This window comes from Streptomyces sp. NPDC104581, assembly GCF_055583685.1.
The window spans coordinates 1-46,252 of record NZ_JBVJNN010000049.1 but is presented as its reverse complement, the minus strand read 5'-3'; the positions used below and the strand labels follow the sequence as shown (position 1 = coordinate 46,252).

Genomic DNA, 46,252 nt, shown 5'->3' with positions numbered 1-46,252 from the left:
ATTTCCCCGCCTCCCGGTCCCCCCGCCCCACAAACAGGACGAAAAAACAGAAGGAACAGGACCCCCCCCCCCCCCCCCCCCCCCCCCCCCTCCCCTCCCCCGCCCCCCCCCCCCCCCCCCCCAGGACCCGGCTCCGTGCCCACCGGGCGTCTCGCGGAACCGGCGGGGGAGTGGCGCCGCGCACCCGGGCGCGCGGCGCCGCTTCTTCCGCCGGAGGTCAGCCGTCCTCGGCGCGTCGGTGTTCGACGACGGAGTCGGGACCGGGGGACATGATCGTCTCGTGTCCGTCCTCCGCCCGCACACGGTAGGGCGGTGTGCCGTCGGAGCCCAGGACCTCGATGATCTCGACGACCTGGTCCTGCATGCCCACGACCCGGCCGTGGACCACGAGCCGGTCTCCCTCGCTGGCCTGCATCTCACTGGTTCCTTTCGCTGGTCGTCAGGGGTGCTGGACCGACCTAACCAGGGCGTCGCGCGATGAGCCGTGAAACGACGCCCCGGAACACGATTGGCTGAGGTGCGGTCACCCGTTCACACTCGGCGACAGGAGGAACCGTGCGACGGGCCGTCAGCCCGCCCAGACCTCCGCCTCGTCGGCCGGGACGGTGGTGGCCAGGCCCAGTTCCTTCCGGGCGGCGACCGACGTGTTCGGGTCGATGCCGGTGAACGCCGGGTCGTAGGCGAGGTAGAACGTGTCGGCGTCGCCGGCGTTCGCGGCCTTCTTCCAGTTCCCCGCCGCCTTCGTCAGCGTCGCGCGGAGCTTGCCGACCTCGGCTCCCTCGATGCCCTCCAGTCCGTCGAGGTGGGAGTCGAGCGCGGCCGCGACCGCCTCGGCCTGCGCCTTGTACCCGTCGAGGTCGTCCTCGACGGCGTCCTTCCCGGACTGGTTCGCCCACAGGGCCTCGTAGACCGCGTTCGACCCCTTCAGATAAGTGCTCTGCCCGGGGCCGAGGGACTTCGCGGTGTCCAGGGAGCCGCTGAACGTACCCTTCTCCGCGGTGTAGGTGCAGCTCACCGCGCGGTCACCCGTCGCCCAGCTCTCCTTCGTCGGGGTGTAGTAGAAGAGGGCGACGCCCTTCGGGAGCGCCCAGGTGTCCGCGGCGTACTTCTGCGCCTCCGCCGGGCAGCGCTCGTCCCCTATCCGGGAGATTCCGTCGTCGCCCGGGTACGCCGTGCCCTCGTCGATCGCGAACTCGCCGACGACCTGGCCCTGGTGCGGCTCGTCGCAGGGCACGATCTCGACGGTGTACGCGGTCCCCTCCGCCTTGCCGCCGGGGTTGTAGCAGTCGCCGGTGTCCAGCGAGAACACCGAGCGCTGGCGGGCCACCGTCTTCGCGCCGTCCTTGGCGCTGTCGACCGCGTCGGAGACCTCGGAGCACCCCACCGCGCCGATCGAGAGCAGAGCGACAACGGCCGGTATGCCGCGAAGGGAGCGAAACGGGGAACAGCCTGTCATGGCGTGTACATCCTCTTATTTGATCTTTAAGTGGTTCGCGCGCATCGTATGCCATTCCCGTGGCCCGCCCGCACCGGGGCCCGCACCTCATCGCGGCGTCTACGACTCGCGACCCGCCGCAAGGGTTGTATCCGTGGTCAGCCCGCCGCGGGCGCCGGCTCCGGCGCGCCCGGATTCCCGTCGCGCGCGGCGCTCCCACCCGCCTTGCCGCCTTCGAACTGCGTCCGGTACAGCTCCGCGTAACGCCCCCGCGCACTGAGCAGTTCCTCGTGTGTGCCCCGCTCCGCGATCCGGCCGTCCTCGACCACCAGGATCAGATCAGCGGCCCGCACGGTGGAGAGCCGGTGCGCGATGACGAGGGCGGTGCGGCCCTGGAGGGCTTCGGCGAGTGCCGCCTGCACGGCGGCCTCCGAGGTGTTGTCGAGGTGCGCGGTCGCCTCGTCGAGGATCACGACACGCTGGCGGGCGAGGAGCAGGCGCGCGATGGTCATGCGCTGGCGTTCGCCGCCGGACAGCCGGTAGCCGCGTTCGCCGACAACGGTGGCGAGGCCGTCGGGAAGCGACCGGACGACGCCGTCGAGGCGGGCCCGGCGCAGGACGTCCCAGAGTTCGTCGTCGGTGGCCCCGGGCCGGGCGAGCAGCAGATTCGCGCGGACGGATTCGTGGAAGAGATGGCCGTCCTGGGTGACCATGCCGAGTGTGTCGCGCAGGGACGCCGCCGACAGGTCGCGTACATCGACACCGCCGATACGGACGGCGCCCGCGTCGACGTCGTAGAGCCGCGGGAGCAGTTGCGCGACGGTCGACTTGCCCGCGCCGGAGGTGCCCACGAGGGCGACCGTCCAGCCGGGCTCGGCGCGGAACGAGACGCCGTGCAGCACCTCGGCGCCACCGCGCGTGTCCAGCGAGGCCACCTCCTCCAGTGAGGCCAGGGAGACCTTTTCGGCGGACGGGTAGCCGAAGCGTACGGCGTCGAACTCGACGGAGACCGGCCCCTCGGGAACCTGCCGCGCGCCGGGCCGCTCGGCGATGAGGGGCGTGAGAGCGAGGACTTCGAAGACCCGCTCGAAGCTGACGAGGGCGCTCATCACCTCGACGCGCGCACCGGCGAGCGCGGTCAGCGGAGCGTAGAGGCGGGCGAGCAGCAGGGAGAGCGCGACCACCGCGCCGGGGTCGAGACTGCCCCGCAGCGCGTAGGTGCCGCCGAGCCCGTAGACGAGCGCCAGGGCCAGGGCGGAGACGAGTGTCAGGGCGGTGATGAACGTGGACTGCGCCATGGCCGTACGGACCCCGATGTCCCGTACCCGGGCGGCCCGCGCCGCGAATTCGGCCGACTCGTCGGCGGGGCGCCCGAACAGCTTGATCAGGGTCGCGCCGGGAGCCGAGAACCGCTCCGTCATCCGGTTGCCCATCGCCGCGTTCAGGTCGGCCGCCTCCCTCTGGAGCCTCGCCATACGCGAGCCCATCCGGCGCGCGGGGATCACGAACACGGGCAGCAGGAGCAGCGCGAGGAGCGTGATGCGCCAGGAGAGCGTGAGCATCACCGCGAGGGTCAGCACCAGGGTCACCACATTGCTCACGACACCGGAGAGCGTGTTGCTGAAGGCACGCTGCGCGCCGATCACGTCGTTGTTGAGCCGGCTGACCAGCGCCCCGGTACGGGTGCGGGTGAAGAAGGCGACGGGCATGCGCTGGACGTGGTCGAAGACCGCGATCCGCAGATCGAGGATCAGCCCCTCGCCCAGGGTGGCGGAGAGCCGGCGGCCCAGCAGACCGAGACCGGCCTCGCCGACCGCGATGACCGCGATCAGCAGCGCGAGCCGCACCACCAGCTGCTCGTCGCCGCCGTTCACGATCGTGTCGACGACACGGCCCGCGAGGACGGGGGTCGCGACCGCGAGGAGCGCGGTGGCGGCCCCGAGCAGCACGAACAGGATGATGCGACGACGGTGCGGCCGGGCGAAGCCCGCGATTCTCCGGAGGGTGGCGCGGTCGACGGGGCCGCGGTCGGGGCGGGCGTTCATGACGTTGTGCAACTGCGTCCAGGCTGTGGACTCCATACTCATGGCAGGGACCGTAGAACCTCAAGCAGTCTTCAGGTCAAGCCGGATCCGCGCCAAAGGAGGACCCCGCCCCGGCCGGGGGAGTACGCCGGCGCGCCCCGCCCCCCCCGGATCCGGCGCGGCGGACCGGGGGTGAACCTCACAGGGCGTCATTCACCGCCGGGCACGTCCTGCTGTTCCTCGGCGAGATCGCTCCCGGTGCCGGCCGGCGGGCCGGTCAGATGGTTCAGGGTGCCGGTCAGCCGCAGGACGCGGTCGAGGGAGGCCGGGCGTCTGTCCAGGTGCAGCCGGACTCCGGCCGATTCGGTGGCGCGGTGGACCGCGAGCAGGGTGGCCAGGCCCGTCGAGTCGCAGGTGGCCAACCGGGAGCAGTCCAGGCGCAGATGGCGCGTATCGGTGTGGCGGGAGAGCTGCTCACGCGTCTCGTCCAGGAGCTGCTGCGAGCTGTCGTAGTCGAGGTCCCCCTCGATGGCCACGCACACGGTGTGCTCAGGGGCCGGCGAAACGGTCAGCAGCAGGCCGGCGGGCGGAATCGTCGTCATCGGAACACTCCTGATCCGGGTCGTGCGGCGGGAACGGCGGAGTCGTCCAGCGCCTGTGGGCTGTGGTCGGTCAAGCCGGGCGGACCGGCGCGCGGTGCGGCGGGGAGGCGCTCACGCGGTGAACCTCCCGGGCCCGCGCCCGCCCACCGCGCTGAGGTGGTTGTTGCGCGGGGCGGTGATCGCGACCACGGCCATGTCGTCGTGCTGGCCGTCGCGGACCCACTGGGAGGCCAGCATCTGGATGTGCTCGACCACCGCCGCGGCCGGCAACCCCGCGCACTGGGACAGGGCGCTGTGCAGGCGCTCCTCGCCGTACAGGTCGCCACCGAGCGGGCCGCCCCTGGCCTCGGTGATGCCGTCCGTGAACAGCACGCAGGACTCACCCGGCGCGAGACTGGCCTCCACGGTGACGGCCGTCGCATCGGGCAGCGCGCCCACCAGGGTGCCGCGGGTGGCCGTCTCCTCCACGTGCCCGTCGCCGCGCACGATCAGCGGGGCCGGATGGCCCGCGCTGGTCAACCGCAACCGCACGCTGCCCGCGCGCCGTACGGCCGAGGCGAGGACGAGCGTCGCAAACCGGGTGTGGTGCGAGTTGAGCAGGGCCCCGTTGAGCAGACTCAGCATCCGCTGGTGGTCGTCGGCCATCGGGAGCAGCGCGTGCAGCGTGTTGCGGATCTTGCCGGTGAGCACCGCCGCCTCCAGACCCTTGCCGCACACGTCACCGAGGATGACCAGGGACTCCTGGTCCTGTGCCTCGGCGGGCGCGGGGTGGACGTCGTAGAAGTCACCACCGACACGGTCGCTCCGGGCCGCCGGCCGGTACGCGCCGGCGAACTCCACGCCGGACACGTCGTGCAGCACCGGCGGCAGCAGTTCCCGCATCAGCGTCTCGGTGAGGGAGCTCTGCTCCGCGTACAGCCGGGCGGCCGAGAGCGCGGCGCCCGCACGGGCCGCGAACAGCCGGGCGAACACCTCCTCGGTCTCGGTGAACGCCGCCTGGCCGGCCCTCCGGAGCAGCACCAGGGCGCCGGCCGGCACGCCATGGCCGGGCAGCGGCGTCACCACGATCGAGCCGACCGCGCCGAAATCCTCCGGGACGATCCACGCGGGCGCGGTGGCGGGATCGATCCAGCGTGAGGGCACCGGCGGGAAGCCCTGGAGCGCCTCCGACAGGCCGGGGACGAGGCCGGGCTCCACGCCGAGCTGCCGCCGCACCGGTTCACCGTCGCGCGTGCAGGAGACCATCGCCAGCCCGCGCCCGGCGGGCGGCTCGATCACCAGGGCGGCGTCGGCCAGGTGCCCGGCGGCGAGCGTCGCGGTCGTCGCCGTGCAGCGGGCCGGATTGAGCGACGACAGAAGCGCGTTCGACGCGTCGCCCAGAAAGGCGGTCCGTTCGCGTTCCATGCGCAGCGCCCTGCGGGCCAGCCGGTGATCGGTGTCGTCCACCAGCCACCACACGACCGCACCGTTCTCCTCGCAGGTGGGGTGCGCCTCGAAACTGCGCTCGCCGATCTCACCGCGGACGGCGGCGCCGGGGGCGCCCGCGACGTGCGGCTTCCCGGCAGGTGCCGGGCCGCCGGTCGTGTTCCCGGCCGGGACGCGGGCCAGGTCCTGGTGCGCGGTGGCCAGCCACTCGGGCACCGCGCGGGCCAACTCCGCCCCGGGACGCGCGTGTGGGAGCAGAGCCGACGCGGAGTCGTTGAGACAGCGCACGACACCGTGCGTGTCCGCGACGAGCACCGGATACGGCGCCAGACGGAGAGCGGATCTCTTCATGCCACCACCCGTATCGGTCGGTTGTTCCGCGGAAGTCGCCACACTCATGAGGTCCGCTGTGCGGCCTCTTCAACCCCTTTCGTCTCGACATGGGATCGGCTGCCCCCGGAAAGCGGTCCCGCACCTCCGACCTTGACGACAAAAGCTACGAAAGCACCGCGAAAAGAGCATGAAGCAGCGAAACGCAGCTCCGGTTCCGGGCCGGTCCGCTCCGAAGCGGTGACGACCCCCCGCCGTTACGGAGTCCGGCCCCTCTCATGGCAAGCTGACCGGGTGTTCGAGGACTCGGAGAGCGCGGTCACAGGAACCGCCGACAACGGCGTCTTCACCGTGACGGTGAACGGCGGCATCGATTTCGACAGTGCGAGGGAGATGAAGGAGGTACTGGCGCGAGCGTGCCGGGCGGACAGCCCGCTGACGGTGGTCGACCTGTCCCGGCTGGCGTTCGCCGACTCCGCCGTGCTGCACGTACTGCTCGGCGCCCAGCGCGAACACCGCGCCGCGGGGCACCGCATGGTGATCGCCGGACCGCTCAGCCCCACGGTGCTGCGGCTCTTCGAAGTCACGGGCACCTCGGACTTCTTCACCATGGCCCCGACCCTCGACGCCGCGACCAGACTGTAGAGCGGTGCCATGACGGACGGTTCACGCATCCGGACCCCACCGTGTGAAAACCGGCTGCCTGGGCAGGCGGGCCTTACGGTGAACGCGGAACAGGCAGGACACGAAGCCCGGCGCGGGGCCGCGGACGCGGACCGCGAGCAGACCGGACCGCGCCCCGCCCCGCCGGCGAACGCGGCGGCGGCGCGGGCCCATGTCATGGCGCTGCTGCGCGGCCGGTACCGCGAGAGCGACGGCACCGCCCTCGACGACATCGTCGTCGCCGACGTGCTGCTCGTCACCTCCGAACTGGTCACCAACGCGCTGCGGCACGGTGGCGGCATCACGGGCTTCGACGCCGAACTGACCGGCGAGGGACTGCGGATCACGGTGGCCGACGCCAGCGACCGTCCACCGGTCGCCGTCACCCGCCGGCCCGGTGAACACACCGTCGGCGGATACGGCTGGCTGCTCGTCCACCGGCTTGCCGAGAGCGTCGCCGTCACGGTGACCGGCTCGGGGGGCAAACGCATCGAAGCGCTCCTCAGACTCTCCTGACCAGCGAGGACCGTACCGTGACGGACCCCGGGCGCTGCCCCGGTGGGGCCGGTTTTGGTGAAACTGAAGCCGCGGGGTGTGTGATTCGGGCACGCGTGACGGACACCTGTGGTGGTGCCGCTCACGCCGCCGTCCAGCGAATCACCGGGGGAGACGAACGGTCATGACCGATACCGACGACGCGTTGCTGAGGCGTTCCCTGGACGCCGTCCGTGCTCTGCGGGAGCAGGTGGGGCAGCTGACCGCCCGCGCCGAGGAGCCCATCGCGGTGGTCGGCATGGGCTGCCGCTTCCCCGGTGGCGCGGACAGCCCCGGACGTCTCTGGGAACTGCTGCGTGAGGGCCGCGACGGCATCGTGGACGTCCCCGCCGACCGCTGGTACGCACCCGGCCTCCCCGCCCCCACCCGCCGCGCCGGTTTCCTCACCGAGGGCGTCCACGCGTTCGACGCGCCGTTCTTCGGTGTCCCGGACGCCGAGGTCCGTGACATGGATCCGCAGCACCGTCTGCTGCTGGAGGCGAGCTGGCAGGCGCTCGAACACGCCGGGCTGCTGTCCGGTACCCGGGCGGAGCAGCGCATCGGTGTGTTCGTCGGTATCTCCGGTTCCGAGAACGCCCTCCAGTCGTCCCGGCAGTCGCGGGACACCGGGCCCTACACGGCCACCGGTTCGGCGGTCAGCGTCGCCGCGGGCCGGGTGGCCCACACGCTGGGGCTGCGCGGTCCCACCCTCGCGGTGGACACGGCGTGCTCCTCGTCGCTGCTCGCCGTCCATCTGGCGGTCGAGAGCCTGCGCCGGGGTGAGTGCGCGGCCGCGGTCGCGGGCGGGGTGAGCGCCATGATGTCCCCTGCTGTCATGGAGGCTCTGAACCGGACGGGAGCCCTTGCCGCGGACGGGCGCTGCAAGGTCTTCGACGCGGCGGCCGACGGTTACGCCCGAGCCGAGGGCAGCGGCATGGTCGCCCTGGTGCGCGCCTCGGACGCCGCCGCCCTGCGGGCCCCCGTACTCGCCCTGATCCGGGGATCGGCGGTGAACCACGACGGCCGCACCAGCGGCCTGACCGTCCCCAACGGGCGGGCGCAGCGCGAGCTGATCGGCCGGGCCCTGGAGGCGGCCGGGATCGATCCGCACGACGTGGACTATCTGGAGGCGCACGGCACGGGTACCGCGCTGGGCGACCCGATCGAGGTGCGTGCCGCCGCCGACGTCCTGTGCGCCGGCCGGAGCGCCGGGGCCCCGCTGCGTATCGGCGCGGTGAAGTCCAACATCGGGCACCTGGAGGCGGCGGCCGGGGTGGCGGGCCTGATCAAGACGGTCCTGTCCCTGGGGCACGGGGAGATACCGGGCAACCTGCATCTGCGTACTCCCAACCCGAAGCTCGGCGTCGAGCGGTCGCCGGTGGTCCTGAACGACCGGACGAGCCCCTGGCCCGACCACGCCGACGGACGGCCGCGCACCGCGGGTGTCAGTTCCTTCGGGTTCAGCGGTACGAACGTCCATCTCGTCCTCACCGGGCCCCCGCCCGCGCCCGCGCGCGCGACCGGTCCCGAACGCCCCGCCCATGTGGTCGCCCTGTCGGCCCGGGAGCCGGAGGGCTTGCGCGGCGCGGCGGCCCACCTCCGCGACTGGCTGGCCGACCACCCCGAGGCCCCCCTCGCCGACATCTGCCACACCACCACCGCACGCCGCGCGCACTTCGCGCACCGTGCCGCCTCCGTGGCCGCGTCGCGTGCCGACCTCACCGGCTGGCTGGCGGCCGTCGCCACGGGCGACGCCGCAGGCACGGCGGCCGGCGAACGGCGGCTCTCGGCGTCCGACGCGGTCGGCGCGGGAGACCGCGCGGCGGCGCGGCCCGCCGCGTTCCTGCTCGACGCCACCGCGGCCCAGGCCGCCCGCGTCGTGGCGGCGCTGCGCCCGACCCATCCAGGTTTCCGGGCCCACTACGACGGGTGCGCCACCGAACTGGCCGCCGCCGCTGCCGTACCCGCCGCCGGGCAGAGCACCGCCGCTCCCGGGCAGAGTGACACCGCCCTCGCGGCGGACGTGCGGACCGTCGCCTGCCAGGTGGCCCTGGTGCGTACGTTCGCGGACTGGGGGCTCGCCCCGGCCGCCGTGGCCGCCGGGAACGCTCCCGGCGACCTCGCGGCCGGCCTGCTCGCCGGCGTCCTCGGCATCCGGGAGACGGCCGGCCTGCTCGCCGCCCGGCACACCACCGTTCCGGCGCCCGCCACCCTCGCCCGGCGTGTTGCCGTGCTGCGCCTCCTGCACGGTCCGCAGGCCGCCGGGCCGGCCGCCGACGAGGTCACCGATCCGGCCTTCTGGACGCCGAGCGGGGCCGGGGCCTCGCCCGTGGCGGTGGCCAAGGCGCTCGCCGCGCACGGTTACGGCACGCTGGCCCATATCGGCGGCGCACCGGCAGCGGAAGACCCGGAAGGCCTGTGGCGGCTGCCCGGCGAGGACATCTGGAGCGAGGTCCTGCACGGTCTGGTCCACCGGCATCTGGCGGGCGAGGAGGTCGACTGGTCCGCCTTCGACGACGGTTACGACCGGGCCCGGCTGGGCCTGCCCGGCCAGGCGTTCCGGCGTCAGGAGCACCGCGGTACGCCCGCCGGACCCGACGGCGCGGCGGTGCTGCCCGCGACCGGTTCACCGGCCGGCACCCTGGGGCTGCGGGCCCTGCCCCTGCCGCTGGAGGAACGGCACTTCACCGCCACGGTGAGCCGGACGCTGCTGCCCGAGATCGCGGACACCGCCGGTGTCGTCCATGTCGGGTACTACCAGGACATGCTCGCGTCGGCCGTGGCCGCGGGGGGCGGACTGCGGCTGTCCGGGGTCACGTTCGAGCGGGCGCTCACGCTCCCCGGCGCCCGGGAGCGTGCCGCGCATCTGGTGATCGGTCCGCCGGACGGCGAGGGCTGGTCGGTGTTCTCGGTGCACAGCCGGGCCGCCGGTGAACCGGCCGCGGGCGAACCCGCCCCCGCCGTCGGGGCGGATGCCTGGCAACGGCATGCCGGCGGCCGCGTGCGCTCGGTACCCGCAGCCGAAGCCGTCACCGGGGATGCCGCGGACGCTCCGGAGCCGCTGACGGGGCAGACCCTGGCGGCGGTCAAGGAGCGCTGCGCCGTACGGATCGACGGCGCCGAGTTCTACCGCCGTCTGAGCGAACGCGGTGTTCCCCACGGCCCGTCGGTCGAATGGGTCACCGAGGCATGGCTCGGCGACGGTGAGATCCTGGCCCGGCTCCGTGCCCCGTCCGCCGGGGAGACACACGGCCGGCCCGGCCGCCCGGCCCCCGAACTCCCGGTGCCCCCGGGCCTGCTGGACGCCTGCTCCCCGCTCTACGCGCTCGCCGCCGAACGTGATCTGCACCCGGGTGACCTGTTCATGGTCGCGGGGCTCGGCGTGGCCGGTTTCGGCGCTCCCGCGGACGGTCCGCTCTGGTGCCACGTACGGCTGACGGCGCCCGCCACCCGCCACCGCCTCGTCGGTGATCATGTGCTCTGCGCCGACGACGGGCGGACGGTCGGCTGGGCCCGCGCCACCGAGATCGCGGTCGTCGGCCCCGGCGGTCCGGCCCCGGACGGTGAGTCCGCCGTCACGGCGCGAGACGCCCCGCCCGCCGGTACGGTGGCCGGGGAGCGCTGGCACGGCCCGGCCGGCCGGGCGGCCCTGCGCTCCCGGCTCGCGCGGATCGTCGGGGATCTGCTGCAACTGCCGCCCGGTGACGTCCCGTTCACCCAGCCGCTGCCGGAGACCGGTCTCGACTCGCTGGCCGTCCTCGAACTGCGCCAGCGCCTGCGGGCCGACGCCGGGATCGACCTCCCCGTCGACCTGCTCATCACCGGACCCACCCTCGACGAGGTACTGGACCGGATCACCGCGCCCGCCGGGGAGGACACCACGGTCCGGCGCCCCCATGACACGGACAGCGCCCGCTGGCTCCCGGCCACCCCGCGCGACGACCGCGCCGTACGGGTGTTCTGCCTGCCCTACGGCGGACGCGGCACGTCCCTGTACCGGGAGTGGGTGGCGGCCGCGGATCCCGCGATCGACGTGTGCCCGGTGCAGCTGCCGGGCCGGGAGGAACGCAGGGACGAGCGCCCGCTGGAGACGGTGGAGGAGGCCGTGGAGGCGATCGCGCAGGCCATCGAGCCGTACCTCGACCGGCCCTTCGCCCTCTACGGACACAGCATGGGCGCCCTGGTCGCGTTCCGGCTGGCCCACCGGCTGGCACCCGCGTACGGCGACTCGCTGCGCCACCTGTTCGTCAGCGCGTTCAGCGCGCCCACGGGCCGGGAGAACCCGCTCGGCGCGCGGCTGCGGTCGGTCACGCGCAGCCTGGGCTTCACCGGCATGCCCGATCACGAGGACCTGATGCGCCTGTCGCGCGCGGAGCCCGCACGCTACATGGACGCGCTGCGCACCGAACTGGGCGACGATCTGGCCGGCATGGCCGAAGTGGCCCTGGACGGCGCGGGGTACGCGGATCTGCGCATCGTCGAGAGCTATCGCCGCGACCTCGCCGAGCCGCCGCTGCGTCTGCCGGTGACGGCCTTCCACGGTTCCGCCGACCCGGTGGTCCACGAGTCGGAGGCGAGGGCCTGGCGGAGTCTGACCACGTCGGACTTCGAACTCCTGGTCCTGCCGGGCGACCACTACTTCGTCCACGGCGACCAGAGCGGCCCCGCGGTCCTGGCGGAACTGACCGACCGCCTGCGCGCCACGGAAGGCGACGGGTAAAGGGCGCCGGGCGGCACATTCCGAGCGGCGGAATATGTAGCGGGTAATACGCACGCCCGGTGAATGGGATCCGGTCACCGTGTCCGTCACCTATCCACCGTGCAGTATCGGACAGCCCGCTTAAGCCGCTCTTGATTTGTCTTAACGCGGCGCCGTACGCCTGTGCCTGTGGTGTGAACTGCCGCTCGGACATGCGGGTTTCAGGGGTCGGGGGGTAATGCCGGTTGTCTTGTACGGGCCACCGGCCTGTGGTTCACTCCTCTGTGGTTCAGCAGAGTTATTCGATTCGTCAATTCATCGCGGGGGCCGTTGTGTTCGCCGTTCCTTGGGGAGTGGCCGCTGTTTTCCCTGGTGTCGGTTCGCAATACCCCGGTATGGCCGCGGAATTGCTCAAGCGACACGGGATCGTCCGTGAGACGTTCGCGGAGGCGGGCGACGTACTCGGGTTCGACGTCGCGGAGCTGTGCACGACCGCCGGGCCGGCGGCCCGTGCCCGGCTGGATCTCCAGACCGAGTCGCAGCTCGCGCTCCTCACCATGGGTGTCGCGATGTTCCGGGCGTGCGAGCAGGAGCTGGGCCGGGTCGTGACGCACACGGCCGGGCACAGTCTCGGCGAGTACACCGCGCTCTGCGCCGCGGACGCCCTGCCGTTCGCCACCGCGCTGCGGCTGGTGCGCCACCGCGGGCGGTGCGTCGCCGACGTGGCCGCCGGACTGGACGGCGGCATGATGTGGGTGACCGGGCTCGACACCGGCACCGTGGAACACGTGTGCCGGCTGTGGAGGCAGCAGGGTGTCCGCGCCGTCCATCCGTCCGTCGTCGACGGGCCGCGACGGGCGGCCGTCTCCGGTCTGAACGCCGATCTGCGTGACGCGGCACGGGAGTTCGAGGCGCGCGGGGCCCAGGCGTTCCCGCTGCGTGTCACCGGCCCGTTCCACAGTCCGCTGATGGCCCCGGCCGCGGAGGCGCTGGCCGATGCCCTGAACGGTGTCGACGTCGCCGTGCCGCGCCTGCCCGTCGTCTCCGGTGCCGGTGTGCGTCCGCACCCCGGCGGCCGGGCCAGCGCGCGGCTGCTCGCCGACCAGCTGGTCTCCCCGGTGCGCTGGCACGACGTCCAGCTGCGGTTGGCCGCCGACGGTGTCGGTACGAGCCTGGAGATGGGCCCCGGCAGGGTCCTGACGTTCCTTTCGGCCCGTACCCGCGGCCATCCCCGGCCCTGGCCCGTCGACCGCTACGAGGACTTCGGCGCGCTCGCACGGGACCTGCGTCTCGGCGCCGACGACGTGCCCGCGGTCATGGACGCGTGCCTGCGGATCGCCGTGAGCACCCCTACCCGGCGCCAGGACACCGACGTGGCGTGGCACTACCGGAACCTGGAGAAGACCGTGGACACCCCGGCACCCGACGCGGTCGCGGCCGGACTCGAAGCGCTCGACGCGCTGCTGGCCCTCAAGGGCCTCGGTGAGCGCGAGCGTCACCGGCATCTCGCCGCCGCGACCGGAGGACGCACATGGCAGTAACCACCGGCACCACCGACAACGGCACCGGCACGTCCCCCACCACCGGCACGTCTGGCACCGCCGGTACCTCTCCCACCGTCTCCGGCACCACCGGTGGTCCGGCGGATTCCTTCGGTGCGGTCGGTGTGCTCGGGGCGGGCGTGATCGGTCTGGGTGTCGCCGCCGATCTCGCGCTGCACGGTTTCCGGGTGAACCTGGTCGACCACGACCCGGTCCAGTGCGAGAGCGCGCCGGCCCGGCTCGCGGAGGCGGTGCGTTTCGCGCCGATGCTCCGCCCGGGTTTCGCCGTCTCCGCCGACCGGGCGGTTGCCGCCGTCCAGGTCTCCACCGATCCCGCCGCCCTGGCGCGGTGCACCCTCGTGGTGGAGAACGTCACCGAACGCCTCGACGTCAAGGAGGACGTCTACCGGCTGCTGGACACCGTGGTCTCCGACACGGCCGTCATCGCGGTGAACACCTCCAGTATCCCGGTCGCTCGCCTGGCCGCGTACGTGTCCCGGCCGGAGCGGGTCATCGGCGTCCACTTCATGAACCCGCCGTACCTGACGTCCGCGGTCGAGGTGATGCGCCCCGAAGGCACCTGCGACGAGACCCTCGCCCGTGTGAATGAACTTGCGGCGCTGCTGCGGAAGAAGACGATCGTCGTGGGCGACTTCCCGGGCTTCGTCAGCAACCGCGTCTCCCATCTCTTCTTCAACGAGGCCGCCCGCGTCGTGGAGGAGCACGGAGTCGCGCCCGAGACCGTCGACCAGATCTTCCGCGACTGTTTCGGACACCGGATGGGCCCGCTGCAGACGGCCGACCTCATCGGTCTCGACACCGTCGTCCACACCCTCGACCACCTGCACGAGGCCACCGGCGATCCCCGGTTCGACAGCAGCGCGCTGCTGCGGGACATGGTCGGCCGGCGGCGGCTCGGCCGGAAGACCGGCCGGGGCTTCTACACCTATCACTCGCACCCAGTTGGAGAGGTTCCGTCATGACCGACGCGGAGGAAGAAGCCGTCTGCCAGGCGGTCGGGACGTTCCTGGCCCGCCACGACCCGACCCTGCGCCCGGCCCCGGACGACGAGCTGTTCTCCTCGGGACTGGTGAACTCCCTGCTCGTGGTCGAGCTGATGGTGTTCCTCGAAGGCAGGTACGCGATCCGGTTCGGCGTGGACGACCTGGATCTCGGCAACTTCGCCACGCTGCGCCGCATCGCCCGCGCCGTCGGCGAGAAGCAGGCCGCGGTCCGCGCCGGGCGCGGCTGACCCGGAGGACGACGTGGACGATCTGCTCACCGAGGCACAGCTGCGGCACCACCGGAAGGTCTCCGCTCTCGTCGGTACGGCGTGGGGCGCGCACAGTCCCGGCTGGGAACGGGAGGGCGAACTGCCCGAGGAGGTGGTCCAGTGGTGCGCCGCGCAGGGCCTGTTCGGGGCGATGATCCCGGAGGAGTACGGGGGCCTCGGTCTGTCCGCGGTCGAACTGGGCCTGCTCTACGAGGCCCTGGGCCGGGTCAGCGCCTCTCTCGCGTCACTGATCAACGTGCACGGCATGGTCGCGCGCACCCTCGTGCGCTGGGGCAGCGACGCCCAGCGCGAGGCGTTCCTGCCGGATCTGGCGTCCGGCCGCCGTGTCGCCGCCGTCTGTATGACCGAACGCGACGCGGGCAGTGACCTGTCGGGCGTCACGACCACCCTGACGGAACGCTCCGGCGGGCTCCGCCTCGACGGGACGAAGCTGTACACCACCTTCGGCCGGCGCGCGGACCTCTATCTCGTCCTGGCCCGCGGGGAGGGCGGCCAGGTCTGCTGTCTGCTGGAGCGCGGCGCCCCCGGGCTGGAGGTCTCGCCGATGACCGGGCTGCTGGGGCTGCGCGCCGCCGCGCTGGCCCGCGAGGTGATGCGGGACTGCCCCGTGGAGCGTTCCGCCGTCATCGGCCGGCCGGGCTTCGCCTCGACCGTGCTGGTGCCGCAGTTGCTGGAACACGGCCGGCACGCGGTGGCCTGGATGGCCGCCGGGATGCTCCAACGGGCGTTCTCCGCCTGCTCCGCCTTCGTCCTGGGGCGTGAGGTCTTCGGCCGTAACGCCGTCGACCACGGTCAGATCCAGTCCCTGGTCACGTCCATGGGTGTCGACCTCGCCGCCGCCCGCGCCCTGAGCGTGAGCGCGTCGCGCGCGCTGGACGCCGTCGACGCCTCGGCCCCGCGCAAGGTCCTCATGGCCAAGTACCTGGCCTGCCAGGTACTCGAACGCCACAGCGCCCAGGCCGTGCAGGCCATGGGTGCCCAAGGCTGCCTGGAGGACAACGGCGTCGCCGGTGTCTACCGGGACGCCAAGATCCTGAGCATCATCGAGGGCACCCCGCAGCTCCTCGAACACCTGCTGGCGGTCCCCCTGGCCCGCGAGGCTGCCGCGGGAGGCGACCGGTGATCCCCGGACCCGGCCCCGCGTCCGAACCGGCCTCCGGAACCGGCCCGACACCCGTGCCGGAGCTGATGGCCGTGGTGGCCGTGGCCGTGCACTATCTCGACCACGGTGACACCGTCCTCATCGAGCTGGCCGGGGGAGAGGCGGACGCCGAACCGGGCCGTTTCACCGTGACGGTGGATCCCCGCGAGCCCTTCGCCGGTCTCGCCGGCCGGATCACGGCGCGGCCCGCCCCGCCGGAAGCGCCGGCCGACTGCCTGCTCACGCTCACGGCCGGCCCGCCGCGCGGCCGGCCCGGCGGTGCCCCCGCCCGCCATGAGGTCACGATCGACCCGGCCACCGGGCGGGTCACCGCGCACACCGCCGGCCCCGCCGACGCGGACACCCTCCACCGCCTGGTCACCACCCTGCTGCACCGCACCCGCGCCGACCGTGCCCGCCCGGTCGGTGACCACGACCTTCTCGACGACGAACAGCGCGAGCGCATCGCGTCGTTCAACGCGACCGACACCCCCTTCCCCGACGGTCTGACCCTTGTCGACCTGCTGCACGCCCGAGCCGCGCAGACACCTTCCCGAACCGCGGTCAGCACCGACACGGGCACCCTCACCTACGGCGAGCTGGCCGACCGCGCGGAGCGGCTCGCGACCTTCCTCGCCGGCCGGGACCACGGCCCCCACGGGCTCGTCGCGGTGTCGGCGCAGCGCTCCCTCGATCTGCCGGTCGCCCTCTTCGGTGTTCTCGCCGCGGGGCTGGCCTACCTCCCCCTCGACCCCCGCGCGCCCGCCGCACGGCTGCGCCGGACTCTCGACCGCTGCGGCGTGACCACGCTCCTCACCGACCGGGCCGGCTTGGGCGCCCCCGGCCTCCCCGACCTGCCGGCCGACCCGTTCGCGCTGGACGACCCGGCTCTCCGGTCCGGCACCGGCGGGGCCAGGCCGCCCGCCCCGGACGACCTCTGCTACGTGATCCACACCTCCGGATCCACCGGTGAGCCCAAGGGGGTGATGGTCGAACACCGTTCGGTCGTCAACCGTCTGGCATGGATGCAGCGCCGGTTCCCGCTGACCGCCGACGACGTCGTCCTCCAGAAGACCCCGACGGTCTTCGACGTCTCCGTCTGGGAGCTGTTCTGGTGGGTCCTCGCCGGCGCGCGGATGCATCTGCTGCCTCCCGGCACGGAGGTGTTCCCGCTCGCCGTCGAGGACGCGGTCGCCCGGCACGGCGTCACCGTCACGCACTTCGTCCCGTCGATGCTCGACACGGTCCTGGCCCATGTGGAGGCGGCCGGCAGCGCCCCGAGACTCCGGGGCCTGCGCTGGTGCTTCGCCAGCGGTGAGACCCTGCTGCCCGCGACGGCCGGCGCTTTCGACCGCCTCCTGGGCCCGTACGGCTGCCGGCTGGCCAACCTCTACGGCCCCACCGAGACGACCGTCGACGTCACGGCCCACCTGCTGCCGCCCGGCCCGCCGCCGGCGCGGATCCCGATCGGACGGCCCATCGACAACACCCGCGTCCATGTCCTGCGCCACGGGCGGCCCGTCCCGGTCGGTGTCCACGGGACGCTGTTCGTCGCCGGCACCGGCGTCGCACGCGGCTACCTCGGCGACGAGACGCGGACCGCCGAACGGTTCGTGCCCGAACCAGGCCGCCCCGGGTCCCGGATGTACGACACCGGGGACATCGGCCGCTGGACGCCCGACGGGGAGCTCGAATACCTCGGCCGCGACGACCTGCAAGTGAAGATCCGCGGCATCCGTGTGGAACTGGGCGAGGTGGAACACGCCCTGGCCCGCCTGCCGCAGATCACCGGATGCGCCGTCCACGTCCACGCCCCCGACCCGTCGCTGGCCGTGCTGCACGCGGCGCTCACCGGGGCCCCGGACCTGACGGCGGCCGGTCTGCGCTCCGCGCTCGCCGCCGAGCTGCCCGGCCACCTCGTACCGTCCGTGTTCGTCCGCGTCGGGACGATGCCGCGGACGGCCACCGGCAAACTCGACCGGGCCCTGCTCGCGGACCCGGAGTACCTGCGCACCCATGGAGTACGCCTGTGAGCGGCAGCCCGCCGGAGAACCCGATCGCGATCATTGCCATGGCCGGCCGCTTCCCGGGAGCCGCCGGCGTGGCGGAGCTGTGGCGGCTCCTGGAGGACCAGCAGGACGCCGTCACCGACTACACGGAGGCCGAACTCCTCGCCGCGGGCGTCGCCCCCGGCCTGGTCCGCCACCCCGACCATGTCCCGAGCGGCGCCCACCTCGCCGGAGCGGGCCTGTTCGACGCGGCCTTCTTCGGCCGCACGGACCGCGAGGCACGGGCGGCCGACCCCCGGTGGCGCATCCTCATCGACCTCTGCCACCAGGCGCTGGAGCGGTCCGGACACGGCCCGGGCACCTTCGGCGGCACCACCGGAGTCTTCACCGGCCTGCGCCACGGCGACGACTACGGCGCGCTCCCCGGCGCGGAACCGCTCGGCGGTCCCGGTGACCCGGCCGCGGGGATCGCCCGCACGCTCGGGCTGAACGGCCCCGCGCTCACCCTGCCGGACAGCGGCCCCGCCTCGCTCGCCGCCGTCCATCTCGCCCGCCGGCACCTGCTCGCCGGCGACTGCGACATGGCGCTCGCCGGCGGCGCCGCCCTGCGGCTGCCCCAGCACACCGGCTATCTGTGCGCGCCGGACAGCGGGCTGTCCCCGTCCGGCCGGTGCCGCCCCTTCGACGCCGGGGCGGATGGGGTGGTCCCCGCCGAGGGTGCCGCGGTCGTCGTGCTGCGGCGGCTGGCCGACGCCCTCGCCGACGGCGACGACGTCCTCGCCGTCATCCGCGGATCCGCCATGACGGCCGGGGCCGTCGAGGCGGACTCACCGCCGCCCGCCCCCGTATCCGCGTCCGCGGGCGCGGATCCCGGAGCCCAGGTACGGGTTGTACGCGAGGCGCTCACTTCCGCGGGCCTGGAGGCGGCCGACCTGACCTACGTCGAGGCCCACGGCGCGGGTGCACCCCACGGGGACTCGGTCGAACTCGCGGGGCTGACCGAGGCGTTCGGAACCGGTCGCCGCGGGTTCTGCGCCCTGGGGTCGGTGAAGGCGAACATCGGCCATCCGGGCGCGGCAGCGGGTGTCACCGGCCTGATCAAGACGGTGCTGGCACTGCGCCACGGCACCCTCCCCGGCACGCCCCACTTCCTCCGTCCCCACCGCGGGCTCGACCTCGTGAACAGCCCGTTCTACATCGCCGCCGAGACCCGGCCCTGGGAACCGGGGCCGGGCGGCCGTATCGCCGGTGTCAACGCGCTGGGCCGCGACGGAACCCATGTCCATGTCGTCGTCGGAGAACCGCCCGCACCCCCGGCCGCTCCAGCCCCGGCCACCCCGCCTCCGGTGGCGCGGCAGCACCTGTTCGTCTGGTCGGCGCACACGCCCGAGGCACTGGAGTCGGCGACCGACGAACTGCGCCGCTATCTGGAGGACCACGCCGACGCCGAACCGGCGGACGTCGCCTTCACCCTCCAGAACGGCCGCCGCGCCCACCGTCACCGCCGTGCGGTCCTCGCCGCCGACTGCGGGGCCGCCGCTGCCGCCGTTCGCGACCGGGCCTGGCTGTCCGCCCCGCCCGACTCCCTGCCGCCGCCCCTTCACGGACCGGCCGGGGCCTGGCTGCGCGGTGAGCCGGCCGACTGGAGCGCGGTGTACGCGGGTGAGGCCCGCCGCAGGCTCCCCCTGCCGACGCATCCGATGCTGCGCCGCCACCACTGGCCGTCCGGGCCCGCACCCGAGCCGGGCACCTCCTGACGCCCGGCGTGTCACACGCCCTTCAGGACACGGTCGAGTGCCGCCCGGCCCACCGGCCCCCAGTGCGGCTTGCCGCCGGGCAGGCCCCGGTCACCGTTCTGCCCCATCAGCATCAGGAACAGGCACTTCATCGCGGCCAGCCCGCGGGCGCGCCGGACCGCCGCCTCGTCCGCCCGCGCGTACTGGTCGAAGAACCGCGAGGCCGCGCCCGCGGGCAGCAGCACCCACGCGGCGGCGAGGTCCCACGCCGGGTCGCCGGCGAACAGGTCACCGAAGTCGACGACGCCCGAGAGCGTTCCGTCCGAGACCACGACGTTCGCGGGATGGAGGTCGCCGTGCACCCACACCGCCGGGCCCTCCCACGCGGGGGCCGCGACGGCGTCGTCCCAGACGGCCCGGACACCGGCGCCGATGCCGGCGGGGGCGACGGCCCGGAGGAAGTTCTCGAAGCCGTCCGCGCAGTCCTTGGGATGGGCCCCGCGGTCCCGGCCGGCCGGTGCCTCGGCGGGCGCCCGCACATGCAGCGCCCGGAGGAAGCCGGCCAGCGTGTCGGCCGCGTGGGCGTCGCGGCTGATCGAGCCGTGGTCCAGCGGCTCGCCGGGAACCCACGTCATCACGGTCCAGTGCCGGGGGAAGCGCTCGGACGGTTCGCCGAACCGCACCGGGGTCGGCACCGGAAGCGGAAGGCGCGGGGCCAGCACGGGCAGCCACCGCCGCTCCTTGAGCTGGAGCTCCGGGGTGGGGTCCATGCGCTGCATGCGCACGGCCAGGTCGTCGCCCAGACGCCACATCTGGTTGCCCCAGCCGCCCGCCACCTCACGGAGCGCCAGCCCCGCGAGGTCCGGATGCTGCTCCCGCAGCAGGTCGCGGACCAGGTCCGCGGTGATCTCGATCTCTGTGCCGGTCATACGAAGGCACGGTACCGAGAGACGGGATCGCCCACCGAGGCTCCGTGCGCGTCCGTCACGCCCGGCCGCCGACGTGTGCGACGGCGACCACCGCCATGTCGTCGTCGCGCTCGCCGCCGGTCCAGCGGCCGACCGACGAGAACAGGGCGTCGATCAGCCTCTCGGGGTCACCGTCCGGGACCGGCCTCAGCTCCCGGCAGGGGTCGTAGAAGTTTCCGGCCGGGTTCCGGGCCTCCGTCACTCCGTCCGTGACGCACAGCAGCGTGGTGCCGGCGGGGAAGTCGTACGACCGCGGGCCGCCGGTGCCCGGCGCGAGGTCCCGCATCCCCAGCGGTGGCGTCGCCTCCCCGGTGTCGAGCCGGCGCAGTTCGCCCTCCCGCAGGAGATACGGCGCGGGATGGCCGCAGCTCAGCAGCCGCAGGGTGGTGCCACGCGGGTCGGTCTCCACCAGGAGCGCGGTGGCGAACGCCTCGGCGGCGTCGGCGGCGACCGGCTCCGTGTACTGCTTGAGGGAGCGGGCGACGGCCCCGTCGAGACGTACGGCGAGTCCGGCCAGGTCCGGCTCGGACTGGGCGCGCTCACGGAACGCGCCGACGATGACGGAGACGGAGGACACCGCGCCGATACCCCTGCCGCGTACGTCGGCGATGAGCAGCCGCAGACCGAAGGGGGTCTCCTCCACGGCGTAGAGGTCGCCACCGATCCGGGCCTCGGCGGACGCCGCCTCGTACCGGCAGGCGACGACCATGGGCCCGACGATCGTCGGCAGCGGCGGCAGTACGGCCCGCTGGAGCATCTCGACCGTGGACCTGACCACGGAGAAGCTCGCGCTCTGTCTGTCGAGCATGCGCCGTACGGCCAGCGCGAGCGCGCCGGCGACGACCACCTCGGCGATCTGTACGCCCTTCTCGAAGTCGGTGAACTCGCTCAGCACCGCGGCGACCAGGATGATCACGACTCCGATGGTCACGATCAACAGGGTGTCGCGGAACGTGGAGGTGATGGCTGCCACCATGCCGGCGACCGCGACGAGAGCGGCCCCGTTGATGATCGCGGGAGTCAGCAGTTCGAGGCCGATGGCCGCGGCGAGAAGTACCGGGGCCAGCCAGGGGTACTGCTGGATGCGGGAATGCCGCTCGTCCATGTCACCGGTCCTGTCCGCTTGCCCCCGTCTCTCCGTTCAGCCACCCCATCACGGGAACAGCAGGTCCACCTGCCATCAAAACCACCATAATTCACTCCAAAACCACATGAGCGCGATGTGGTCCCCCGTGGGGCGGTGTCAGGGGCCGGGGGCCCGGCGGCGTCAGTCGGCCGACTCCTGCCAGCCGTCGGACTCCAGGCGCCTGGCGTCGAAGACGTCGTGGCCCCCGCTCGTGACCCGGATCGCGTCGACGTAGATGCCGCGCCCCTGGTAGGCGCCGTCGGTGCGGTACGCCCAGCGCAGATGGGTGGTGTCGGCGGCGACCTCGGCCGATGCCTTGATCCACTGCCTGCCCGAGTAACCGTCGAACGTCCCCCCGGTGCTCCAGCGCCGGCTTCTCGCCCTCAGGTCCAGCGGGACGGGGGCCCAGGTGGAGCCGCCGTCCGTGGATGCCTCCAGGCTGCCGCTGTCGGTCTTCGGCTCGGTGTCGTACCAGAGCCGGAAGGAGACCTCCCCCGTCGTACGCATCCCGCTCAGCGGCGCGGTGAGTGTCACGTCGGCGCCGTCCGGCATGCCGGAGAACCACGCCGTCCTCCCGGTGGCGGGCCTCACCGGCACCGAGCGGGCGAACGCCCGTGCGGGCGCCCGGCGGTAGTCGCTCTCCGTACCCCACTCACGCGTGGGGTGGACACGGTTGGCCAGGAAGACGAACACGGTGCGGTCGACCGGGTCGACGGTGATGCAGGGACCCGTGTAACCGGTGTGGCCGGCGGTCACCGGGGACGTCAGCGCGTCCATGTAGAACCGCTGGTCGACCTGCCAGCCGAGTCCGCGCGGCGAGGCACCGATGTCCGCGCTGTAGTTGACGAGCGTCTTGCGGACCGTCGCCTCGGACAGGACACGGGTGCCCGCGTAGTGCCCGCCGTTGGCGAGCATCTGCCCGAAGACGGCCATGTCGGCGGCTGTCGAGAAGATGCCCGCGTGGCCCGCGACACCGCCCAGGTACCAGGCGTTCTCGTCGTGCACGGTGCCGTGGACCATGCCCCGGCCCGTACCCGGCTGGTACTCGGTCGCCGCGATCCGCGGCAGCAGGCTCCGCGGCGGGTTGAACATCGTCTCCGTCATGCCGAGCGGTCCGGTGACCCGGTCGGCGATCAGCTTGTCCAGCGGCTCTCCCGTCACGCGGTGCAGCAACCGCCCCAGCGTGATCAGGTTCAGATCGGAGTACTCGTAGCCGCTTCCCGGCTCCCGCCGCAGTACGGACGCGTAGATGGCCGCCATCCGCGCGTCGTTGTCGGGGTGGTCGGCGAGATTCATCCAGGACACCAGGCCCGAACGGTGCGTCAGGAGATGGCGCGGGGTGATCGCGGCCTTGGCCGGATCGGCCGCCGCGAACTCGGGCAGATACCTCGCCACCGGCTCGTCCAGGTCGATGACACCCTGCTCCCACAACTGCGTCGCGACCGTCGAGGTGAAGAGTTTGCTCACCGACGCCATGTCGAAGAGGGTGTCCTTCGCCATGGGCACCCACTGGTCGCGGGGCAGCTCGACCGGGGTCCCGGTGGCCGCGTCCCAACTCGCGTACCGGACCGCGTGGCCGCGCGCCTCGTGGGTGACGACCACGCTGTTGCGCGCCGCGATGAGCACGAAGCCCGGGTGCGAGGGGTCGGGCCGGCCCGGTCCCGGCTCCAGATAACGCGCCGCCTCGTCGGCCATCCGGTCGACGTGCTCCGCGATCAGCCCGGCCCGGGCGGCGGAGCCGGGGCGCAACCTGCGCGAGACGGCGGGGAACCGGATGTCGTCAGGGGTGATGACCGGCGGCCCCGTCCGTGCCCCCGTGGGCGTGGCGGCGTGGGCCGTGCCGCCGAGCGGAAGGGCCGCTCCCGCTCCGGCGACCGCGGCCGCCGCGTGGAGGAAGTTCCTGCGTCTCATGCGTCAACTCTGCTCTCTCACCGGTTGGCCGGGATCGGGACGGACTCAGCGATAGATCAGGAACTCCCGGCGCAGCGCGCGGAACCGCTTGAGGTCGTCGTGCCAGACCTCGGGGATGTCGGCCGCGTCCGTACCGTTCTCGATCGCCTCGCGCACCCGTGTGTCGCCGCTCAGCTTGTCCATCCAGAAGCTGGTGACGTCCTGGGAACGCCAGCGGTACTCGGGGAAGAGCCGCCACTGCTCGGTGATCATGGCGAGCGCGGTGGGGATCGGCTCGAAGCGGTCGACGTCGGTGACGAGCACCTCGACACCACCGCAGGTCTTGTCCTGCTGCTTGGAGAACACCGGCTTGAAGTACGCCTCGCGGAAGCGGACCCCCGGCATCTCGCGTGCGTTGAGCGCCCTCTCCCAGCGGTGGTCGATGCCGGGAGCGCCGATGAGCTGGAACGGCTGAGTGGTCCCGCGGCCCTCGGAGAGTGCCGACGCCTCGAAGAGACAGGTGCCGACGTAGATGTCCGCGGTGGCGAGCGTGGGCATGTTGGGCGAGGGTGCCACCCAGGGCAGCCCGGTGTCCGTGTACCGCATGCGCCGGTCCCAGCCCGACAGCCGCTGCACGTGCAGATCCGCCTGCTTGCCGCCGGTGGCGGCCGGTACGAACACCTCGTTGTAGAGCAGGGCCAGCTCTCCCGGCGTCATGCCGTGCTGCTGCGCGATGGCCTTGAGCCCGACGAACGTGGAGTGCTCGGGGTGGAGCACCGGCCCGTACGCGTCCCTTCCGGACAACGGGGTGGGCCGGTCGAGGACGACGAACTTCACGCCGAGGCTCGCGGCGGCCTCCAGTGCCAGATACATCGTCCAGATGTAGGTGTAGAAGCGGGCGCCGACCTCCTGGATGTCGAAGACGACGGTGTCCAGTTCGAGTTCGGCGAAGAGCCGCTCCATCGTGGCGGAGTTGTTGTACGCGTTGTAGACGGGAAGCCCGGTCTTCTCGTCGATGAAGAACTCCTCGCCCTCACCGGCCTGTCCGATGCCCCGGAACCCGTGTTCCGGGCCGAAGATCGCCACCAGGTTGACGGTCGCGTCCGCGACCATCACATCGACGATGTGGTTCAACTCGCGGTCGATACCGGTGGGGTTGGAGATGATCCCGACCCGCTGCCCGGTCACGGACGCGTAGTCGCCGCGGCGCAGCGTCTCGAAGCCGGTGCGCACCTTGCCTTTCGCGGTGTGCCCCTTGCCCTGCGCGGAGGCGGGGCCGGCCGCCGCCAGCCCGGCCGTGCCCGCGGCCACGGCCGAGGTCGCGGCCGCCGTCAGTAGATCTCTGCGTCGCATGGTGGTGATGTCCTTTGTTCGTACGTGCCGGTGGTTCGTCAGTGCCGGTAGCTCAGCCCGTGGCCGAGCGGAAACAGGGGCCGGCCAGGGTCGTCCGCCCTGGGGATCGTCACCGGCAGCGTGCCGCGCGGGCGGACTTCGCCGAACAGCACCCGGGTCACCGACTCCAGCGCGCCTTCGCGGTAGGAGTACGTGGCCAGATGGGTGCCCGCCCGCGGGTAGCGGGCGATGTCGTACGGCGTGCCGACGGCGACGGTGACGACCGGTTTGCCGGTCTCGATCACTGCGTTCACCAGGGCGGACTGCCCCGGGTTGGCCCCGGCGCCGCTGGTGAGGACCACGACGGAATCGTGTGCGCCGGCCTCGGCCGCGGCGGCGGCGATCGTGGCGGCGCCGGGGTTGGTGCCGGTGTGGCGGGACGTGGCTGTCACGTCGCGTTGGCGGATGAGCGCGGCCAGTTGGGACGTCGTGGCCTCGCCCCAGCCGGTGACCAGTACGCTCCCCGTGTCGTCCGCGAGCGGCAGCACCCCGTCGTCGTTCTTGACGAGCGTGGTGGTCCGGTCGGTGATGCGCTGCGCGGCCCGCAGGTGTGCGGGCGACCCCACGGTCCTGTCGACCGCGCGCGGGTCGGCGAAGGGCCGCTTCACGATGCCCTGCTGCTGCTTCAGGGTCAGGATCCGCCGCACGGACGTGTCGATGCGCCGCTCGGTCAGCTCGCCCTCGGCGACGGCGTCCAGCACCGCGTTGTACGCCGTGTCCAGGCTGGGGGGCATCAGCAGCATGTCCACCCCGGCCTGGAGCGCCTTGACCGGGACCTCGTCGTCCGGATAGGTCTCCCGTACCCCGGCCATGGAGAGCGAGTCGGTGACGACCACACCGTCGTAACCGATCTCGTCACGGAGCAGTCCGGTCATGATCGGCTCCGACAGGGTGGCCGGGTCTCCGGTGGGGTCGAGCTCGGGGAACCCGATGTGACCGGTCATGACGGCGCCGACACCGGCGTCCACGGCCCGCCGGAAGGGAGGCGCGTCGATCTCCCGCCACTCGTCGAGGGTGTGGGTGATGACCGGCAGACCGACGTGGCTGTCCACATCGGTGTCGCCGTGCCCGGGGAAGTGTTTGGCGGTCGCGACCACGCCCGCACGTCCGCTCTGGTAGCCGCGCGCCTGTGCCTCCGTCAGATCGGCGGCCAGCCCCGGATCGCTGCTGAAGGACCGCACGCCGATGACCGGGTTGGCGGGATTGACGTTCACATCGGCGACGGGGGCGAAGTTCTGGTTGATGCCGACCGCCCGCAGCTCCTTCCCGGCGATCTTCCCGGCCTCTCGGGCGTCGCGCGCGCTGCCGGAGGCGCCGAGCGCCATGTTCCCCGCGAACTGCGTCGCGGGCGGTCCGAGCCGCTGGACGATGCCGTGTTCCTGATCGGTGCTGACCAGCAGTGGCACCTCGGCCGGCTGGTCGAGCGCGGCCCGCTGCAACCCGTTGGAGAGGGCGGCCACTTGCTCCGGGTTCTGGAGGTTGTCGGACCAGGCGAAGTAGATCACGCCGCCGAGGTGGTACTTGTCGATCGCCTGTCGCGCGTTGTCGACGCCGAGCCAGCTCCGGTTCCGCGTGACGTCGGCGGGCTTGCCGGTGTCGGCCGACGTGCCGTAGGCGTACGTGGTGAACAGCTGGCCGACCTTCTCCTCCAGCGTCATCCGGGCCATGGTCCTCTCCACCCACCCCCGAGGCGCCGGCGCCTGGGCCGACACGGCGGTCGGCAGGGACAGCAGCAGACCGCACACGGCCGCCGTGACCGTGACCTGCCTGCGGAATCTTCGGTCTCGGCGCATCGCGTGAACCATCGCGCACTCCTTTGCCGTTGGGCGGGTTGGCGTGGACTCGACAGGTCTGTGCCTGTGTCTATGGCTCATTCACACCTCAGGTCAAGAGGGTGAGCGCACCTTGATGGGAGCCATTCGTGCAGGTCAGCGGTACTACACTGGTGTAGACCACTGGCTGTTCGCCCCGCCGCAGCCCCGTCGTACGCCCTTGCGGAGCGCCACGCCGGTCAACCGGCGCCTCCCTCGCGCGACTCCGCTACTCGCCGGCCTGGAGGGCGCCCCAGGTGGCCGGACCGGCGATGCCGTCGGCGCCCAGCGCCCTGGAGGACTGGTAGGTACGGACGGCCTGTTCGGTCGCCGGGCCGAAGGAACCGTCGATGCCCACCGTGCTGCCGAGCGCCGCGGTCAGCGCGCGCTGGAGCCTGCTCACGTCCGCGCCGCCGGAGCCGCTGCGCAGCGTCGGGGTGGAGCCGTAGGACAGCAGGGCCGTCCACGTCTTCGGACCGATGACGCCGTCGGCGTCCAGTCCGGCGTCGGCCTGGAAACCACGGGTCGCCGTCTGTACGTTCGGACCGAATTCGCCGTCCGGCGCTCCCGGGTCGTTGCCGGAGTCCTTGAGCAGGCACTGCGCGGCCTTCACGAGATCACCGCTGGAGCCGCCGCGGATCGTCGCGTACGCGGAGAAGTCCAGGCCGACCCCGGAGCAGCTCGTCGGGGGAGTGCCGCCGCAGTCCCGGGCGACGTTGCGCCAGGTCCGGCCGTTCGCCTGACCGTACTCGACCCCGTCGAACCAGGGCCTGACCCGTTCGGAGGCCGATGTGCCCCAACTGGCCTCCCCGTCGCCGTCGGCGTCGTGGCCCAGCTCGAAGTGGAGATGGGGATGGCCGTTCGAGGTCGGCCCCGTCTTCCCGACCCGCCCGATCGTCTGACCCTGCGTCACGGAGGTGCCCACACCGACGGAGCGCGACTGGAGATGCAGATGGGTGGTGAAGTAGCCGTTGCCGTGGTCGATCTGGATGACGTTCCCGGCGTTGGCGTGGGAGAAGGACATGTTGACGACGCCGTCCGCCGCCGCGACGAGCAACGCCCCCTCGGTGCCGACCTGGTCGGGTTCGCGCACCATGTCCAGGGCGGGCGCGTGCGCCCAGGTGTCGAGCCGCCACTGCTGTCCGCACGCGAAGGGCAGCTGGAAGTCGACGGGCGGCGCCGACCGGTCGCGAACGCCCTCGGCGGAAGCCGGCGCACCGGCCTGGAAGGCGAGTAGGGCGCAGGCCGCGACGGCCACGAACGGCTTGCCTGAGCGACGCGGTCGTTTCATCGTTCCTCCTCGGTGGGCCGGGTTCCGGTCGGCGTACGGGGGCGCGCCGGACCGGCTGGGCGCTCGGGCAGGCTCAGTTGACGGGCTTTCCGAGAATGGCACAGGAGAGCCGCAGGTCAAGATGCGAGGCCGAAGTGTCAGAGGTGGCACCAATGAGCGTCCGGGGGGCCGTCCCCGACGCGGCAGGGCAGGGCCGGCCGCGCCCCCCCCGGGCCGTGTTCCCTCACAGGTCGTCCAGACCGATCAGCCCGTCCTGGATGGCCCGAGCCAGGAGCGCGGCTTTGGTCGGGGCCTGCCTGCCGCTCATCGCGTACTTGACCCGGATGTGTTCGAGATGGGTGTTCACCGTGTGCGGGGAGATACCGAGGCGTTGGCCGACGAACGCCTTCGACTCGGACTGGAACCACTCGATCAGCACCTCGGTCTCGCGCGCCGAGAGACTGGGGCGGGTGGCCGAGCGGTCCCCGGCCAGCGCGCCCGCCAGCGAGGGCGGGGTGTAGGCACGGCCCGCGGCCGCCATCACCGCGGCCTCCAGCAGATGCTCGGCACCCTCGGCCTTCGTCAGATAGCTCAGCGCCCCCAACTCCAGGCACTGGAGGGCGATGTCGTCGTCCGCGCGCATCGAGTACACGACGAGCCGCCGTCCCGCCTCGGTCAGCCTGCGCAGCTCACCCATCGCGGGTACGGGTCCGCCCAGGTGCAGATCGAGGATCACCACGTCCGCGCCGGCGCCCTCGCCGGTCCAGGCGGACCGGACGTCCTCGCCGGACGCGGCGACGCGGATCGGCGGGGTGCCCGCCGCCAGCCACTGCGCGATCCCGGCCCGTACCGCGGGGTGGTCGTCGATGATGACCGCGGTCAGCCCGGTCACTTCCGCCATCGCGTCTCCAAGCGCTGGAACTCCCCGTAACGGCCGTACTCGATCTCGACCGGCCCGGTGGACGTGGCGTCGGCCACGGCGCGTGCGTCGGCGATCACGGCGACGCGCACCTCCTCCTCGGTGCGCAGCACGCTCACTCTGGCACGCCGTCGTGCCGCCGACAATGCCGTCACCAGGGGCCTGGTCAGCTCCTGGCGGATACGGAGGGGCAGTTCGACGGCCGCTCCGCTCACGGCGAAGGACACGTCCACACCCCGCCGTTCCGCCACATCCACACACGCGGTCACCTCGTGGACCAGCGGGTCGGGCACGTCGTCGTTCTGCGCGAAGAGACGGCGCAACTGGGTGGCCGTCAGGGCGCACTGCCGCCGGGTGTCCTCGTCGCGCGGATCGGTGAGACCGTCGGCCAGGGCGGCGAGCAGCGGCAGCACCGTGCCCAGCTGCGCGGCGAACAGGTGGCGTTGCCCCTCCCGCCACTGGTGCGCCGCGAGCACCCTGGTCAGCAGCCGGTCCCGCTCCTCGGCGGCCTCCGCCGCCTCGCGGCTGAGCCCGCACAGCACCCTCGTGATCACGACGACGGCCACCTGCACGGCGACCGCGCCGAAGGTGGCGGCCCCGGCCGTGCCGAGGGCGGCGCGGTCGGGCAGGCCCGCGCTCAGGAACAGTCCCGCGCTCATCGCCGTGTGCGCGGCCAGGACGACGACCAGGGCCCGGAGCCGGTCCAGCAACAGCAGCAGGACGTACCAGCCCGCCAGGCCGGAGGACCAGTCCGGTGCCTCGAAACGCCGCCCGGGGGAAACCGCCACGGTGGCGGCGGTCGCGGCGGCGAGGACGAGGAGCGTGCCCGTCACCGTGAGCGGGACCGGCAGCGGCCTGCGCCTGAGCGCCCACCAAGAACAGGCACCTGTGACGCAGGCCAGGACCGCGAAGGCGCACACGGCCAGGCCCCGGTGCCGGTAGTCCTCCTCCAGCACCGGCCGCAGGGACAGGCCGACCAGCAGGACGGCCGTGGCGCAGACCAGGACGATCCGCATCGTCGCGTACACGTGCCCGGTGGCCGCGTGCCGCTGCCCGGTCACCGGGGCCACACCAGGCGTACACACGTCCCCGCCCCGGGCCGCGAGCGCACCGTGGCGCACCCGCCGGCGGCGGCCATCCGTTCGGTGATGGAGCCGCGGATGCCGCGCCGGGAGGGCGCCACCCCGGCCGGGTCGAAGCCCACTCCCTCGTCGGACACCACCACGACGACACGCTCTCCGTCCCTGCGCACGCTCAGCGTGGCGGCGCCGGTCCCGGCATGCCGCTCCACGTTCACCAGCGCCTCGCGCACCGCACGGACGAACGCCAGGGCCACCGAGGCGGGCACCGGTCCGCCGGCCGCTTCGGCACCGACACGGACGTCGACCCGGCTGCCCGCCAGGACGGTACGCAGTGAGGCCGGCAGGTCCACGGGGCTGTCCCGCGCCGGGGACTCGCCCGCCGTGCCGGTGAGCAGGGCGAGGTCGCGCCGGGCGTACGCGGCGACCTCGTCCGGATCGGCGTCCCGGCCGCGCACCGCGGCCATGAGGAACGTCGAGGCGGCCGTGTCGTGGAGCAGCGCGAGATACTCCCGCTCCTGGCGGTGCCGGGCCACGGCCAGCGCCTCGGCGCGGGCCAGTGCCGAACCGCGCCGACGCAGCCGGTCGACCCGCCGCCCCGAGCGGCGCAGCAGAGTGAAGCCCAGACGGGCGAGGAAGCACTCGAAGACCAGGCGCGGCACGAGCGTGTCGACGGCCTCCGAGCCCATCGCGGCCAGGCCGAAGGCGAGAAGCCCCGCGACGCAGGGCACGGCCACCGCCGGTGCCCATTCCCACTGGAGGGTGATCGCCGTGGTGGTCAGCACGTTCAGGGCCCACAGGCTCGTCTCCCCGCCCAGCGCGTCATGGCCGGCGCAGACGGCCACGACCCGCAGGAGAGCGCAGGCCAGCGAGAGCAGCGGGGCCCGGCCGGTGAGCCCCGTCCAGCAGTCCACCGCGGCCCCGGCGAGCATCAGACCGAACAGCGAGACCCCCAGGGGCAGCGCCCGCTCCGGCACCCCGAGAAGGCCGAAGGCGCTGATGACCACGACCGTGACACCCCGTACGGGGCCGGCCAGCCGGCGCGCTGAGGCCAGGAACAGCGCTTCGGTACCACCGCTCACGGGGGTGGTGTCCGGCGGGTCCGGTTCAGGGTTCTGAAGCACCGGCTCAAGGCGGTGGGGCGCCTGCGCGGGCATCGGAGCACCGCCTCCTGGGCTGGGTCGACCGCTCGCGCGGGGCGGATTCCGGCTCGCGGACTATACCGAAGCGGGCCGACTGCCCGGTGCCGCTCCCGGAGACCGGCCGCATCCGCCGCAGAAGTCGGTCGAACACGCGATGTGCGCAAGGGAGTTCACGGCTAGCTTCGGTCCCCCTGTTCCCCCGTGTTCCCCGACGCCGAGAGTCCGGATGATGACGAGAACAAGAACCAGCCGCAACTGGTCCGTTCTGGCCGCGGTCTGCGCGGCCCTGATGATGACGTTCGGTCTCGCTCCGCAGGCCGGAGCCGCCGCGTCCTGGCCGGTCCTGAGCAACGGATCGACGGGCGCGGACGTCGGCACCGCCCAGTACCTCCTGCGCGCCCACGGCCACGGCATCGCCCCGGACGGGGCGTTCGGTGCCGAGACCGAGAACGCCGCACGCGCCTTCCAGGCGTCCAAGGGGTACGCGGTGGACGGGGTGATCGGTGCCGAGACCTGGCCGGGGCTGATCGTGACCGTGCGGCAGGGTTCCTCGGGTGACGCGGTGGCCGCCGCGCAGACGGCGCTGAACAAGCACGGTTACGGTCTGTCCGTGGACGGGCAGTTCGGGCCGGCCACCGCGTCCGCGGTCACCGACTTCCAGCGGGGCCAGGGACTCGCCGTGGACGGCATCGTCGGCCCCGACACCTGGCGGAGCCTCGTCGGCCAGGGCGGAGGCGGCGGGGGCGGCGGATCCCTGCCCATCCCGCGCGACACGCTCGGCCGCGGCTCCTACGGCGCCCCGCACCACGACTATCCGGCCCTCGACCTGCCGGTCGGCACCGGAACCCCCGTGTACGCGGTGGACTCCGGCGTCGCCCACCGGATCAACAACGCCCGCTGCGGGCTCGGTTACCAGGTCGACGGCGACAACGGAGCCACCTACTTCTACTGCCACTTCTCCGCGCACGGGGCCGGATCCGGTGTCCGGGTCGGAGCCGGCACCCAGCTCGGCCTCTCCGGCAGCACCGGCAACTCCACCGGCCCGCACCTGCATCTGGAGATCGTCGCGGGCGGCGTCAACCGCTGCCCGCAGCCCTACCTGCTGGCCATCTACGACGGAACCACCCCGCCCGCGGTCGGTGGCCTCCCGACCGGTGGCTGCATCGAGTAGCAGCCCGCGGATGCCAGGACCCTCGGCAGGGCCCCACCCCCCCCGCCGAGGGCTCCTCCCCCCACACCTTTCATCCCTCGTCGTCGGGAGTACGTGTTGAACACCGGAGCACCAACCGTGAAGCCGTCCCTGTTCCGCCTTCTGGTCGCGATGACCGTGGCGTGCGCGGCCCTGGCGGCGCTACTCGGTCTCGCACAGCGGGCCACCGCGGCCCCGGCCTGGCCCGCCCTGGCCCAGGGCACCACCGGGGCGAACGTCACCACCGCCCAGTACCTCCTGCGGGACCACGGCTACGACATCTCCGTGGACGGCGACTTCGGTCCGGCCACCGAGAACACCGTGCTCGCGTTCCAGGCGTCCAAGGGGTACGGGGTGGACGGGGTGATCGGTGCCGAGACCTGGCCGGGGCTGATCGTGACCGTGCGGCAGGGTTCCTCGGGTGACGCGGTGGCCGCCGCGCAGACGGCGCTGAACAAGCACGGTTACGGTCTGTCCGTGGACGGCCGGTTCGGGTCCGCCACGACTTCCGCCGTCACCGACTTCCAGAGCGGCCAGGGGCTCGCGGCGGACGGGGTCGTCGGCCCCGACACCTGGCGGAGCCTCGTCGGCCAGGGCGGAGGCGGCGGGGGCGGCGGCTGCACGGTCCCGCCGAGCGCCGACCCCGAGGTGCTCAAGGCCGTCTACCGCAAGGCCGTCGAACTCGGTGTCGACGACCGCGTGCTGCTCGCCGGATTCGAGGCCGGCGTGGTCGAGTCGAACATGAACAACCTGGACTGCGGCGACCGGGACTCCCTCGGCGTGTTCCAGCAGCGGCCCTCGCAGGGCTGGGGAACGCCGGAACAGATCATGGACGTCGCCCACGCCTCGAACTCGTTCTTCACCCGCGCCGTCGCCGCCGCCCAGGCACACCCGGACTACTCCGCGGGCCAAGTGGCCCAGGCCGTACAGGTCTCGGCCTACCCGGACCGCTACGACGCCGTGGAGGGCACCGCCCGCGCCCTCATCGAGCAGGCCCGGGACCTGGTGCCGTGAACAGTACGGAGCCCGGGAGCATGTCCAGCTCCCGGGCTCCAGCTTGCCGCCCATTTGCGCACACCGACGGCGTTTAAGAGCCGCGGGTCACATTGAGATCGACGTGTTCTGCCTTTGAACTACAGCGCCACGAGAGAGGCGCCGGGGGGACTTGAACCCCCATCCGTCGATGTTCGCCCACGCTCGGTCGATCCGGTGTTCGGCGGCGAATACTGAGACTGGAGCGAGAATCTGAGTTTCATGGGGCCGCCTCTGCCAGGCTTGGGCCATCCCCGCACGTGGTGCGGGGAGAGGGATTCGAACCCCCAACTGACACCCCTTCATCAGCTTCAACATCAGTTTCAGCTTGCGCTCATCGCGCACCCTCCGCTCGCGACGGAGGGCGAATGTGAGGGCTACCGGAAGAGGTAGCCGAATACCGCGTCGCCGATCCGCTGGTCGGTGACCTCGGTGTTGTTCGCTTCCTCGCGGGCGAACTTGACGGACTGCTGGAGCTTCTCGACACGGTCGAGGAGCTCGTTGACCCGCCGGGCCGGCAGCGCGCCGGAGAACTTCACCGTGGTCCAGTAACCCACCGCGACGTCCTCGTAGTACACCTCGACCTGCGCCGGGTGCTTCTCGGTGGCCTCGGCCTTCACGTGGTTGCGCGGAACCTTCTTCGTGCGGATGGTCCGCACCGGCTCCGTCTTCCACGAGTCGGTCGACGGGTCCAGGTTCCACGACTCGGAGGCGTCGAGCACCGGCAGCTTGCGCACGAAGGTGTGCAGGTCGGTGAGTTGCTTCTCCAGGAACAACAGGTACGGGACCGGCACCTGCGGCAGCAGCACCGTACCGTCGACCACCACGTCCGCGACCGCGGACCGGTTCGCCCAGTCCTTCGTCGCGGTCACGTCGAAGAGCCGCGTCAGCGTCCCGGCCGTCGCGCGCAGAGCGTCCTCGGCCTTGATCTGCACCCGCGTGGACTCGGGCGGCAGTTGCTCGCCCTCCTCGTCCTTGGGCTGGTAGGTCCGGGAGATCCCGGCCAGCAGGGCGGGCTTCTGCACGTCCTGGTGAGCCTGGGTCAGCTCCTGGAGGGCCTTGGACTTGACGCCCTTTTCGACTGCGATGATCTGATTCAGCTTCGGCACACGGCGAACCTAACAACCCCGCGCCGTACGCACATCCGATTTAACGCCTGTCCTGCGATGCCTGTCCGGCCGGTCGTCCGGCGGCCGGGACGTGTTCGCCGTGTTCAGGCGGCGGGTGGGTCCTGCATGGAGAGTTCCAGCGCCAGTTCCATACAGCGCAGACGGGCCGGGGAGAAGTCGTACGGCATCTTGCCGATGGCTTCGAACGCGCTCATGGAGCCGGCCTCCCGCCTGCCGCGGCCGGGGTTGACCTCGCCCTTTCCGTCGTCGGCGGCAGTGGGGTACAGCGCGTCCCAGGCGTCGAAGAGGGCGTCGTCGTCCTTGTCCAGGCCGGACTCCTCGATGACGGCGTGCAGGACACTCTCGAAGGCGTGCCGCTCGGCGGCCACTTGGGCCACCCGTGGATCATCGACGGCGACGCTGTCGTCGAGTGCCTCCTCGGCGTCGTCGACGCGGTCGGAATCCTCCCGCAGAGCGGGATGTGTGGCCAGCACGATGAAGCGGGTGGCCTGGACGGCAGCGCCGAGCGGGCCGAAGATCCGCTCGGTGACCAGCAGCGTGTCCAGGTCCGCCTGACGCAGGGAGCCCTCGGGCAGGCCCTTGAGGCGCTCGGTGACGAAGTCGGAGAGCAGCCCCATCCGGCTGCCCTCGGTGCGCATCCGCCGCACGGCGTTCCGCTGCCGCCGCAATTCCGCCTCCTGCTCGGCGAGGGTCTCCTCCAGCCGCTCCAGGACGCCCGCGATGGCTTCTCCGCCGTCCGCACCCGCGGAAACCGTGTCGGCGGTGAAGGCGTCCCGGATGTCGTCCAGCGCGATCCCGGCGTCGGCCGTCTTGCGGATCCACAGCAACCGGATCATGTCCTCGTACCCGTACCGACGGCGGTCGTCGCCGCCCCGCTCGGGCTCGGGGAGCAGACCGATCTCGTGGTAATGGCGAATCGCCCGTGGCGTACTGCCCACGAAGGCCGCCGCGTCACCGATCTTGACCCGGCGGGGCGAGATGAAGTTCGAGGGCATGAGCAGGGACCTTTCCTCAAGGCATCCGGGCGTGAGTCCACCGGACCACATGCCGCTACGGAAGGTGCAACCGCGTACACACCACTGCGCGCCGACGGCCTGCGCCCCACCCCATTACCGCGCGGGGTGGATGTCCCCGGCCGCCATCATGCTCTCCTGCTCACTGTCGAACCTCAGCCGCCGCGCCTTCCGCTCGAGCCGTCCCCGTTCTTCGGGGTCGCCGGTCCGTTCGGCTTCCGTCTGTGCCGCGGCGGCCTCTTCACGCATCTGCTGGAGGTGGCGTCGCGATCCGCCTGTCTCATCCATGACCGAGCCTCGATCCGTGCACCGAGAGGTGTCACTTCCAGCCAAACAGCCCCGCCGGCCGTGCGCCACCCGGGAGCGTCGCGTCGAACCGGCCCCACCTTCGTGCGTCAGGGCTGTCCCGTAATCCCCGGCGGGCGCGCGACACGAACAGCGGCGACCCGGCGGAGCGGTTGGCCCGGCGGCGCCCGACCGCGCGGCACGCCGACCGGCACCTCGACGTGCGGCGGCGCGCGGAAGCCGGAATCCCGCCGTTCGCCGAGTACGTCGCCCGGTTCCCCATCGCGTGAGTCACCCCGGCAACAGACGGATCCCGCTGCCGCCGCACCGCTTCCGTGCCGGTCTCGCCGACGCCCGAGATCCCCGCGCCGAGCAGGCGCCGCCCGCCGCGCTCGCCCGTCACCACGACGGCAGGGTCCGACGGACGGCAGCCGGTGCTCGGCCACAGCGTGTGGCCCCAGGGCACGTGAGCCCGGCAGGATCCGAACGACAGGCGCTAGTTGGGCCTGCCGAGCGACCAGCCGCAGATGTCCGCGAGCCGGCCCCGCCACAGCGTCACGTCGATGTGCTGCGATGTGCCGCCCGCGATGGTCACATCGCGCAGGTGGATCCACTGGGGAAGGCCCTGCGGGCCGTCCGGGCCGGTCATTTCGTCCACGGTCTGGTCGACCACCTCCGGGAAGGTGGAGAGCAGCCGCGCCCCGGGGCCCTCGTCCGGTGGCAGGCTCTGCGCCCAGTCCGCCTTCCACGCCTCGTGCGCGATCAGGTCACCGTGGACGACACCGCTGGGCAGGCACAGCGTGATGGGCAGACTGGTGCGCGGATGCTCACTCAGCAGCCGTACCAGGAGCTGAAGTTGTATGTCCAGGACGGGCTCGGTGGTCAAGGGCGCGCGGTCCAGTCCCGGTGCCGAGGTCTCGCTCATACGTGGGTGAATCCCTTCGCTGCCGAGGCCCCCGGCCTCGGGCCGTTGCTCGTTTCGCGGGGCGTGGTGATCCGTCGGGCGGAGCCGGCCGCGCCCCGTGTGTCCGGGTGGCGTGTGCCCGGTCCGGTGAGGGAGTACGCGTTCGAGGAGTCCGGGAGGAGCGCGAGTCGACCGTTCCGGTGGACCGTGCGTACCGGTCGTGGCGTCACCCCGCCGGTGCCGCCGCATGCACGCGCTCCTGCGGGGCACCCGACAGCCACGTACCACACCACCCCAGGGAGCCTCTCGTGATGGTCATCGGCATCGTCGCTGTCTGCGCAGTGCTGGCAGTTCTCGCGTTCTTCGTACCCCGCCTGTCCCGCCACCCGGAGCGCGGTACCCAGCGCACGCTGGGTCTCGGCTCACGTGCCGGCGGCAAGGCCCCCGGCGTGCTGGGCCGGGCCCTCAGCAAGCCCTTCCGCAGCAGTTCCAAGGCTGTCGGCCGTAGTGGCTCCGCCGGCCGCCGCACCCGTGGCCGTATGCCGTTCTGACCCCCACGGCACGCGAGTTCCGGGCCGGTCGCGGATACGTCAGGCCACTACTTCGGCGCCGGGTCTTTCGTGCTCCTCGCCGCGGCCGGCTTCGAGCTCCGCCCGGAGCCCCGCGAGTCCTCTGGCGAGCGCGCGCCGTTCCGCGGGCGGCATATGAGCGATGGCCCGGTGGAGCGTGCTGTCGCGCCGCTCGCGGATGTGCCGCAGGTGCCTCTTGCCCGTGATGGTCAGCCGCAGGGCGACTTCACGGCGGTTGTCCGGGCAGGGCATGCGCTCCAGGAAGCCGATGGCCTGCAAGCGGTCGCACATGCGGGTCACGGTCGAAGGCGCGGAGGCGAGGCGCTGGCACACGGTGCGCATCCGGATGCCGTCCTCGCGGTCGACGACGTACATCAGGCGCAGTTGGGACGTGGTGCTGGGCGCGGTCATGCTCGCGGTGGCGTTTCTCGCGTGGTCCCACATCACGTCGAGCAGTTCGGTGATGCTGCTCGCGGATGTCGCCGCCTCGGGCCAGATGCTTGCGGGGGTGTCCTCTGGGTCGGTCACATTTACCCTCGTTGGATGCTTCTGCCCGGTAAACGGCCGGGCAGTGGCTCAAGTGGTCCCGTCCGGGCCGGTAGGGCGGGCCGCCACCACGCTGTCCTCGTGCGCCGAGGACCCCGCGGCGCCGGTGGACAGGGGCGCCGTGAGGTAATCAAGGGTAACGGTGAGCCGCAGGAGCCGGTCCAGTTCGGCCGTCCGGTCCTCCAGGTGCAGACGCACCCCGGCCGCGTCCGTGCGGCGACGGATCATCAGCAGGGCGGACAGGCCCATGGAGTCGACCAGGCCGATCCCCGCACAGTGCAGATGAAGATCTTTCAGGCCGGGCCGGGCGGCGAGCCGGGCGGTCGCCTCGTCGAGGAGCAGTCCGGCGCTGAGGTACTCCAGATCGCCGTGCACCTCGATGCGGACGGTGTCCTCGGTGTCGGCCGTCGTCAGACGCAGGAGGCCGGAGGGGCCGGAGGGGAGTGAAGTCATGCGGTGTTCCCGGCGGTGGAGGGTGCGGTGGTGAGGGTGCGGATCCCGGCCCGGAGAATCCCGGCGGCCCGCGGGAAGTCCTGGAGCTCGCTCGCCAGCAGCTTCAGCGCCGGGGGCAGGCTCTCAGCGGGGACGCCGCGGGCGGTGAGGATCTGCGCGGTCCAGGTGATGAACCAGGTGAAGAGTTCCTCGTCGCCGAGGTAGAGCGAGGTGGCGAGGAACTCCACGATGTGCGCGAGGTCCTCGGCGGTGCGCTCGCGCTGGAAGTCGTTGTAGCCGCGCACCGCGGGGAACGCGTCCTCCATCGCGGCGAAGACGTCCCGTACCAGGGAGTCGCGGTTGCGGGTGACCAGGGTGAACTCCTGGTCGGCCAGGTGCGGCAGGTCGTCGATCTGCTGGTGGTCGACCAGCGGGCGCGGCAGCGGCATGCGGGCGAGACGGTCGGCCGCGGCGCGGGCGTTGGGGGCCCAGGCGTCGGCGCCGAGCAGCTTCGCGTACCGGCCGTCCGGCCCGAAGGCGGCGCCGCCGACGAGGACGGGGACGCCGATGGCCTGGCACGCGGTGATCGCCGCGTGGGCGGCGGGGAGTCTGGTGGCGATCGAGCCGGACAGGGCGACCGTCTCGGCGCCGATGCTGTGCAGATGAGCGATCAGATGCGGAGAGGGGACCTGGGCGCCGAGGTAGTCGACCCGCCAGCCGCGCAGCTTCAGGACCTCCGCCAGCAGACGGGCGGGCAGGGCGTGCCACTCGCCGTCCACGCAGGCCACCGTGATCCGGCCCCGGGTCACCGTGGTGCGGGCCGCCGGGTGCACACTCACCGCGGCGACGGCCCGCTCGTTGATGGAGGTCGCGGCGTGCTCCTGCGCGACGGTGAGCCGGTTGGCCGCCCACTCCTCCCCGATCCTGCCCTGCACCACGGCGATGACGTCGAGCAGCACACTCTCCGGGCCCGCCCCCTCGTCGAGTGCCCCGAGCACCACCTCCGTGGCCGTGAACTCGTCCGCGGCCACGACCGCCTGCCACAACTGCTCCGCCCACTGCCGTGACCGCTGCGGCGACGGCGACGGCGACTGCGCCGGTGATTCGGAGGCGGGAAGGCGGGGCGGGCTGCTGGTACTCATGCGGTGAACCTGCCCCGTGTGTGCCCGTCCACCGCACTCAGATGACGGGTACGGGGAGCGGAGATCACGACAATCGCTATGTCGTCGTGCGGGCGGCCCGCGAGCCACTGGGCGCCCAGCATCTGCACGTGCTCCACGATCCCTTCCGCCGGCATGCCCGCGCATCCGGCGAGGGCGCGCTTGAGCCGCTCCTCTCCGAATTGCGTGTCGCCCATCGGACCGCCCCTGGCCTCGGTGATGCCGTCCGTGTAGAGCACACAGGACTCCCCGGGCGCCAGCGACATCGCGACCGTACGCGCGGAGATCTCGGGCAGGGCCCCGATGAGGGTGCCGCGGGTGCCCGCTTCGTCGACCGTCCCGTCCGCGCGGACGATCAGCGGGGCGGGGTGGCCGCCACTGGTCAGCCTGAGATCCACCGTGCTGCCCCGGCGTACGGCGGAGGCCAGCACCAGGGTCGCGAACCGCGTGTGGTGGGAGTTCAGCAGCGCGGTGTTCAGCAGGCCGAGCATCCGCTCGTGGTCGTCCGCCATCGGCAGCAGGGCGTGCAGCGTGTTACGGATCTTGCCCGTCAGCACGGCGGCCTCCAGGCCCTTGCCGCACACGTCCCCGATCATGGCCAGGGAGGCGTCGCCCTCGACCGCGGCGGGGTGTACGTCGTAGAAGTCACCGCCGACCCGTTCGCGATCGTTGGAGGACCGGTAGCCGCCGGCGAAGTCCACCCCGGAAATCTGGTGCAGGGTCGGGGGCAGGAGTTCACGCATGAGCACGTCGGTGATCGCCGTCTGCTCCGCGTAGAAGCGCGCGGCCGACATCGCCGCCCCCGCACGGGCCGCGAACAGTCGGGCGAAGACCTCTTCGGAGTCGGTGAACCCCGTGGTCATCTCCTTCCGCAGCAGCACGAGCGCCCCGGCAGGCACACCGTGTCCCGGCAACGGGGTGACCGCGATCGAGCCGACGGGCCCGAAACCCTCGGGCACCATCCACTCGGGGACCGTGGCCGGGTCCAGCCACTGCGAGGGCACCGGCGGGAACCCGCGCAGCGCCTCTCCCAGCCCCGGCACGTCGTCCGGACGCACTGTCTCGTACGACAGGCTCGGGGCCCCGTCGCGCAGGCACGTCACCACCGGCAGCCGGCCGCCGCGGATCGGCGCGATGGTGAGCGCCGCGTCCGCGAGGTTCTCCGCCGCCAGCTGCGCGGTCACCTCCATGCAGCGCCCGAGATTGAGTGACGAGAGCAGGGTGCTCGACGCCCGGGAGAGGAACGCGGTCCGCTCCCGCTCCACACGCAGGGCCTCCCGCGCCAAGTGGTGATCGGTGTCGTCGACCAGCCACCACGCCACCGAGCCGTCGTCCTGCACGCTGGGGTGCGCCTCGAAGAGCCGCACGCCGATCGCACCGGAGTGCGGAGCCCCCGTCGCGGAGGCCGCGTGGGGGCCGGTCGTGTCCAGAGTGCGGTGTGCGGCGGCGAGCCAGTGCGGAGCCGTGTCCGCCAGCGACGCCCCCGGGGCCGCCGCCGGCAGCAGAATCCCGGCCGTGTCGTTGCGCCGCACCACCGTGCCCCGTGCGTCGGCGACCAGCACGGGGTACGGGGCGAGGCCCCACGGAAAGTCCGCCTCCGCGGCGGACAGCGCTTGAGGGGAAACCAAAGATCGAGGACCCGCTGGGCGAGTCCCTCACCTCATCAAACTCGACAACAATTGCTTCAAGGCAACCATCTACCACCGGGGCGCACCCTGGCAACCCACCCACCCCGGCGGGAGCCGCCTCCGTCAGTCCGGGCGGTGAATCCGGGGTCCTGGCAACGAACGTGTGAGCCACGCCACCTCACCGCTGCCGTCCGTGGAGACGTGATCCCGCTCGAACCCGAGCTTCTCAAGGACCCGGAGCGACGGCGTGTTCCACGTGCCGACAGTCGACCAGAGCCGTCCGCGTCCGGTGGCGACAGCGGCGTCGAGCACCGCGCGGCCCGCCTCGGTGGCGTAGCCACGCCCGTGCGCACGCTGGAACAGCTCGTACGCGATCTCGGGCTCCTCCAGGGTGGAGCGGCCGATGATCAACCCGCAGTAGCCGATGAAATCACCCTCGGCACGGCGCTGGACGGGCAGCAGGGCGATACCCGTGTCCGCCGTCGCGGCGAGCAGCTCCGCGATGGACGTCCGGGTGTGCTCGACCGTGGGCGTCCCGTTGCCGCGTTCGGCCAGGAGAGCGCGGAAATCGGCCGCGTCCGACGCTGCCCACGGCCGCAGTGTCAGCCGCTCGGTCTGAAGATGGAACGCCATCGGCGCGTAGCTGGACATGCCCCTACTCTGCCTCCCCCGGGGACCGGGCCGGGTCGTCGGGTGGGTGGGAGCCCGGCTGCGCCGCCGGGGGAGGCGGCGGTCGGTGAAGCCGGCTGCCTCGGCGAAGGACGCCGTCTCGAACACGGCCGCACGGGTGGGGGTCGCACGGCGCAGGACGGCCCTTCCGCCGAACCGCGCGGCGCCCCGGCGGGCCTCCCGGCACCACGGCGTCGAGAGCGCGCCGGAACACCTCCGCGGTCAGACCGCCCGGGGCGCGCACCGGCGCCGTTTGTCGGGGAGCAGCTCGGTGATGCCCTGATCGTCGCAGTGCTCCAGCAGGGGGACGGTGACCCGCCGGGTGGTGTCCAGGGCGCGGCTCGCCGTTCCCACGGTGAAAGGCTGGTCGAGTCCGCTCAGCCGGTCTGCCGCCAGCGCGGGGGCGTCCGGCAACAGCACCACGTGCTCGGCGAGTCGCAGCACCGCCCCGTGGCGGGCGGCGGCGGCGAGCTCGCGGCGGCCGAGGCCGAGTTCCACCAGCCGCCCGGCGTGGGGCGCGGCGAAGGGCCGGCGCACGAGCTCCTCGGTGAGCCGGCGCACCGCGTCCGCCACAGCGACGGGCAGCGCCGCGGGCCCGACCGCCACACGGCCGCGGCTCAGCCGCAGGGGAGGCGTGACCAGCGCCTCCACCAGAGAGACGGCCGGCAGCCCCAGACGGTGGCGGGCGGCCTCCAGCGGCATGCCCTCCTCGGTGGGCCGCCGGGCGACGTACCCGGTGACCACTTCGGCCAGCCGGGCTCTCAACGCGGCCCAGTGGGCGGGGTCCGCGAGCCAGTCGCCCGCGACCGGAGTGGTACGGACCCTCACCCCCATGGCCGTCAACTCCCCGCTCCTGACCAGCAGCCGGCGCCGTAGCTCGGCCGCCTCGTCCGCAGTGCCACGGGCGTCGGCGAGCTCCGCCGCGCGCCGTGCCGCGGAGCCCCGGCGCCGCAACTCGGGCGGTTGGGGGTCGAGCACCTCCACACCGGCCAGCACACGCCGCAGACCGGGATCGCGCAGCACCGCGCGGTCACCGATGCGCAGTGGCAGTTCGGCCGGCAGGGTCAGCCGGACGACATCCTCGCCGAGCACCCGTACACGTACGGGCACGGCCGCCGAGCCGATGTGCGCGACCGCGGCGCGGGGCAGCGCCGCCGCCGGTGTCCCGCCGTGCAGGCGTACGTCGCAGCGGAGGCTGGGCAGGAAGCTCTCCGGGGTGAGCAGGGCGTCGCCGCGGCCCGTCGACCCCTTGTCGAGGTCCCTGAGGTTGACGGCGACCCTGGCGGTGGCCCGGACCAGATCGGTCTCCTCGCCGAGGGCTTGCAGGCCCCTGACACGCACGGGCCGGCCTGTCCGGGCGGTCACCAGCACATCGCCCCGGCGGATCCGCCCCGCACCGAGCGTGCCGGTGACCACCAGCCCGCTGCCGCGCACGCCGAAGGCCCGGTCGATCCACAGCCGCACCGGGGAGTCGGCGTCCCCGTCCGGCAGGCGCGCGGCCAGCCGGCCGAGGGCCGCTCGCAGCTCCACGAGTCCCGCGCCGGTGCGGGCGCTGACGGCCACGGCCTCGACGTCACCGAGGGTGCCGGCCCGGATCCGGTCCCGTGCCTGCGCCACGGCCGGACCGGGGTCGGCCAGATCGCAGCGGGTGACGGCCAGCAGTCCGTGCCGCACACCCAGGGCGTCCACGGCGGCGAGGTGCTCGGCGGACTGCGGCATCCAGCCCTCGTCGGCGGCCACGACGAACAGCACGGCGGGCACCGGCCCCACGCCCGCCAGCATGGTCGGGACGAATCTCTCGTGTCCCGGTACGTCGACGAACGCGAGCCGCTCGCCCGACGGCAGATCCGTCGACGCGAAGCCGAGGTCGATGGTCAGACCACGGCGCCGCTCCTCCGCCAGCCGGTCGGGGTGACTGCCCGTCAGCGCCTCGATCAGCGTGCTCTTGCCGTGGTCGACGTGCCCCGCCGTCGCGACGACCCGCATGATCACCGCCCCGCCGCGCGCAGCACGGCGGCGAGGACGTCGCCGTCGCACGCCTCCGGTACGCACCGCAGGTCCAGCAGCAGCCGCCCCCGCACCACCCGGCCGAGCACCGCCGGTTCTCCGGTGCGCAGCGGCGTCGCCAGGTCGTCGGGGAGGCTGAGCGCACAGGACGGCAGGGCGGTCCCGGGGGCACCGCCCCCTCCCACCACCGCCTCGCAGGGCACGACATGCGCGTCCAGACCGTGGCGCGCCACCTCCTCCGCCAGATCCAGCGTGCGGACGCGCAGCCGCTCCAACGGCATGTGCACGGCCTCGTGCACGGGTGGCTCGGGGCCGCGCAGGGTCGCTTCCAGCGCGGCCAGGGTGAACTTGTCCACGCGCAGCGCGCGGGCCAGCGGATGGCGGCGCATCCGCTCCACGACGGCGGCCCTGCCGAGCACCAGCCCCGCCTGCGGGCCGCCGAGCAGTTTGTCCCCGCTGGCGGTGACCAGCGTCGCCCCGGCGCTCAGGGCCGTGGCCGCGTCCGGCTCGTCCGGCAGCACCGGGTCGGGCACGAGGAGGCCGGAGCCGATGTCGACCACCACCGGCGGGCCCAGCGAGGCCAGTCCACCGGCGTCCACGCCCTGGGTGAAGCCGCTCACCGTGAAGTTCGACGGATGGATCTTGAGGATGAGGCCGGTGTCCGGGCCGACGGCGTCCGCGTAGTCGGCGATACGGGTGCGGTTGGTGGTCCCGACCTCGTGTATCCGGGCACCGCAGGAGGTCAGCAGTTCGGGTATCCGGAAGCCGTCACCGATCTCCACGAACTCCCCCCGGCTGAGCAGGATCTCGCGCCCCGGGGCCAGCGTCACCGCCGCCAGCGCCAGCGCGGCGGCCCCGTTGTTGACCACATGGACATCCTCGGCGGCCGGCACCGCCTCCCGGAGGGCCGCCATCGCGTCGCGCCCGCGCCGCGCCCGTCTGCCGGTCCCCAGGTCCAGCTCGACATCGGTGTATCCGCCGGCCGCCGCCATCGCCTCCAGCGCGGACCGCGACAGCGGGGCCCGCCCCAGATTGGTGTGCAGCACCACGCCGGTGGCGTTGTGCACGGGACGCAGGCCGGCCGCCCGTGCGGGAAGCGCGGCAAGAGCGGCCCGGACCGCGTCACCCGGCCCGATCCGTCCCTCGCGCACGGCCTGCTGGGCGACGGCGACAGCGGCCTTGACGAGGGGTCTGCCCAGCCGCGCGGACGCTTCGCCCAGCCGGGGATCGCCGAGCAGCACCGTGGTGCTCGGCACCTGCCGCCGGGCGTCCACCGGCGGCCGCCGTGTCGTGTCCGCCACCGTGCACCCCGATCGAAGTCAGCGGAGGCGGACGGGAATCGAACCCGCCTGGCCCGGTTTCCGGACCACACCGATTTTGAAGATCGGGAGGGGCACCAGCCCGCCCAACGCCTCCGGGACAAGATTCTGATCGCCGCACGACGCCGGGGCAAGAGTGAAATGATCGTCGTATGACGACTGTTGGCACCGCCGCCGGGTCCGCCGCGCCCGTACGGCTGACCGGCTACGCACGCGGCGGCGGCTGTGCCTGCAAGATCCCCCCGGGCGAACTGGAGGCGATGGTCGCGGGACTGCTGCCGCCCCCGGACCCCGGACGGGACCCGGGCGGCGACGAGGACCGGCTGCTGGTCGGCCTCGACGACGGCGACGACGCCGCCGTGGTGCGCACCGGTGACGGCACCGCCGTGGTGTCGACGGCCGATTTCTTCACACCCGTGGTCGACGACGCCCGCGACTGGGGCCGGATCGCCGCGGCCAACGCCCTGTCCGACGTCTACGCGATGGGCGGCCGGCCCCTCGTCGGGCTCAACCTGCTGGGCTGGCCGCGTGACGTCCTGCCCGCGGAGCTGGCCGGGGAGGTCCTGGCGGGAGCGCTCGACGTCGCCCGTGCCGCCGGCTGCCTCGTCGGAGGCGGCCACAGCATCGACAGCCCGGAACCGCTCTACGGAATGGCAGTCACCGGCCTGGTGGATCCGGACCGGCTGCTGCGCAACGACGCGGGCAGGCCGGGTGTGCCGCTCACACTGACCAAACCGCTGGGCGTCGGGATCCTCAACAACCGCCACAAGCGGACCGGCGAGGTCTTCGCGCACGCCGTCGCCGTCATGGCGGCCCTCAACGACGAGGCCAGTGCCGCCGCCCTGGAGTCCGGCGCCGTGTGCGCCACCGATGTGACCGGATTCGGTCTGCTCGGCCATCTGCACAAACTGGCCCGGGCCAGCGGCGTCACGGCCGTCGTGGACGCCGCCGCCGTCCCCGTGCTCGACGGTGCCCGGGAGTCGCTGCGGGCCGGGTACGTCAGCGGAGGCACCCGCCGCAATCTCGACTGGGTGCGTCCGCACCTGGACGCGGGACGGGCGGACGAGGACCGACTGCGGCTGCTCGCCGACGCGCAGACCTCCGGCGGCCTGCTGGTCGCCGGAGAGATCCCCGGACATCCGGTCGTCGGGGAACTGGTGCCCGCCGTGGCCGGCACCACGCTGGTGATCCGCTGAGCCCGGCGCAAGACCGCGGGCCCGGGTGTCTCGCCCCCGGGCCCGGGGGGGGGGGGGGGGTGGGGGGGGGGGGTGGGGGGGGGGGGGGGGGGGGGGGGGGGGTGGTGGGCGGTTCGGCAGTCAACTGCGGATCTGTGGAGAAG

Annotated in this window: 38 protein-coding genes and 1 tRNA gene; 13 read left to right on the top strand and 26 right to left on the bottom strand. The window is 72.9% G+C overall.

Annotated features, from left to right (window positions below; translation table 11 throughout):
- Positions 1 to 217: 217 nt before the first annotated feature.
- The 5 genes from ACZ61E_RS28695 to ACZ61E_RS28675 form a co-directional block, all read right to left on the bottom strand.
- The gene (locus ACZ61E_RS28695) at positions 218 to 415 is read right to left on the bottom strand and encodes a DUF1918 domain-containing protein (protein ID WP_469702932.1); all 198 of its coding nucleotides are present in this window, start codon (positions 413 to 415) and stop codon (positions 218 to 220) included.
- A 153-nt stretch (positions 416 to 568) separates the two neighbouring features.
- Positions 569 to 1,456, bottom strand: coding sequence for a septum formation family protein (locus ACZ61E_RS28690; protein WP_469702931.1), 888 nt, complete (start codon positions 1,454 to 1,456; stop codon positions 569 to 571).
- Between the two features lie 137 nt (positions 1,457 to 1,593).
- Entirely contained in the window at positions 1,594 to 3,522 is a 1,929-nt protein-coding gene (locus ACZ61E_RS28685) for an ABC transporter ATP-binding protein (RefSeq protein ID WP_469702930.1), read from the bottom strand.
- 146 nt (positions 3,523 to 3,668) lie between these two features.
- Positions 3,669 to 4,061 carry an STAS domain-containing protein gene (locus ACZ61E_RS28680; protein ID WP_469702928.1) on the bottom strand — a complete coding sequence of 131 codons (393 nt, stop codon included), beginning with the start codon at positions 4,059 to 4,061 and terminating at the stop codon, positions 3,669 to 3,671.
- 111 nt (positions 4,062 to 4,172) lie between these two features.
- Positions 4,173 to 5,837, bottom strand: coding sequence for a PP2C family protein-serine/threonine phosphatase (locus ACZ61E_RS28675; protein WP_469702926.1), 1,665 nt, complete (start codon positions 5,835 to 5,837; stop codon positions 4,173 to 4,175).
- Positions 5,838 to 6,110: 273 nt separating this feature from the next.
- Here ACZ61E_RS28675 and ACZ61E_RS28670 point away from each other — a divergent pair, with 273 nt between their 5' ends.
- From ACZ61E_RS28670 to ACZ61E_RS28630, 9 genes are all read left to right on the top strand, one after another.
- The gene (locus ACZ61E_RS28670; protein WP_469702925.1) at positions 6,111 to 6,461 is read left to right on the top strand and encodes an STAS domain-containing protein; all 351 of its coding nucleotides are present in this window, start codon (positions 6,111 to 6,113) and stop codon (positions 6,459 to 6,461) included.
- A gap of 78 nt (positions 6,462 to 6,539) precedes the next feature.
- Positions 6,540 to 6,995, top strand: coding sequence for an ATP-binding protein (locus ACZ61E_RS28665; RefSeq protein ID WP_469702924.1), 456 nt, complete (start codon positions 6,540 to 6,542; stop codon positions 6,993 to 6,995).
- A gap of 163 nt (positions 6,996 to 7,158) precedes the next feature.
- Complete coding sequence (locus tag ACZ61E_RS28660; protein ID WP_469702923.1) at positions 7,159 to 11,733, top strand: beta-ketoacyl synthase N-terminal-like domain-containing protein; 4,575 nt, start codon at positions 7,159 to 7,161, stop codon at positions 11,731 to 11,733.
- Positions 11,734 to 11,981: 248 nt separating this feature from the next.
- Entirely contained in the window at positions 11,982 to 13,253 is a 1,272-nt protein-coding gene (locus ACZ61E_RS28655; protein ID WP_469702922.1) for an ACP S-malonyltransferase, read from the top strand.
- Complete coding sequence (locus ACZ61E_RS28650) at positions 13,244 to 14,236, top strand: 3-hydroxyacyl-CoA dehydrogenase family protein (RefSeq protein ID WP_469702920.1); 993 nt, start codon at positions 13,244 to 13,246, stop codon at positions 14,234 to 14,236. Before ACZ61E_RS28655 ends, ACZ61E_RS28650 begins: the two co-directional genes overlap by 10 nt.
- Positions 14,233 to 14,505 carry a phosphopantetheine-binding protein gene (locus tag ACZ61E_RS28645; protein ID WP_469702919.1) on the top strand — a complete coding sequence of 91 codons (273 nt, stop codon included), beginning with the start codon at positions 14,233 to 14,235 and terminating at the stop codon, positions 14,503 to 14,505. Before ACZ61E_RS28650 ends, ACZ61E_RS28645 begins: the two co-directional genes overlap by 4 nt.
- A gap of 13 nt (positions 14,506 to 14,518) precedes the next feature.
- Positions 14,519 to 15,670 carry an acyl-CoA dehydrogenase family protein gene (locus tag ACZ61E_RS28640; protein WP_469702917.1) on the top strand — a complete coding sequence of 384 codons (1,152 nt, stop codon included), beginning with the start codon at positions 14,519 to 14,521 and terminating at the stop codon, positions 15,668 to 15,670.
- Positions 15,667 to 17,721: an amino acid adenylation domain-containing protein gene (locus tag ACZ61E_RS28635; protein WP_469702916.1), complete on the top strand. Its 2,055-nt coding sequence runs from the start codon at positions 15,667 to 15,669 to the stop codon at positions 17,719 to 17,721. Before ACZ61E_RS28640 ends, ACZ61E_RS28635 begins: the two co-directional genes overlap by 4 nt.
- A complete protein-coding gene (locus ACZ61E_RS28630) occupies positions 17,718 to 19,454 on the top strand; it encodes a polyketide synthase (RefSeq protein ID WP_469702914.1) in 1,737 nt (578 codons plus the stop codon). The genes ACZ61E_RS28635 and ACZ61E_RS28630 overlap by 4 nt, the downstream gene beginning before the upstream one ends.
- Before the next feature lie 11 nt (positions 19,455 to 19,465).
- Here the strand turns inward: ACZ61E_RS28630 and ACZ61E_RS28625 are convergent, their stop codons facing one another.
- From ACZ61E_RS28625 to ACZ61E_RS28585, 9 genes are all read right to left on the bottom strand, one after another.
- Positions 19,466 to 20,362, bottom strand: coding sequence for an aminoglycoside phosphotransferase family protein (locus ACZ61E_RS28625; RefSeq protein ID WP_469702913.1), 897 nt, complete (start codon positions 20,360 to 20,362; stop codon positions 19,466 to 19,468).
- 55 nt (positions 20,363 to 20,417) lie between these two features.
- Positions 20,418 to 21,506 carry a PP2C family protein-serine/threonine phosphatase gene (locus tag ACZ61E_RS28620; protein WP_469702912.1) on the bottom strand — a complete coding sequence of 363 codons (1,089 nt, stop codon included), beginning with the start codon at positions 21,504 to 21,506 and terminating at the stop codon, positions 20,418 to 20,420.
- A 162-nt stretch (positions 21,507 to 21,668) separates the two neighbouring features.
- Positions 21,669 to 23,438, bottom strand: coding sequence for a serine hydrolase domain-containing protein (locus ACZ61E_RS28615; RefSeq protein WP_469702911.1), 1,770 nt, complete (start codon positions 23,436 to 23,438; stop codon positions 21,669 to 21,671).
- A gap of 45 nt (positions 23,439 to 23,483) precedes the next feature.
- The gene (locus ACZ61E_RS28610; RefSeq protein ID WP_469702909.1) at positions 23,484 to 24,770 is read right to left on the bottom strand and encodes an exo-beta-N-acetylmuramidase NamZ family protein; all 1,287 of its coding nucleotides are present in this window, start codon (positions 24,768 to 24,770) and stop codon (positions 23,484 to 23,486) included.
- A gap of 38 nt (positions 24,771 to 24,808) precedes the next feature.
- The gene (locus tag ACZ61E_RS28605) at positions 24,809 to 26,602 is read right to left on the bottom strand and encodes a glycoside hydrolase family 3 protein (protein ID WP_469702907.1); all 1,794 of its coding nucleotides are present in this window, start codon (positions 26,600 to 26,602) and stop codon (positions 24,809 to 24,811) included.
- Between the two features lie 247 nt (positions 26,603 to 26,849).
- A complete protein-coding gene (locus ACZ61E_RS28600; RefSeq protein WP_469702906.1) occupies positions 26,850 to 27,911 on the bottom strand; it encodes a peptidoglycan-binding protein in 1,062 nt (353 codons plus the stop codon).
- Between the two features lie 223 nt (positions 27,912 to 28,134).
- Positions 28,135 to 28,791 carry a response regulator gene (locus ACZ61E_RS28595; RefSeq protein WP_469702905.1) on the bottom strand — a complete coding sequence of 219 codons (657 nt, stop codon included), beginning with the start codon at positions 28,789 to 28,791 and terminating at the stop codon, positions 28,135 to 28,137.
- Positions 28,779 to 29,870: a hypothetical protein gene (locus tag ACZ61E_RS28590; RefSeq protein WP_469702904.1), complete on the bottom strand. Its 1,092-nt coding sequence runs from the start codon at positions 29,868 to 29,870 to the stop codon at positions 28,779 to 28,781. Before ACZ61E_RS28590 ends, ACZ61E_RS28595 begins: the two co-directional genes overlap by 13 nt.
- A complete protein-coding gene (locus tag ACZ61E_RS28585; protein ID WP_469702902.1) occupies positions 29,867 to 30,970 on the bottom strand; it encodes a sensor histidine kinase in 1,104 nt (367 codons plus the stop codon). The genes ACZ61E_RS28590 and ACZ61E_RS28585 overlap by 4 nt, the downstream gene beginning before the upstream one ends.
- A 289-nt stretch (positions 30,971 to 31,259) precedes the next feature.
- Between ACZ61E_RS28585 and ACZ61E_RS28580 the strand changes: the two genes are divergently transcribed.
- Positions 31,260 to 32,201 (top strand): peptidoglycan-binding protein, encoded by a 942-nt coding sequence (locus ACZ61E_RS28580; RefSeq protein ID WP_469702900.1) that lies wholly within the window; start codon positions 31,260 to 31,262, stop codon positions 32,199 to 32,201.
- Between the two features lie 150 nt (positions 32,202 to 32,351).
- Positions 32,352 to 33,233 (top strand): peptidoglycan-binding domain-containing protein, encoded by an 882-nt coding sequence (locus ACZ61E_RS28575; protein WP_469702934.1) that lies wholly within the window; start codon positions 32,352 to 32,354, stop codon positions 33,231 to 33,233.
- Between the two features lie 395 nt (positions 33,234 to 33,628).
- On the opposite strand, the gene ACZ61E_RS28570 is transcribed toward ACZ61E_RS28575, so the two are convergent.
- The 4 genes from ACZ61E_RS28570 to ACZ61E_RS28555 all read right to left on the bottom strand — a co-directional run bounded on the left by ACZ61E_RS28570 (position 33,629) and on the right by ACZ61E_RS28555 (position 36,604).
- Positions 33,629 to 34,360, bottom strand: a complete 732-nt coding sequence (locus ACZ61E_RS28570) for a DUF7873 family protein (protein WP_469702899.1) — start codon at positions 34,358 to 34,360, stop codon at positions 33,629 to 33,631.
- 104 nt (positions 34,361 to 34,464) lie between these two features.
- The gene (locus ACZ61E_RS28565) at positions 34,465 to 35,376 is read right to left on the bottom strand and encodes a MerR family transcriptional regulator (RefSeq protein WP_469702898.1); all 912 of its coding nucleotides are present in this window, start codon (positions 35,374 to 35,376) and stop codon (positions 34,465 to 34,467) included.
- 114 nt (positions 35,377 to 35,490) lie between these two features.
- Positions 35,491 to 35,682, bottom strand: a complete 192-nt coding sequence (locus tag ACZ61E_RS28560; protein WP_469702897.1) for a DUF6381 family protein — start codon at positions 35,680 to 35,682, stop codon at positions 35,491 to 35,493.
- A gap of 493 nt (positions 35,683 to 36,175) precedes the next feature.
- Entirely contained in the window at positions 36,176 to 36,604 is a 429-nt protein-coding gene (locus ACZ61E_RS28555; RefSeq protein ID WP_469702896.1) for a hypothetical protein, read from the bottom strand.
- A gap of 287 nt (positions 36,605 to 36,891) precedes the next feature.
- Here ACZ61E_RS28555 and ACZ61E_RS28550 point away from each other — a divergent pair, with 287 nt between their 5' ends.
- Entirely contained in the window at positions 36,892 to 37,134 is a 243-nt protein-coding gene (locus ACZ61E_RS28550) for a DUF6411 family protein (RefSeq protein WP_469702894.1), read from the top strand.
- A 39-nt stretch (positions 37,135 to 37,173) separates the two neighbouring features.
- On the opposite strand, the gene ACZ61E_RS28545 is transcribed toward ACZ61E_RS28550, so the two are convergent.
- From ACZ61E_RS28545 to ACZ61E_RS28510, 8 genes are all read right to left on the bottom strand, one after another.
- Complete coding sequence (locus ACZ61E_RS28545) at positions 37,174 to 37,680, bottom strand: MarR family winged helix-turn-helix transcriptional regulator (protein ID WP_469702892.1); 507 nt, start codon at positions 37,678 to 37,680, stop codon at positions 37,174 to 37,176.
- A gap of 48 nt (positions 37,681 to 37,728) precedes the next feature.
- Complete coding sequence (locus ACZ61E_RS28540; protein WP_469702891.1) at positions 37,729 to 38,151, bottom strand: STAS domain-containing protein; 423 nt, start codon at positions 38,149 to 38,151, stop codon at positions 37,729 to 37,731.
- The gene (locus ACZ61E_RS28535) at positions 38,148 to 39,272 is read right to left on the bottom strand and encodes a cobalamin B12-binding domain-containing protein (RefSeq protein ID WP_469702890.1); all 1,125 of its coding nucleotides are present in this window, start codon (positions 39,270 to 39,272) and stop codon (positions 38,148 to 38,150) included. The genes ACZ61E_RS28540 and ACZ61E_RS28535 overlap by 4 nt, the downstream gene beginning before the upstream one ends.
- Positions 39,269 to 40,852 (bottom strand): PP2C family protein-serine/threonine phosphatase, encoded by a 1,584-nt coding sequence (locus tag ACZ61E_RS28530; RefSeq protein ID WP_469702933.1) that lies wholly within the window; start codon positions 40,850 to 40,852, stop codon positions 39,269 to 39,271. The genes ACZ61E_RS28535 and ACZ61E_RS28530 overlap by 4 nt, the downstream gene beginning before the upstream one ends.
- Before the next feature lie 189 nt (positions 40,853 to 41,041).
- Entirely contained in the window at positions 41,042 to 41,569 is a 528-nt protein-coding gene (locus ACZ61E_RS28525; RefSeq protein WP_469702888.1) for a GNAT family N-acetyltransferase, read from the bottom strand.
- A gap of 240 nt (positions 41,570 to 41,809) precedes the next feature.
- Positions 41,810 to 43,573, bottom strand: coding sequence for a selenocysteine-specific translation elongation factor (selB, locus tag ACZ61E_RS28520; RefSeq protein ID WP_469702887.1), 1,764 nt, complete (start codon positions 43,571 to 43,573; stop codon positions 41,810 to 41,812).
- Between the two features lie 2 nt (positions 43,574 to 43,575).
- Positions 43,576 to 44,895 (bottom strand): L-seryl-tRNA(Sec) selenium transferase, encoded by a 1,320-nt coding sequence (gene selA, locus ACZ61E_RS28515; protein WP_469702886.1) that lies wholly within the window; start codon positions 44,893 to 44,895, stop codon positions 43,576 to 43,578.
- 21 nt (positions 44,896 to 44,916) lie between these two features.
- Positions 44,917 to 45,010 (bottom strand) — tRNA-Sec (locus ACZ61E_RS28510).
- A 55-nt stretch (positions 45,011 to 45,065) separates the two neighbouring features.
- Between ACZ61E_RS28510 and selD the strand changes: the two genes are divergently transcribed.
- A complete protein-coding gene (selD, locus tag ACZ61E_RS28505; RefSeq protein WP_469702884.1) occupies positions 45,066 to 46,109 on the top strand; it encodes a selenide, water dikinase SelD in 1,044 nt (347 codons plus the stop codon).
- The last annotated feature ends 143 nt before the right edge of the window (positions 46,110 to 46,252 follow it).

Bases quoted from the DNA above. Each gene is read 5' to 3' on its own strand.
- ACZ61E_RS28525 (WP_469702888.1), bottom strand. From the start codon at position 41,569: ATGTCCAGCTACGCGCCGATGGCGTTCCATCTTCAGACCGAGCGGCTG.
- ACZ61E_RS28615 (WP_469702911.1), bottom strand. From the start codon at position 23,438: ATGAGACGCAGGAACTTCCTCCACGCGGCGGCCGCGGTCGCCGGAGCG.
- ACZ61E_RS28580 (WP_469702900.1), top strand. From the start codon at position 31,260: ATGACGAGAACAAGAACCAGCCGCAACTGGTCCGTTCTGGCCGCGGTC.
- selD (WP_469702884.1), top strand. From the start codon at position 45,066: ATGACGACTGTTGGCACCGCCGCCGGGTCCGCCGCGCCCGTACGGCTG.
- ACZ61E_RS28575 (WP_469702934.1), top strand. From the start codon at position 32,352: ATGACCGTGGCGTGCGCGGCCCTGGCGGCGCTACTCGGTCTCGCACAG.
- ACZ61E_RS28625 (WP_469702913.1), bottom strand. From the start codon at position 20,362: ATGACCGGCACAGAGATCGAGATCACCGCGGACCTGGTCCGCGACCTG.
- ACZ61E_RS28685 (WP_469702930.1), bottom strand. From the start codon at position 3,522: ATGAGTATGGAGTCCACAGCCTGGACGCAGTTGCACAACGTCATGAAC.
- ACZ61E_RS28540 (WP_469702891.1), bottom strand. From the start codon at position 38,151: ATGACTTCACTCCCCTCCGGCCCCTCCGGCCTCCTGCGTCTGACGACG.
- ACZ61E_RS28650 (WP_469702920.1), top strand. From the start codon at position 13,244: ATGGCAGTAACCACCGGCACCACCGACAACGGCACCGGCACGTCCCCC.
- ACZ61E_RS28555 (WP_469702896.1), bottom strand. From the start codon at position 36,604: ATGAGCGAGACCTCGGCACCGGGACTGGACCGCGCGCCCTTGACCACC.
- ACZ61E_RS28605 (WP_469702907.1), bottom strand. From the start codon at position 26,602: ATGCGCCGAGACCGAAGATTCCGCAGGCAGGTCACGGTCACGGCGGCC.
- ACZ61E_RS28535 (WP_469702890.1), bottom strand. From the start codon at position 39,272: ATGAGTACCAGCAGCCCGCCCCGCCTTCCCGCCTCCGAATCACCGGCG.
- ACZ61E_RS28695 (WP_469702932.1), bottom strand. From the start codon at position 415: ATGCAGGCCAGCGAGGGAGACCGGCTCGTGGTCCACGGCCGGGTCGTG.
- ACZ61E_RS28560 (WP_469702897.1), bottom strand. From the start codon at position 35,682: ATGGATGAGACAGGCGGATCGCGACGCCACCTCCAGCAGATGCGTGAA.
- ACZ61E_RS28595 (WP_469702905.1), bottom strand. From the start codon at position 28,791: ATGGCGGAAGTGACCGGGCTGACCGCGGTCATCATCGACGACCACCCC.
- ACZ61E_RS28565 (WP_469702898.1), bottom strand. From the start codon at position 35,376: ATGCCCTCGAACTTCATCTCGCCCCGCCGGGTCAAGATCGGTGACGCG.
- ACZ61E_RS28620 (WP_469702912.1), bottom strand. From the start codon at position 21,506: ATGGACGAGCGGCATTCCCGCATCCAGCAGTACCCCTGGCTGGCCCCG.
- ACZ61E_RS28600 (WP_469702906.1), bottom strand. From the start codon at position 27,911: ATGAAACGACCGCGTCGCTCAGGCAAGCCGTTCGTGGCCGTCGCGGCC.
- ACZ61E_RS28645 (WP_469702919.1), top strand. From the start codon at position 14,233: ATGACCGACGCGGAGGAAGAAGCCGTCTGCCAGGCGGTCGGGACGTTC.
- ACZ61E_RS28680 (WP_469702928.1), bottom strand. From the start codon at position 4,061: ATGACGACGATTCCGCCCGCCGGCCTGCTGCTGACCGTTTCGCCGGCC.
- ACZ61E_RS28610 (WP_469702909.1), bottom strand. From the start codon at position 24,770: ATGCGACGCAGAGATCTACTGACGGCGGCCGCGACCTCGGCCGTGGCC.
- ACZ61E_RS28690 (WP_469702931.1), bottom strand. From the start codon at position 1,456: ATGACAGGCTGTTCCCCGTTTCGCTCCCTTCGCGGCATACCGGCCGTT.
- ACZ61E_RS28675 (WP_469702926.1), bottom strand. From the start codon at position 5,837: ATGAAGAGATCCGCTCTCCGTCTGGCGCCGTATCCGGTGCTCGTCGCG.
- selB (WP_469702887.1), bottom strand. From the start codon at position 43,573: ATGCGGGTCGTCGCGACGGCGGGGCACGTCGACCACGGCAAGAGCACG.
- ACZ61E_RS28660 (WP_469702923.1), top strand. From the start codon at position 7,159: ATGACCGATACCGACGACGCGTTGCTGAGGCGTTCCCTGGACGCCGTC.